Genomic DNA, 57,671 nt, shown 5'->3' with positions numbered 1-57,671 from the left:
GCCCTTAAGTGAAGCCATGTGGCGGTCAGAAAAGTCACGTTTTTTAAACTTCGGGTTGTCTTTGAGATAAAAATAACGGCTTCGTGTTTTGATAATGGGAAAAGAAGTGGAAACCGTATTCTTGCGCCCTTCTTTGATGCCAAGATCATCGTAAAGAACGCCATCCAATTCTCCTGCAACGAGGTGCTCGTAAGGCACTTGCACCGTGGTGATTTTCGTTCGCATGTCAAAGCCTGCATCCTTCAAGCTGTCGGCGATAAAAGACTGATATTCGACAACGGCGGTGATCCGTTTCACCTGATAGGGAAGTCCTATAACGAGGGGTTTTCCCTGCGCAAAAACTTGAACGTTCCACAAGAAGAATAAGAGGAAGAATATTTTCACCGGCCCAGTCTAAATGGCGTCATAACAATGTTCAATTCGTCTTCACTTAAAAAATAGGGTGAGGTCATTCCGAAATCGAAATGACCCCGCGTCGATCGAACTTAAAGTTGTGTCTCGCATCACATATTGCGCAGACGCAGTCTCGCTTATAAGCTTTTCATAGAAATCTGCGCGTGGCTCAGCTTGGTAGAGCACTTGCTTGGGGTGCAAGAGGTCGCTGGTTCAAATCCAGTCGCGCAGACCATCTTAGAAAAGCCCACCTAAAGAGGTTCGCATGAATGTTCTCCTCTGGATTCTTCAATGGCTTCTCGCTGTGCACACGGCTATCGGAGCGGTGTGGAAGTTTACCAATTCCGAGCAAGCTGTGCCTTCTTTGTCTGCGATTCCTCATAGTGTGTGGGTGGCGCTGATCGCGTTTGAGTTTCTCTGTGCTTTGGGACTTGTTCTGCCGGCATTTAACAAACGGTTTTCTCGTGGCGTGGTTATAGCTGCTGCCGGTATCGCGGCTGAGATGTTGCTCTTCTGCGCTATTCATATTTATTCCGGAGATCCGAATCAAGGTCCTTTGGTTTATTGGCTTGTTGTCGCGGTGATCGCCGCGTTTGTTGCCTACGGACGTAAGGCGCTGCAGCCTTTGCGCTAGAGATTTAATAACAATCGTCTTGAGGGAGAGAGTATGGCTACGAAGTCTTTACCGAAAGTCGTTTCCGAAAAAGCGTTTCGTGCTGCGGTTGAAAAGCTGCGTGTGAAAGAAAAGAAAAACACCCGCGAGCGTGATCGTGTCAGTGCTTTGCGCCGTCGCCTTCCGATGATGGAAATGAAAAAGTATGTCTTTGAAGGACCTGAAGGAACGAAGAGTTTGCTCGATCTTTTCGAAGGACGTAAGCAGCTGGTCGTCTATCACTTCATGTATCATCCCAAAGACGACACGTTCTGCAAAGGCTGCTCATTCGTGGCGGATCATATTCCGCACTTGTCGCACGTGCATGCGCGCAACACATCGTTTGTCTTTATTTCGCATGCTCCGCTCAAAAGCATTCAACGTCATAAGAAACGCATGAAATGGACGACACCATGGTATTCCGGTTGGAATACGTCATTTAACGAAGACCTTGGCATTGACGGAAACCGTGAACATGCTCTGAGTGTTTTCATTCGTGACGGCAAAAAAGTTTATCGCACGTACTACACAGGTGGACGTGGCGTTGAGTATATGGGAACACCGTGGGCGATTTTGGATCTGACACCGTATGGACGTCAGGAGTTTTGGGAGAAGTCGCCAAAAGGGTGGCCACAGACGGAGATGTACTCGTGGTGGCGTTTTCACGACGAATACAAATAAAACCGAAGCGAAGACCTAGACCTTTTTAATCATTTACATATAATTTACATATTTATTTTGACAAGCTTTGGGCTCGTTTTCTATGCTGAATAACGAGCTCACAAGAGTGAAAGAGCTTAAAAACCCACATATTTGGTCTATATATACATAGATAATTTATATCTAAAGGTCTATCTATATATAGACGATATGGTATTATAAATCTACATATAAGTAGACTTATAAGGAGTTCCCCGTGGGTGCAAAAACAGCAAAACTTCGTCGCCATCAGTTGGACCGCTTCTATAAACAGAACGCGGCTCCTTTCGCTATTAAAGCGCCACGCTTGGGGTGGGTGAAAGAGATTCGTCAGGCTTTGGGTATGACAATGCAGGATTTAGCCGAGCGTTTGGGTGTGATTAAGCAGCGTGTGGAACGCATCGAAAAAGATGAAGTCGCGGGAAAGCTCACGCTGCACACTTTGCAACAAACGGCGGAAGCCTTGAACTGCGAGTTGGTTTACTTTTTAGTTCCCAAAGGTGAGGGCTTGCAAAAAGCATTGGAAGAGCAAGCTTATAAAGCCGCGCGCGAGATCGTTCGCAGCACCGAACATACGATGGGACTTGAAGCGCAAGAGACCTCGCGCCAATCGCAACAACAGTTGGTGGAAACTCTCGCAGATGAAATGCTTTTGAAAGAGGATCGTAGAATATGGAGAACAAAACGTGAAAATCCAAAGTCCTCCGGGCGCAACGCCTCTCGACGATGAAACTTTGCAAGGACTTATTCCAGGTCTGACAACGCAAGGGGAGCTGGATGAGTTCGAAGCCGCAGGAATTGCACGAGCGCTTCTGTGGGCTTTTTCCAGTCGAACTTTAAAGAGGGATCTTCTTTCTGTTTCGGGTCTTTGTCTGTTGCACAAAAAAATGTTTGAAGAGACATGGAAGTGGGCAGGGACCTTTCGTTTAAGACAAACCAATATCGGCGTCGCGCCGGCGATCATTCAAAATGAATTGGCGGTTCTTCTGGGAGATGTGAAGTATTGGCTTCAGCATCAAACATTTTCTCTCGACGAAATTGCCGCTCGTTTTCATCATCGTCTTGTCTGGATTCATCCCTTTCCCAATGGCAATGGCCGTTTTTCGCGAATGGCCGCGGATCTTTTGGTTGAATATCATAAAGGAGTTCGTTTTTCGTGGGGCCAGACGGATTTAGCACGGATGGGTGACAAGAGGGACACTTACATTCAAGCTTTAAGGCGCGCTGATCAGCATCAAGATTATGAATATCTGATGAAGTTTATGAAGAGCTGAACTTTTCTGTTAGAATGGCTTTAGGAATGGAGTCGACATGAATCTTGTAGGCGGAATTAATTTCAGAGATATGGGCGGGTATTTAAACCAGGACGGGCGACGCGTGAAAATGCGCAAGTTCTTTCGTTCGGGATCTCTGTCAAAATTAACTGCGGAAGATTGCAAACGTCTTGAAGACATCTCCGTCACGCATATTTTGGATTATCGCGACCATAAAGAATCCGAGAACGACAAAGACGTTTTATGGAGTGGCGTTCATTACGAATGTTGTCCCGCCAATCCGGACTCGCATCAAGTGTCGGCGGCAGTTCACGATTTCTTTTCTAACGAAAGACTGGAAGTCCTCCCGCACGATTTTATGGAAGATCTTTATCGCCAACTGCCCTTTGCAAATCCGGCGTATCGCGCTCTATTCCATAAAATGGAGAACCTTCAAGATGGAGGATTGGTTCAGCACTGTGCGGTTGGAAAAGACCGTACCGGTGTCGGCTCGGCCTTGTTACTATTGAGTCTGGGCGTTAGCAAAGACACGGTTGTGCAGGATTACTTGGTGACTGAAAAAACGCTGAAACCTTTCAAAGATCAGCTCGTTGAAAAAATCGGCGCGCATCTTTCTTCTAAAGCGCACGCAAAACTTGAATACATGATGGCGGCGAACGAAAATTTTTTGCAGTCCGCATTCAACGCTATGGAAATGAAGTACGGTACGATCGAGAAGTTTCTGGAAATGGAATATGCTCTCACAAAAGAGCGCCGCGCGATTTTACAGGCGCGCTTTCTTGAATAGAAAATTAATCGACAAGAGGTCCCACAGAGATCGGGGCCAAGCGGAATGGTTTTTTATCCGTTCCCAATTGGCCGGAAACATCCATGCCGGAGCAGTACCAGTTTGTTCCCACTTTACCGCATAGGCCATAGGCTCCTCGAGGCTCAATATCTGTCACAGCTCCCAGCGCATTGAGAGACGTTAAAGCAACAGGAGCGAAGTGATAATCATTCGTGAGGTAATCGTTTCGTCCGAATTGATCTTGACGGTTGAAGCCCCAGCAATAAGCAGCACCGTTATCAATCAGGCATAACCTGTGATATCCACCACGAATGGCGGTGATGTTCGTAAAGCCTGTGACATCGAAAGGTGAAAGAGTATTGCTAGCCGAACCGGTCCCGGCGTATTGTCCCCAACACTTCAACGTGGAAGCACCACTGCGCGCGCAGGTGCCGTAGCTCGACGTAATGAGTTCATCAACGTTCGTGACGCCGGGAACTTGAACGAGACCGGTGCGATTCACGGTGTCTCCTAAGCCCAGAGATCCAGAACCATTATATCCTGTACACCAAACTGTTTTATCTGTCTTAATCACGCATCCATGCAAACGACCTATTGTCACCTTCACGTTGTCAGAGCCCGCCGAAGTGATTTCTACAGGGTTGACGTAGTTCCCTGGAGCCAAGTCAAAAAGACTGTACAAGTCCGTGTTATTACCCCAGCAATAAATTTTTCCGGCATTAATCGCACAGGCAAAGTCCATATACTGACTGACTGCAAAGTCGGTCACACCTGTGTTTAATCCGAGCGGTATATTGGGATTTCCCGAAGTGGCCGTTGAACCACGAACGGGGGCTTTACCCCAACAGTTTAAAGTGCTGCCGGCAAGAGCGCATCCTCCGCCGGAAGATAATTGCGCTTTGGTGATGCCTGACGTGAGGTTTTTTACTTGCGTAGTTGTGAGGTAAACACGGTCGACGAGAAGATTCCCGACTCTGTTATAGTAGTTGTCTCCCGTACACTTTAAGGCGCCACTGAAAATTCCGCAGCCGTGTTCATCTTGAAGAGCCAAGGAGGAAGCGCCTGTGTAATCGGGACTGAGCACGTGAGCCGTACTCAGTAGAATTTGTTGTTCTCCAAGTTGCCCGAAACCAGAGCTGCCAGTGCAATAAGTCTGACCTGATTTAATGAAGCACGTATGACCGCCATGCGAGCCAGCCACATTTGTAACTCCTGACGTGGCACCAACGACAGTTGTGAGCGGATTGATATCGCTTCCAGTCGGCAGATTGATACCCATTTCTCCATAATAGTTACGGCCTTTACATTTGAGTTCTCCGCTGACGGCAGCACAGAGATGATAGCCATAATAGATATCGCTCGCGCCTGAAAGCTCAGGCATCAATGTCGGAGTCGCCACGTCTGCGCTTGTTCCGTCGACAATTTGCCAGTCGCCATTATTACCCCAGCAATAAACATCGTTGGCACTGTTCTTCGCACACGTTCCGTAAAGTCCCGCCCAGGCATCTACCACAGTGCCAATGCCTGTAACGGCTGTTGGAGTATGGACGGGGTTTTTGTGACCCACACCAGCTTCGCCGTTTAAGTTTTGGCCCCAGCAATAAAGAACACCGGCTTTAATAGCGCAAGCGTGCACCCAGCCCATGGCGAGTTTACTAACACCGGAAGCCAGACTTGGAATTGAAACAGGAGCCGTCGTGCTGGAGACGCTCGCAGGGTCTCCTAATACAGAATAGAAATTAGTACCCCAGCAATAGATGCCGCCATCTTTCAGAGCGCAAGAGTTGATGTATCCAACCCCAACATCAGTCACACCGGAAGTCATTCCTACAACTTGGGTAGGGCTGGATCTCGCAGCTGTGGAGCCGATACCCAATAGTCCTGCACCAGGGTAGTTGCTATGACCGCCGCCACCCCAGCAATAAAGCGCTCCTGTATCCAACACCGCACAAGTCACCACATAGCCTGACGCAATACTGACGGCATTTGAAGCTAAAGGAACCTGTTTCGGAGTCGACGTTGAAAGGTAGTTTCCAAAACCAAGCTGTCCTGACCCATTGTAACCAAAGCAGTAAACTTTGCCGGCACTGGTGAGAGAGCACGTGTGGTTGTCTGCTGTGACAACAGCGATAGCATCTTTTCCGGCAGGAACATCGTTATCGTTAATAATGATATCCGCATTCGAAATATAAGAAGTACCGCCGGTGATACCTGTGATTTTAATCGGAATGCGTTTGTAAAGTTCGTCGACGGAATTATCAATACTTGTCACGTTTCCGAATGTGCCGGAGGTGCTGCCGCTTGGGATAGAAGCCGTGCCTGAAGTTGCCGCCATTGTATAATCAGTGCCTGCCGTCGCACAATCCACGCCGGAACAAACGTCACGAGTCCAATTAATAGACACCGGACCCTTATCGGTCGGGTGGGAAAGGGTCGCGCTCAAACTTGTCGATGTTCCTTCGATAACGTAAACGTCTTGGATTGTGACCAACGGCGGTTGTTCGTCATCTGTGATTGTGACGGTATGAACCGTGTTACTTCCAAGATATGCGCCCACAGGGGAGCTCAATGTGATTTTGAAGGTCTCGTCATACTCTTCCGTGCTGTTATCTAAAATAGGGACAACGATATTAACGGACGTGCTTCCGGCGGCAATCGTCACACTGCCGTTTACAGCCGTATAGTCATTACCCATTGTCGCTGAAGGTGCGGAACCATTCGTGTAAGCGTAGCTTACGGAAACAGCGACATCTGTTGCCGCAGGGATACTGACAGCTATCGTGTGTGACGGATCGTTATACTCGGACACCGATGACGTTGTCACAGCGAATTGAATGTTCGGAGAATTCTTCGTCCATGTTGCAGACGTCGCCGAAGCATAAGCCTGCCAATTGCCCGCAGAGTCTTTGCCGACAACACAAACTTTGATACTGCCATTGGCGTAAGAAGAAATAGTGTCCGTTATATTCGTGGCTTGGGAAATTTCACTCGCCGAATAATCCGTCGCCACCGTACAGTCGGTCGAAGCGGAAGGACCTATTTTATATTTATAACCGACAACGCCGCTTCCGCCCACGTCGATATTCATCACGTATTTCGCACTCGAACCCGTAGGCTGTCCTGACAAAGTCGCCGTCGGCGGAGTATTGTCAAAAGTAATTGAAGCAGAACTCGCCATCGCGCTGATATTTCCAGCCGCATCCTTCACCCACGCATAAAGTGTTTTAACTTCATTCACTGTTGTGACCGTGAATGTCGCGGGCAGAGTCGCGCCGGCAGTCCACGTACATGCCGACACCGCCGTATTATTTTGCATAATACAATAATGCGTCGGAGTTCCACTGACAGCTGAAGTGATGTTGAATGTAGTGCTGTTTGTCGGAGAACTGTTTGTCACCGTGAACGTGGTAATACTCGGCGCCGTTGTATCAATCACAATGTTTTTATTCGTACCCAGAGAACCCGCCGCTGCTGTACCAGGCAAGGTGAGTGTCGCGTTGTTTGAAGCACTGTCTTTGATAGATGCAGAGGCAACCGTCAAAGAATTTGTGGCAACGTAATTCAAGTCCGCAACAGTGTCTGTAGCCTGTACGGTGTAATTGAAAACCAACGTACTGCTGCCGCTGCCGGAAGCATAAGAAGCCGAACGCGCCGGTGTCGTATTTAAGGCGATAAGGGGCGTACCCGTAACCACGACACTTTCAGAGAATGTCACCCGCACGTCGATAACTTCACCCACAGTGTATGATCCATTTGCTTTATTCGAAGTCACATTTGTGATTGTTGGGGTGGTTGTGTCGATAACAACAGCTGCGGAACACGCCGACGTACTTGTGTTGCCGGCAGAATCCGTCGAGACGATTTCATATGTATAAGTATTGCCGTTGGCGCCGGTGAAATTCGCCGAAGTCGTTGCGTTGGAAACAGAAGTTTCTGTTCCCGTGTAGGTATTGCAACTTGCGCCAGTATAGAAGCGAACTTTTTGTGATGCTAAGTCCGTGCTTGTCGATTTGCTCCATTGCGCGACAAGTGACGTCGTATTCGTTGGCGAAGCCTGCTGCCAAACTAACGACGTCGCATTCACAGGAGCCGTGATGTCATAAGTTACGCTATTGTCCGTTGCCGTCGACGCGTTATTTGTATTGCCTGCCGGATCGCTGACTTTGCCGGCAGTAATCGAAGGAATTAAAGTACCCGCGGTTGTGACGGCCGATGCGGAAAGAGTCCAAGTGATGTTATCTGTGGTCGTTAAACCCCACGTAATGCCCGAGGCCGTTCCGCCTTGCGAGATATCTGCCACTGTCAGAGTTGACGGATTGATGGCCTCTGAAAAAACAAGAGTGAAATGAATCGGAAGGGCATTGGCCGGATCGACCTGTCCTGCTTTTTGATTGATAGTTAAACTTGGTTTGGTGGTTTCATAAGAAACCGAATTGTCCGTGCTTGTGCTGGCACTATTGTTATTACCGGCGACATCAGTCATTTTGTTAAGAGCGATGGACGGGATGATAGTCCCAGCGCCTGTGATCGCGGTCGCCTTCAGTGACCACGTGATATTATCTGATGTCGTTAAATTCCAAGTAATTCCAGTAGCCGTTCCTGTGTGCGTGATATCAGACGTGGTAAAGGAACTCGGATTGATGGCTTCACTAAACACGACCGTAAACTCGATGGGAAGTGTGTTAGTGGGATCCGCTTGACCGGCTTTTTGATTGATGGTCAATGTCGGCGCAAGCAAATCTTGTGTCCAAGTCGCGCTTGTCGCCGACGTTAAAGCTTGTTCCACACTGGCAGAGTTTTTACCGATAACACACACTTTGATGTCTGTATTGCCCAAGGCATTTACAGAATCCGTGATGTTTGTCGCAGAGGAAATGTCTGCCGAATATCCTGTCACATCAGCACAGTTCGTTGACGCCGCAGCACCAACTTTGTAGCGGTAAGACTGAACGTCGGCCCCCGCGACATCAATGTTAAGAGTTGTCTGGTTGGATTTTCCAGTCGGTTGACCTGTGATCGTCGCAATAACCGCCGAGGTGTTCACCGTAAAAAGGAAGTTCGTATTATCCGCTGTTGTCGTATTGCCAACACTGTCGAGCGCGGAAACTCGCGCCGTGTATTGCGTTCCGTTTGTCAGTGTACAACCCGTAAATGTATACGGAGAAGAAGCCACAGTTTGTTCTGCACATACGGAAGCCGAGCCATCGCCGCTGCGGATTTCCACCTTATATGAAGAGCTGCCTGTCGAGACGCCCCAAGAAAGGGTCGCGGCACTGCCATTCGTAAGCCATTCGTCTTGAGTGACATCGGTGCCGCCTGTGATACCGGTAATTGCGAAGCTTTCTGGCGCTTGGGTGTCGATCACAAGGTTTTTATTCGCAGCCAAAGATCCTGTCGCACTCGGAGTCGGCAGAGTTAAACCCATATCACTGCCAAAGCTATCTTTGATTGTAGCACCGTTCAGACTCAAAGCATTCGCGGATTCATAATCAAGATCCGCCGAGTTGTCGCCAGGTTGTACGGTGTATGAAAAAGTTAAAGTCGTGGTGCCATTGCCGCCAGTGTAGCTTGCAGCGCGGTCCGTAGAGCCCGTTTCTAAAAGCAGTGTTGGAGAACCCCCCGTAGTATTGACGGAAACCACTTCGCTAAACTGCACGGAAATAAGAATGACTTCGGCGGCTTTATAAGCACCGTTCGTTTTTGCAGATGTCACAGAAACAATATTTCCCGGCAAATCGAGCGTATACTGCACACTCGAACTTGCTGCCAAGGCATTTCCAGCTGTATCGGTTAAAGTGTTCTTCGCTGTGATCGTGCAAGTTTCCGCATTGCTTGGCGCTGTTGAAATATTCAAATTAACCGTCGCAGACGTCGCACTGCTCGCGGAAACACCGGCGACAGAAATGACTCCGGTTCCGGAACAAGCGACGGCCCAGTTGCCTGTATTCTCCATGGAGGCTGCCGCCATGTCTTCATTGAAAGTCACGGTTACGGAAGCGGGCAGACTTGAACGAATGCTTGTTGCGGGTGACCAAGCCAAAACCGCCGGTGCGGTTCGATCCATCACAAGCGCGCTCGAACATGTTGAGGCGGAGGTATTGCCGGACGTATCAATGACTGTCACGATGTACGAATAGGTTTCTCCGTCTGCGCCCGTGAACGTACGGGTGTTGGTTGCAGGACTTAAGGTGATGGCGCTGCCTTCAAGAGTCAAACAGGCCGCATCTTTATAAAATTGAATATTTTGCTCAGCGATGTCACCTGAGGACGACAACGTCCATTTTGCAGTTACAGGAGAGTCCTTCGTCGGAGATGTCTGAATCCAAGCAAGGGACGTCGGCAGCAATGGCGCCGTGTTGTCATAAGTCACCTGATTATCCGTGCTTGTCGACGCGGTATTTAGATTTCCTGCTAAATCTGAAAAACGGTCCGCGTTGACAACCGGTTGAACCAGACCGTTGTTGTCGACCGCAGAAATTGTAAGATCATAGTGAGTGCTGTCAATTTTAGTGAGCGTGTGATTACTAACCGCTGCGGAACCCGCAAAACTAATATCAGCGTCTGTCAGCGTGCTTTCTGCGATAGGCTCACTGAAGGTCAATGTGAAACGAATCGGCAAAGAGTTTGTTGGGTCACTTTGACCAGCTTTTTGTGCAACGACAACGGAAGGTTTCAGCGTATCGAAAGTCCAAGAATAATTTGTTGCCGCCGAATAGGGTTGCCACAAATCGTTAGCGTCTTTACCCACCACGCAGACCTTGAGATTTTGATTGCTTAAAGAAAGAACGCTGTCGCTAATCGCCGTGCTGATAGGAATTTCAGCTGAGTATCCGGAGCCATCAGAACAGTTCAAAGTTCCACTAACGCCGACTTTGTATTTATAGTGTGTCACGTTGAAACCGGCAACGGCGATGTTCAGGTCTTCCACGTTGCTAGGATTACCGGGAAGACCGCCTAACGTCGCAGCGACTTCAACGCTAAGACCCGAAATGTTCAAAGCGCCGCTGTCTGCCTGATCGGGATTAGAGTAGTTCCAAGTCAAAGCTTGGGCATGTGAATTCACTTCTGTCGGCGAGTAAGAAATAATAACGGCACAAGACGTGTGACCTTCAAGAGTCAATCCGCAGTTTCCGCCGGTACCGGGGAATGTTCCCCCTTTGAAGGCGAAGGGAGCTGTCAAGGCGCCCCAGGCGATGTTTTCTGCTGTCGCATCGCCACTGTTCGTAAAGATCACGGATTTTTCCGCCACCGTGTCTTTAAGGCGAGCTCCAAACTCCATCGTCGCCATGGAGGGAACTAGTTTGGCTCTTTGAGTTTTATCTTGAACGACGAAAGAAATGTGATTGCTGTCTAAGTTCGCAAAACGATCGCCATCAAACTTAAGAATAAAACTTTCGTCATTCTCGATATATTTATCGCGAAGAGCTTTAATGATAAAACTCACCGATGAAATTCCAGGCTGAACAATAAGAGTTCCCGAAGCGGCTTCAAAATCGCCGTCTTCATCTTCAATTTCCCAGCTCAATGTTTGCGGCTTCAAAGTAATACCGGGAACAGACGGGGTGTCGATAGCCAAAGTGATCTGATGGCCAATGCCTTCTTCCAGAACCACGGCAGTTCCGGATTCAACGCTGACTTTCATAAAGACTTGGTTTTCGGAAATAGCAGGACTTAACGATGCGTTCATCGAACAGGCGGATACAAGAAATGAAAACGCAGAAATTATGGTTATCTGCACAAACGTCAGGTTGATACCCATGCCTTACTTTTCGGTCGAATTTGAAAGAATATTGAAGAAATTTAGACTAAAAAAAAGCGGAGTGTTCCCTCTGAATTAGGGGCCGATTTTTATTCGTGCAATCTCGTAAAAAAACACGAGAGAGGGAGAATGCTCCCTCTCTCGACCTAAATCGATTGCTCGTTATTTCGACGTGCGGCTCTCTCTGAAAGTCTTGTAATGGGACTGGGAGACAAAGCGGAATGCGCGCCTCGTCCTTCAACTTTTTGCTCTGTCTCGCTCGGAGAAGGCAAAAATGCATTTGTCAGTGACATGATATCAGAAAAAATTTCGGGAGCGGCTCTTGCAAAGCGTGTTGCTAGTTTTGCCGGTGTTGAAATCACGAGTTCAGCTCGGCCAATGCGAGCTGCATTTACAATATCGCGAGCCGCTTTTTCCGCACTGACCGTCAGTAAAGGTAAAGAATCCGCGATGGAAAACCACGCATATTCCTTGCGATATTGCCCTTTGAAAGTTGCATGACCAAAAGAACCCGTGCGCATAAGTCCCGGATAAACACTTGTAACATAAATATTCTCGCGCATCAGTTCCGCCCGCAAAGTTTCGGAGTAACCGGCTAGTGCGAACTTTCCGACACAGTAAGAACTTAAATGCGGAACTCCGATTTTTCCGCCGATGGAACTGATATTGATAATGCGGGGAGCTTGCGATTCCCGCAGGTAAGGCAAGGCCGCTTCTGTCATGTTGTAAGCCGCCCAAAAGTGCACGCGCAAAGATTCTTCGAAATCTTCGGCGCTGCTGTTTTCATAAGGAGCTGTGGTAATAACGCCCGCATTATTTACGATCACGTCAATGCGACCGTAGTAGGCATAAGCCTCACGCAAAGCGTTTTGCACGTCTGAAGGACGAGTGGAATCGCAGATGCTAAAAAAGACGGTGCAATTCGGCACTTCAAATTGCAGCTGATTCTGCGCGCGACGAAGTTCTTCTCCATCCCGGGCTAAAAGATAAATGATCGCGCCTTCTTTCGCGAATTCCTTGGCAAGAACAAGTCCCAGGCCGCGCGAACCACCCGAGATCACCACGACTTTTTCTTTAAAGTTGCAATAGCGAACCGTATTTCGCGTCAGCGTGTAAAGGGCGTATCCCAAGACGCCAAAACCTAAACCCGTCAGAACATTTTTGCTCATTGAATTCATGCTGCCTCCGCCGTTGATAACTTCAGGGTAGAAGTAAATTCCGTAACGTCAAAAAAGACTCGAGCAAACTGAACGAATACAAGATGCAAAAGAACACCAGCCTTCACCAACGTCTCAAGTTGAGGCGAACTCCAGTAATTTTTCTAAACAACCGATAAGTTGTGGATGGACACGAAGATTCAGGACGACTACGTGGCAGTTTCAAGGAGTGAATTCATCTCCGGAACTCAGGTTCCCGTGGATATCTTTCTTAAACTCTCAGAAACAAATTATGTGATGATTCTTAAAGAAGGCTCAAAGGTCAACTTTGACCAGATGCACTTCCCCGAAAAGGCCGAATGGCTTTACGTCAGAAAGTCGGACTTTCACAAATGCGTCGGGCAAACTCTGACAGTCGCCGGAATTGTTCTCGACAGCGAAAAATTCAGCGAAGAGCGCAAGGCCCAGTTCCTGGCATTGGCCGCCGATTCCATTTTTAAAGAGATCGAGCACCTGGGATTCGATCACCAGTCCATGGAACATTCCAAGATCGTCAGTAAATCCATCCAAACACTTGTCGACAATAAACCTGATATCGGCAACGTCATTGAAATGATGTCGAAGCTTAACGACGAACTGATCCGTCACTCAATGATGGTGTCGGCTATTTCAGTGATCGTCGCGCGGGCGATGAAATGGACCCTGGCCCAGAATCTTGAAAAGCTGGCGCTCGGTGCGCTTCTTCATGATGTAGGAATGAAAGAGCTTCCTGACGAAATCCTTGAGCTGCCTCGCCATGCCATGAACCGCGATCAGACGGCGGCATACGAAAGTCATGTGTATCGCGGTGTTGAAATTCTAAGAAGCATGCCTTCGATTTCCGACGATATTATCGCAATTGTTTTGGAGCATCATGAAAATGCGCCGGGGCAGGGATATCCTCGCCGTATTCGTGACATTAAGATGAATCCGTTCGCCAGAATCGTGGCGCTTGCGGATTGTTTTTCGGAAATCGTAATGCCTTCCGTGAACAATCCGAATCCGAAAACACCGGCGCAAGCGTTGACCTATATCGAAGTGACACTGGGACAACCGTTTCATAAGCCGGCGTTTCTGGCGCTTAAACAGGCTTTGCTCGGTCAGCCGGCAGCGCCCGTCAAAAAAATCGTATAATGCATTTAGTGTGAAGCGCTTTCAGGAGTGTAGTGCAAAGCTTCCGCAATTTTCGCGCGAAGAATCTGTTTTTCGGCGGCTGTTGGGGGCTCGCCCCATTTTTGAATGAAGTCGGCTTCAGCTCCGCGATAGGCCTCTTCGAACTGTTCTTTTTTCAGTTGTTCGACCATCGACTCCATGACGTTTCGGCTTTCTTTGATCTGATGAATCACAGTGTCGACTTGTTGTTGGTGCAGAGCGGTCATTTGCTCGTAACCTGTTTGAATATTAAAAATCATAACAATACTAAAAAAGACGGAGCTATAGACTTTGCGGAAAGTATTGTAAGCATCAATTTTGGTTTGCGACTTCAAAGCGATACGCGCTTCTTCGGCGTGAGCTTTAAACCCGTCGCGCACAATTTTAAACATCAGTGCTGGCGGAATTTCTGAATTCTTCAGGCTGGGCAAAGCAAACGGAAAGCGCAAAAGCTCAAAAGTTTTGCTGTGGGTAAAAGCAGCGACTTTATCCAGACCTTTTCTAAAAGCCGTCACGTCGCGGGGGTCGCGAATCGTGCTCCAGGTTTGTACAAGTCCATCTTGCAAAAGTTTTTCTTTAATTAAAATAACGGTGGATTCTTCAAGGCGGGTTTCCTTGGGATTTTTTGTCCAACGAAGAATACTGTCTGTTTTGCCAAACAAAACGGAACCTAATTCAATTGCATATCTTTCAACGGCTTTTTCAGAGGTCAACGTCTGAATGTCCGTATTTTCTAGAATCTTGCGGATCTTTCTTTTTCTTATCCAGGAAAAATTTTTGATATAGGCCTCACTCGAGGTGCCTTTAAAAAGAAAAAGATTATTGTCTTTATCGACTTGCTCAAGAACGTCGCGAACTGTCGGAAAAAAGATCGACTCGCAACGAGGCGCCTTGGCCTGAGCAGTCAAGGAACCGCTCAGGACCAAAAACAAAAGCCAACCTAGAAGGCGAGTCGATGTTCTCATTTATTTACTCAAGTGTTAGTGCCAAAGTATTTAAAGAGGTGCGGGTTTGATCGATTTGGTTCACGATCAATTTCGCCTCGGAATCAGAAAGACCGCGGATGATTTGTCCCAAGTTTCCGGCACTCATCACCAAAGGACCAATCAATGTCGCTTTAGAGTTGTGTTGAGTAACGCCGTAAACGGTGATAGCTGCGCCCGCTGCTTGCGTAAGCTGTGCAATCAACATGTCTTTTGCGTGCGAGTCGTCAGACGCTTCATATTTTACCAAAGCGACGCGAACTTGCGCGAGGTCGTTTTGCAAACGCTCCAAAAGAGCGGAAGCTGATTTGTCCGTCGCTGTTGTGACAGCTTCGTTGACTTCCGCTTCTGCGGCATTCAATTTGGCTTCGAAATCTTTAAGGTCAAGGTCGCCTTTAACAGCTTTGCTCGCAACGCTTGTTCCTGAAGAACCTAAAGTTGCAAGAACGCTGGCCGCGCCGGCAAAAAGACCTAAAATTCCCGCACCGGATGAGCGAGAGCGGAAAGCAAAGTAAGAGTACGTTGTTAAACCAAGTCCTAAAGCCGCACCGGTAATTGCCGTGCCGTTAAGGATAGAGCCTTTAGAATCGCGTTTAAGGATCGACTCTTTCGCTGCCAACAAAGCTTGATCTAAGGTTACAAGCTCGGCTTTAAAAGCCTGCATGTTGATTTTAGCGTTTTTAATCTGCTCATCGCCAATACCCGCCGTGCGGTCCGTTTGCGCCATAGCGGCACTTTGCAGCCCCATAATACCAGCGATTGTTAATGAAAGTAGTTTAGATGACATGTTCTCTCCTTTTAGTTTTGAACTTAGGAGAGCAAGGTATGTGCCTGTTAATATGAATTTTAAACTAAAAAGGGTGTCTCAATTCGAGACACCCTTGGAATTTTGCGTAACTTGTCACTAGGTGACGAATTCCCTAAACAGGGCCTAGTGGCGAACCATCTCCGGAGCTTTTTCCGTTGCAAGTTCGTTAAGGCAATCCACAAAGAATTTGCAGATGATGAACAAATGAATTTGCTCATTCGCCTCAAGAGAAGGCTCCAACTCTGGAGACATGAAAAGCTCTTCAATGATGTAGTTCAAGATTTCCGGTTGGCCTTCGGCTGTCGCTCTTTCCTGCAACTCAGAGATCATATCGTCGTTGATTTGCAAGTAGCGTTCGAACTCAGCTTCATTTTTTTCAAAACGCGCGACGACTTCATCTTCGTTCATCGGGCGCAGGCTTGTGTACTGATCCTCGAAAGATTTATTAAGGATCAAAGCCATCATGAAACCAAGATCTTGAGCGCCTTCGCTCATGTCTTCGATAAACTCCATAAAGAAACCGGCAAGATCCGGCTGAGCATCAAACAGGTGTTGCGATGCTGTTTCAAGATCACTTTCTTCCGTGATACTGCAGATTTTATCGATCGAATTTTGTACGATTTGAAACGGAATTTTTTCCATGATCTTCCTCGCTCTTTGTTCTTTCCCTTAATCAAGAAAGAGTTTTATATTTGCAGAATACACGGGGAGCGTGGATTTATGCAATTTATTAAGATCATGGTGGTTTGTTTTATTTCAGTTGTGATGACAAGCGTCTCAAAAGCGGAAGTCCCCGTGGATCTTTATACGCGCAGAATTCAGCCCATTTTCGACAACAGATGTGTTGCTTGCCATAGCTGCTTTAACGGTCCCTGCCAGCTGAATTTACAAAACTTCGAGGGGTTTGAACGCGGAGCCAATAAGCTTAACGTCTACAACGGAACCCGCACCAGCAGCGTGGCACCGTCGCGCCTATGGATTGATGCGCATGGGACCTCCGAATGGCGCAAGCGCGATTTTTATGAACTCAACACCAGCCGCAACAGCAAAGAAAACCTTTTTATGGGTCTTTTGCAGTTACGTTTCGAGCAACCGAAAAAGAACATTCAAAGACAGGTCGCCGAGTCGCAAATTTGTCCATCTTCACCGGCAGAACTAGAAACAATCAGGAAAAACTCGCCCGAGTTAGGCATGCCTTACGGGTTGCCAGCGCTCTCAGCGGCTGAGATGAATCATATCGAAGAGTGGATTAAAAAGGGCGCTCCAGGTCCCACGGCCCAAACACTGAAAGAACAAAGTGAGGTTTCCCCCGTTTTGCGAAAACAGATCCGCGAATGGGAGGCTTTCCTCAATGATCGGGATATTCCACACCAGTTAGTCAGCCGCTACATTTACGAGCATCTTTTCTTGGCGCATATTTACTTTCCCGAGGAAAAAAATCAGTTCTTCCGTTTGGTGCGTTCGAAAACGGCGTGCGCAAAGGGCGCCGAAGAGATCGCCACGCGCCGACCGAATGACGATCCCGGTGTCGCCTCTTTTCACTATTGCCTTAAAAAGTTTCCCGGCACCGTGGTACTAAAGACCCACATACCCTATGAGTGGAGCCCAGCGAAGCTGGCCCGTTATAAAAAAATATTCTGGGCCACGAAGTGGTCGGCAGAAACTATTCCTAGTTATGAACCGACAGTGGCTGAAAATCCTTTCAAAGCGTTTAAAGATATTCCTGTAAAAGCACGTTACCAGTTTTTATTGGATGATGCTCAGTATGAGGTCAGTACTTTTATTAAAGGCCCCGTCTGTAACGGCAGCATGGCTGTGAACTCCATTCAAGAGCAGTTCTATGTCTTTTTCCTAAACCCTGATTCAGACAATATGGTTTTGTCCCGGGATTATGAGGTGAAAGCACAGGACATGCTGATGCTTCCCGGAGTTTGGGGCAGCGACGTAAAACTGCAAGACACACCGATTTTCCTCAAGAGGCTTGTCGATCACCGGGAAGCTTACCGTGTCCTGCGCAACGAGTGGTATGTGCAAAACAAACCGCAGGGTTATAGCCTCAAGGATATCTGGGACGGTGAAGGGGTGAATAACAACGCCGTGCTGACGGTTTTTAGACACGATGATAACGCCGTGGTTTTAAAGGGCGCGATCGGAGATCTTTCTAAAACCGTTTTCGTTCTGGATTATCCTCTTTTGGAGCGTCTCGTTTACAACCTTGTCGTGAATTTCGACGTGTTTGGAAACGTCAGCCACCAGCTTCTTACGCGTATTTACATGGATATGATTCGCATGGAAGCAGAAGAACTCTTTTTGATGTTCCTTCCCAGCGAACAAAGACTGCAATACCGTCGTGAATGGTATCGCGGCCTTTTAGCAAGAGCGAAAATGGCGTACATCTTTCCAACAGTGGGTGCTGCAGATCCGACAGCGATAAAGTACAATGAGGAGATTCACACCAAAAAACAGCTCGTGGAAAAGATTCTTTTTTTCCGCCTCAACGAAACCGTTCGCGGTTCTTTCGATAGGGTCAACTGGAAGAGTCTCCAAGTTCCCGACAGCATGGCAGCCACGTTTAAGCCGCACGGTTTAGAAAAAGAACTGCGTCCCATCGCCGCTGTTAAAGCGGGCAAGGCGACACCTTTTGCAAAATACTTTCCGGATTTGAGTCTTTTGAAAGTGACAAGCGCTGAGCAACCGATGCGCGTCTTTTCAATTATTCACAATAAAGAGCACGAGAATATTTCCTGGATCACCGGGGAATCCCTGCGCATGGATCCTAAGAATGATACATTGACAGTGCACGAAGGTTATTGGGGATCTTATCCCAATATGATTTTTGACGTTGAAGAAAAGAATCTTGCGATCTTTGTCGCGCAAATTCAAAAAGTAAAATCCGCAAAAGATTATCAGAAGCTTGTTGATGTCTTCGGTGTTCGCCGTACGCAGGATTCGTTCTGGCTCCATTATGACGAACTGATCGCGCATTTTAGAAATACGGATCCGACCCAGTTCGGCTTCTTGGATCTGACCCGCTACGAATTAAAGTGAGAAACTGAAAAGATGTGATTTTGGATCCCATTCCACTTTGTAAACCACGCAGTTTGGAATGGGCAGAAGCTCGGTCATTTCCGGGCGCAATGAGTGTAAAAAACGACGCATAACCAAACCATGCGTGCAGAGACCCGCACTCTGAAAGTCATGCTTCAGGCAAAAGTTTTTTAAACCTGCCGTGAAACGATCAATGGTTTCATGAGCACTTTCTCCCTGCGGATAACGGAAATGAAAGTCCTCAGGGTTGAGAGAGATCCATTTTTGCCAAGACTCCGCACCAAACTTGGCATCGGCCTCCGCCTGCGTCAGTCCTTCGAGCTCACCCAAGCGGGCTTCACGGAATTCAGGCGAAGTGAAAAAAGGCAGCGACAAATGAGCATTAGCAATTTGCGCGGTTTGCTGGGCTCGCACTAAGTCACTCGACATAAAAAGCTCAACGCTGTTTTCCTTGAAATAAGTTTGCAAAGAGAGCGCTTGGCGACGGCCTTCCTCATTCAGAGGAATGTCCGTGTGTCCTTGCATACGGCGATGGATGTTCCAGTCAGTTTGCCCATGGCGAAAGAGATGAATGATTTTCTGCATAGTTCTCTCATTGAAGCACTTGCATTCGCTCTCGGAAAGGGAAAAAATCTGAATATGAGTTCAATCCTATTCTCATTTCGCAGTGCTTTCGGTGCGCTCTTTCGCTGGAGAATGCTTTTGCTTATTCTCGCACCGTCTTTTGTAGCGATGATCTTGGTGCTCTTGCTATTCATCATTTTCTGGCCGAACTGGGTGCTGGGGCTGTCCTCTTTTTTTAGCGGCATGAGCCTTTTTCAGTGGGTGCAAAATCAGACGGGATTTTTAGAGCTCGCAAGTTGGACGGCCGTGCTGTTTCTCATTATGGCGTTTATCCCGGTGGCATTTTTATTAGCGGTGATTTTGACGTCTCTTTTCGTGATGCCGGTTTTGCTCAAGTGGGTGAGTGACGAAGATTTTAAAGATCTCGAGAAAAAACGGGGCGGCTCGCTGGCGGGGAGTGTTTGGAACACGGTGGTTGCGACTGTTTTGTTTTGTATGGCTTTTGTGGTGACTCTGCCTTTGTGGCTGGTGCCCGGGTGTCAGGTGCTTGTGCCGCTTTTGCTGACGGCGTGGCTTAATAAAAGAGTTTTCATGTACGATGTTCTTCAAGACTATGCGACGAAAGAAGAACGCCAGCAAATCGAAAAGGAAGAGGGGCACACGCTCTTTGGAATGGGAATGTTATTAGGTCTCCTATCTTACATTCCCTTGGCATTTTTTCTTGTTCCCGTATTATCAGGACTTTCTTATACATATTATGGACTTAGCTCTCTTCGCCGGCTGCGAAAGCAAGAAACCTAGTGGATTTTAAGCGGGATCTAGTGTATCAAAGGGCCCATGTCGAAATGTGGGCAAGAAAGAAAAAACATTGATATCTCCTCTCTCAACGAGAGAGTGCGCAAGGCGGGGATGAAACTCACCCAGCAGCGCAGTCAAATGCTTAAAATCTTGCTCAATCATCCTGAACCTATTTCTGCCGATGAGATTTTTAAAAAGTTCGACAGCAAAGCAGAAGGCATGGATCTCGTTACGATCTATCGTATTCTAAAAAAATTTGAAGACGCGCAAATAGTTTCGCGCATGGAATTTGGCGACGGTGTGGCGCGCTTTGAGCTCGCTCTCGAATCCGGCCATCATCACCATCATGTGATCTGCCGTCATTGCCAGCGTGTGGAACCTCTGCATATCTGCGATCTCGATCAGCACATCAAGATGGTCGAAACGATGGGTTACAAACAAGTCTCCCACCGTTTGGACTTCTTCGGCGTCTGTTCTCAGTGCCAATAATTAATTTTCTTCTTGCAGCTTCGGCAGGCGAATCACGAATTTTGTATTCGGTGCTTCGCGTTCCAGCGACAATTCGCCTTTGTGACTGCGAATAATTCCTGCAGAAATACTGAGGCCTAAACCTGTGCCTTTTCCGACTTCTTTGGTGGTGAAAAACGGCAGCATGATTTGTTCTGCAATCACAGCGGGAATTCCGTTACCAGAGTCGATCACGGCGATTTCAATGCTGTCGCCATGTTCTTTGACTTCAATGCGGATCCATTTTTCCGAAAGATTTTGAATCGCATCGAAAGAGTTATTGAGCAGGTTCAGAATCACTTGCTCGATCTGAATCAAGCGGCATTCGACTTCCAACTCAGGATCAATCTCAGAAAGCTCTACATCAACGCCGTGATTATAAAAACGGGTGCGGCAGAACTCCAATGTTTCTTCGAGGATCTGCTTAACGGGGACGACTTCGAACGGATCGTAAGTTCCTTCCCGCGCAAACGAGCGCAACGATTTGATGATGCGGGCGATCTTGTCGGCGGTGCGACTGATGCTTTCGGCAGCTTGTTTGACCTTCGCTGGTTCCAATTTATTGGCGTCCACCATTTGCGAAAGCTGAAAGGCGCGCGCTTGAATGACGGTGAGGGGATTATTAATCTCATGCGCGATTCCTCCCGACATTTCCCCGAGGGCCGCCATTTTCGTAGAAGAAATCATTTTCGCTTTGGCTTCGGCGATTTGCATTTCCGTCATAACTTCTTCTGTGGAGTCCCAAGCAACGCCGTACATTCTATGCGAGTCCGAGCCTGGCGCATCCAAAAATTTTCCGTAGCAGCGAATGTGATGCACTTCTTTATTGTCGTGAGAAACGCGGTAGGTGACATAGAAGTCTTGCTTTTTCGCGCCGGCTTCTTGAACTTTGACGTTCACGATTTCCATGTCTTCGCGGTGGGCTCTTTTCCAGACCTCCTCCATGGGATTGGTCCCGGTTTTGTTAACCACGCCATGGATTTGATACATTTTTTCATCCCACGTGAGAGTGTTTTTTTCCATATCCCATTCCCACGTGCCCATGTTCGCCGCAGCCAAAGAAAGGTTTAACTTTTTGATCGTCCTCTTTAGCGTTTCTTCATAGGATTTCCGGTCATCAATATCCGTGGCGACTCCCAGGGCCGAGCGGACTTCGCCGTTCTCATCGCGCGAGAACACGGTAAAACGATCGTTCACCCAGTGATAGTTTCCTTGTTTGTCTTTAAAACGATATTCAATGGAGGCAACTTCGCCATCTTTGAGTCTTTTGCATTTCTCGACGGCATCAACCAAAACATGAACGTCATCGGGATGCATGACCGTTGCGAAGTAAGCGCTTCCCATGGACTGAATCTCATCCAGCGTATAGCCGTAGATCTCTTGCAGACGGCTATTGAACCAACTCATCGTGCCTTCCTTGAGATCAAAGATGTAAACGATATTGGCGATCGTCGCGTTGATTTTCGCAAGGATGTTTTCTTGATCGAAGAAAGGATTTTTGTTCATAGATTTCCTAAATAAACTGAGTTTACTCCAAGCAAGAGTAACGCGAAATGGCTAAAATCATAATAAAACCTTAACAATACAGGGCGGCAAGCTCGTGCTAGACCTTTATCCATACAGGAGATGTGTATGTTCAAAAATCTTATGCTTGCTTTGTCTTTTGTTGTGGGTGCTTCCATGGCTCATGCGGATGTCCCCGTTATTAAAATCGACGGTTCCAGCACCGTTTTCCCGATCACAGAGGCGATGGCGGAAGAGTTCCAGTCGGCTCAGCGCGGTAAAGTTCGCGTGACGGTCGGTATCTCCGGAACGGGCGGCGGCTTTAAAAAGTTTTGCCGTGGCGAAATCGATATTCAAGATGCTTCTCGTCCGATTCAAGCGGGCGAAATGGAAGCCTGCCGTAAAGCGGGTGTGAAGTTTCTGGAAATCCCGATTGCTTATGATGCAACAGCGGTTGTCGTGAATCCTAAAAACACGTGGTTGAAATCCATCTCTGTTGAAGAGCTTAAAAAAATGTGGGAGCCAGGCGCTCAAGGCAAAGTCATGAAGTGGAGTGACATCAATCCGGCATGGCCTAAAGAGAACTTGAAGCTTTACGGAGCCGGTTCTGATTCAGGAACATTTGATTACTTCACAGAAGCGATCGTTGGTAAGTCAAAATCTTCCCGCGGCGATTATACGGCGAGTGAGGATGACAACACGCTTGTGACAGGTGTTTCAAAAGATCTTTACGCTTTGGGTTATATTCCATTGGCTTATTTCGAAGAGAACAAAGGCAAATTGAAAGTCGTGGGTATCGTCGGTGGCGAAAAAGCTCCGAAAAAGAACGAAGCTGTCTTGCCGGGCCGTGAAACTGTTGAAAACGGCTCTTACTTCCCGTTGTCTCGTCCGATCTTTATCTACGTGAGCGAAGCCTCTATGAAAAAGGCGGAGGTTAAGGACTTCGTGAACTTCTATCTTAGCAATGCGGCGGCGATTGTTCCTGACGTTAAATACGTTCCACTTCCAGCAAAAGCCTACGAAACAGGCAAAGAGCACGTGAAAAAGAACAAATTGGGAACTGTTTTTGGTGGTCACTCGGAAGTGGGACTTAAAATTGAACAGTTGATGAAACGTGAAGGTTCATTGTAGTTTAACTCCGTGACAAAAAATCAGCTCAAAAAACTATCTGAGTTTACATCCGCCGACCACCCGGTACGGCGGATGCGTCGTTTAAGAGAGCGTGCGATTGAAAGCATTCTTTTCTTAGCGGCTGCTTCTTCCGTCCTTGTGACAATTGGGATTGTCGGAATTCTGGTCACAGAGAGTCTGCCGTTTTTCTCGCATGTGTCGTTTAAAGAATTTATCACTGACACCGAGTGGACGCCGCTTTTTGAAAACGCTCACTACGGAATTTTGCCGCTTTTGTGCGGAACTTTTTTATCGACGATGATCGCTTTGGTTGTCGCAATTCCATTGGGAACCGTGGCGGCGGCATTTTTGAGCGAGTACATCCGTCCGTCCTACAGAGAAGTGCTAAAACCCATTCTTGAACTTTTGGCGGCAGTGCCGACTGTCGTGTACGGTTATTTTGCTTTGTTGTTTGTCACGCCTCTTTTGCAAAAAGTAATTCCGTCATTGGGTGGTTTTAATGTGTTGAGCGCGGGGATCGTGATTGGTGTCATGATCGTGCCTTATGTCAGCAGTCTCAGTGAAGATGCGATGCGCTCGGTACCAAGTCACTTGCGTGAAGCCTCATTTGCGGTGGGAGCCTCGCGCATGCAAACCGCTTTTCGCGTCGTTATTCCGGCCGCTTTTTCTGGCATCACGTCGGCTTATATCTTGGGAATTTCCCGTGCGCTGGGTGAAACTATGGTTGTTGCCATTGCGGCGGGCATGCAGCCGAATCTGACTTTAAATCCGACGGAGCCTGCAGCGACAATCACGGCGTTCATCGTACAAGTGAGTTTGGGCGATTTACCTCACGGTTCCATCGGCTATCAGTCTATTTACGTTGCGGGGTTAAGTCTTTTGGTTTTGACTCTGTGTTTTAATATCGTCGGTCTTTGGCTGCGCAAAAGATTTCAGGAGAAAGAATAATGGAAGTCTCCGAAACGCAAACGGTTGCCGGCCGAAATGCCGCGAATTCGACAGAAGATATCTTGGCGAACATCAAACGTCGTCAACTCTGGGATTTTATCTTTGCCGTTGTTGGGATGTTGTCTTTGCTTTTTGCTTTGGTCACTCTTTTGACTTTGATTATTGACCTGGCGATGACAGGTGTACCGCGCATTAACTTCGACTTTTTCACGAACTTCCCGTCGCGTTTTGCCGACCGGGCAGGGATTTTATCTGCCTGGGTGGGATCCTTTTGTATTATGCTGACGACGGCATTTTGTGCGATTCCGTTGGGAATTGCCGCTGGCGTTTATCTTGAAGAATATGCGAAGAAAAATTGGGTCTCTCAGATAATTGAACTTAATATTATTAATCTGGCGGGGATTCCGTCCATTACTTACGGTCTGATGGCTTTGGGACTTTTTGTTTATAAGCTAAAACTCGGCCAAAGTATTTTGACGGCGGGATTAACTTTGGGACTTTTGGTTCTTCCGATTATTATTGTAACGACTCGGGAAGCGATTCGTTCAATCCCCAATACGATTCGTGAAGCGTCCTACGCAATGGGGGCGAGTAAGTGGCAGACGATCCGTCATCATATTCTGCCATACTCTTCTGGCGGGATTCTGACGGGCGTGATTATTTCTCTGTCGCGTGCAATCGGGGAGACGGCTCCTTTGATTACGATTGGAGCGTTAACGTTTATCGCGTTTTTGCCGACACCTCCGGTGGAAGGTCATTTTCCGTTTTTGAATTTTAAATGGTTGATGGATCCATTCACCGTGATGCCGATCCAAATGTTTAACTGGTTGTCGCGTCCGCAAGCCGAGTTTCACGTCAATGCGGCGGCGACAGGAGTTGTTCTTTTAGTGATGACTCTCATTATGAACGGGGGAGCGATCTACTTGCGTTCTCGCTTCCGTAAAAAGATGAAGTGGTAATATGGAATTAAAACTCCGCGCTGAAGTCAAAGATCTGCTTTTTTCGTATGGTGAAAAGAAAGTTCTCAACGGCATTACTTTGCCGGTTTATGAACATCGTGTGACAGCTCTTATCGGACCTTCAGGTTGCGGTAAGACAACGCTTCTGCGCTGTTTTAATCGCATGCACGATCTTTATGCTAACGCTCAATACAACGGCGAAATTCTGCTTTATCCGGATCGTCGCAATATCCTCGGAAAAGAAATTGATCCGATGGAAGTACGCATGCGTATCGGAATGGTTTTCCAAAAACCAAATCCTTTTCCGAAAAGTATTTATGAAAACGTCGCTTACGGATTGAAAGTCCGTGGCGTCAAAAAGAAAAGCTTTATCGAAGAACGCGTTGAACGCTCTTTGCAGCAAGCCGGTCTTTGGAAGGAAGTTAAAGATCGCTTGGCGTCTTCGGCCACGGCTCTTTCGGGCGGCCAGCAGCAACGTCTGTGCATTGCCCGCGCGTTGGCAACGGAGCCTGAAATTCTTTTGTTGGACGAACCGACATCGGCTTTGGATCCTATTTCAACACGTCATATTGAAGAGCTTATCCAAGAGCTTCGCAAAGATGTGACGATCGCGATTGTCACCCACAGTCTGCATCAGGCCGCGCGCGTTTCTGATTTCACGGCCTTTATGTACCTGGGCGATTTGATTGAGTTCGGGGCGAGTGATCAGATTTTCACCAATCCAAAAGATCAAAGAACTGAAAACTACATCACAGGTCGCTTCGGTTAGAACGCGACCGTTAGAGTGATTTTTCCATAATAAGCATTGCCGATTTCGACGGGATCATCGGGTTTATTCGTGTAGTTTTCCGCGATAAAGAAAGAACGATCGAAGGCGTGACCGAATTCAAGCTCCGCCATCACGAATTGGGATAACGGTGATTTCACTCCGAGGAAAGCTTTCTTATCATCATAGAATAAACGGTCTTCGTTGTTCGCGCGACCAAAAGGCAGATAAGTCATCTGAGAAAAATCGACACCAGCGTAAATTCGCACGGGATTGAATCCTGTGTAACTAATCGTCGTTTTGACCACCCATGGGATTAGCGTAAAGAAATTTAAATTCCAGTTGTCCTGAAACTGCCAATTCACCGAGGCAAAAGGAATTCCGTAAACAGCTTGAAACTCTTTGGATGGGAAATAGAAGTAAGCAAATCCCGGAAGAGGGATGTTGTTCAAGATAGGACGGTTGTTGGAATAGTTCACAAGGAGCAGCCACGTGCTTGTCGGTCCACCTGGATAAGAGTAAAGAGCCGTAATGCCTAATGTACTGACAGAGGCATCTTTAAAAGGTTCGTCACTGGCCGAACCATAGTTGGCAACGATCGACCAAAGTTTTTTCTCTTCTAAAGCGTGCGTGTATGAAAATCCGATTTCAGCGTCTGTGAGTTTGTCGAAGCCATTTTGTTCGGGATTTACACTCAGTACGCTGCTTTTTAGATTTATCGAGACAGAATCTTTCTCTGTTTTATAGACGGGGACACTGGCCATGAAAGACTGTATGTCCATAGTGGCGTCAGAAACAGGAAACTCTGCATTTTCATAAAACATTCCCGAATAACGAAGAATGTTTTTTTGTTTTCCCGGAGCGGAAATGCCTGACAGAAGATCAAAGGCAAAAGCAGGGGCGCAGGAAAAAAATAAAACGAAGCTCAGAGAAATAGTTCTTAACATTCTCTGAGCTTAGAAGGAGTTGTTAAAACTCACAACTTGAAAATGCGGACGACCCTTGCGCAGTTTTGGCAAATCTCTGAAAGAGGCCACTGAAGTTCGGCCGGCTTAATTTCCACTTTGGTCCCGCAATGAGGGCACGAAGTTTCTCCACCAAGAACTTTTCCTTCGCTCTTATAGCTGCGAATGGCGAAGAAGATACCTAAACCGAAAAAGAGTGGAACCAGAACGAAGTGAAACACCGGAATTAAAACGGAGACTAAGGCGATTCCCCAGAAGATTCCGATTTTCTTAAGTGCTTGAGACATTCTTTCAGGCGGTGAAGAGAGATGAATCTGAACAGATCCTTGAGTCTCTCGATCATCACCCACATTAGCTTTGATGGGAGTTGGGATAGAAGACGTGTTGTTCATAGAACATATGATGGAACACTTCATTAATATATGGCAACCAAAATAAAACTTACGGGATCTTAACTACTTTTTTGCGCGTTTCTAAACTACCTTCCGTTCACTCTTTCATCCTGGCTAACGGTACATTTGTGAAAGCATAGGAGACGGCTCATGAATACGGTTATTTCGCTTCGCGAGCTTTTTCTCATCGAGGAAAAAGCCAAAAAAAATATTGCGATCTTAATTCCTCAGTGGCGTGGCGAAAACGTACACGTGTGGTCTTTAAGAACTAATTTGCGCAGAATTATGTATGAAAAATACACGATCTTTCTGAGCGTCAATCCGCTGGATTCGAAGGCGAAGATGGAAGCTGAAAACCTCCAAGATCTTTTTCCCCAGCGTGTGGTGGTGCTTTCAGGGCAGACTTATAAAGAGATGCTCATTCAAGTCATGCATTACGAGATTTCGCGTAAAGTTCACTTCGACCTTTTCTTCGAAAAGTCCGCCGCGCATGTTTTGCATCCGTTCGTTCTTACGTTGCTTAATCATTATAGTGAAGAGTTCGAGACGCTTCAGGTGCCGGCTTTCTCCTCTGAAATTTCTTTAGCTTTTTCCGACCACCAAGAGCTTCGACAGGAAATACAAAAGTCACGCGTGGCAACATTGCTGACTCGTAAGCGACTTCAGCCTTTGATGTATGGTGATTCAGCAATAAAACCCGATCCGCGTCGTCCCACTCTGTGTGTTCAAGTCGAGCGGGCCGCCGGGAAAAGGGAATTTATTGCCATTCGTGATCATCTCGCTCCAAGAAACAGGAGATTTTTGTCATTTCTTAATCGTAAGCAGCTTGGAAAAAAGATTCTTGTTATTTTCTCAGCCTCAGTGATTCCCAAAATTCTCGGCTATAGGATTTTGAAGAGTCATTTATAGCTTGAGGGGGGCCGAAAGGCGCTGGAACGATGAAAATCCAAAGTCTTTTAATTGCCATGTTTCCCATGGCTGCTTTCTTTTTAATTTCCACATTGGGATTCACAAGCCCATCGAACGATCCTTGTGTGCATATTTATTATGATCAAACAGAGGAAGCTCAGTACGTGGGAGGGCGTAGTTATGCGGCGACCTTGCTGCATCTTTTGAAGGATTATTCAGGCTATAAAAAAATCGTCAGCTCCATTGAGTCCTATAAAACAGGTGATCTCAATAAATGCTTCGCAAATTTTTATATCGGTTCTTACTACGACAACAAACTGCCGCGTGCGTTCTTAGATGACTACCTCTCGACGAAAAACAATGTTGTGTGGTTCGGCTATAATATTTGGCAAATGGGACAAAGTTTAAGTGATGAAATGGGGCTCCGTTTCGTGCGTATGACGACGCTGGATTCCCATATCGTCAACAGAGAAAAGAAGCCCGCGTACTTTAAAGATATTCTTTATAAAGGCAGGCTTTCTTCAAAAGAAGCTTTTCATGAATCCGTTCGCACGCCTTATGAACAAGCAGAGCTTGTGCCGACAGATTTAAGCAAGTTTGAAATGGTGGCAGAGACTCGTCACTCCGGCACGCGCGAGTTAATTCCCTACATCGTGCGAGTGAAAAACCGTTTTTATATTGCGGATATTCCGTTCTCGCTTAAACAAAACAAAGTTCTTTCTTCAGTTTTGAATGACGTTTTCTTCGAAGTTTTAGGATCCGCCCCAGTAGAAAATAACAACATTGTTTTCAACAAAATCCACGGAGGTAAATAGTGCGCGCACTTTCATTGTCATGGCTTCTTGGTTTGTGCCTTTTTTCAACTTCTGTTTTTGCTCAATCCCTTCCTCCGGCAGAGGAATTATTAGCCAAGGCAGAGCAAGGCCGTGCGCAACTTAAAGAAGTCATTGATGACGTCGATAAAAATCTCTCGAAGATGCGAGAAGCGAAGGTTTTCGATGCTTATTTCTATATGTTGGATGATTTAAAGGAGCTCGCGACCAAGTTTAATTTCGAAGAGATTGAACCGCAAGCCATCGAAAAGCTGGGATTGCGTATGGTCGAGCGCGGAACTCGTTGGCTGGTCATCGCGGAATGCACCAAAGATCGTCTGCTTTATTATCACAAATGGATGAGTAAAGACATCGCCGTTCGCTACATGGCGCAGGTGGAAGTGGAGATTGGTTCTTTAGGAGCTTCGAGTAAAACAAGAGCAGCCGGGGACAATCTTGACGCTCTTATTATTTATGTCGATGGCCGTTTCCCGGGCGACACCTACCTTAAAGAAGGATACCAGCGCATTTTATCTAACATCGCTTTAAAACAACTGCGCCAGCCAAAAGTGTCTGACGAAGATGCGCTTTATTGGATTGGCCGTTTGCAAACAGCGAATTCTTACAGTGAATATCTTTCGATTTTGGATTTACAGGTAACTTCGACAAGCACGAAGGCCCAGCTTCATGTCTATGCCGCTCGCGTTCGCGCCTTTGCGGATACTTTAGAATTTGCAGGGCAAGCGCCCGAGGAGTTTGGCGAAAGACTAGGCGAAGTTTCCATTGAGTTGATTTTAAAATTCATCCGTATGGAAGAACCCTTTAAGTCCGACGAATTAGAAAAGCTGCTCTCGGTTTTGCATGAGGGGCAGTTGCATGATCTCTCTTTGGTTTGGGACTCTTTTAAAATGGTTCCTTCCGACACCTATATTCCGCATTATTTTGCCGCATCCAGAGAGTTCGTCGAAAAACTCCGTTCTTTTGATTTACTCAAAGAAGTCGCTGAAGTTTCCAAGAAAGTCGGAACGCTCGGCGCGCCGATTATGATTCGTCTTCTTGATGGGGAAGGCCGCTATGAACTTCGCGATGGTAAAAATGAAAAATGGTTTTTAATTCTCGTCAAAGAAAGTGAAACCAAGTCCCAGGCGTTTTTATGGAAACGGGGTGCGACGCAAGGAAAACTTTATCAAAAAGTTCTTTGGGACTTTGAAAATTCCTCGTTCGTCGCTTCGGAAAAAGACAGCGATCTTTCGACTCCGTCTTATGTGAAGTTTAAAATCCGCAAAGGCACCGTTGAGTATGTGAATCCATTTGCCGGAACAGAAACTAAATCCATGAAAGGCCGCCGCACGGAGAAATTTATCGATTATTTTAAAGACGCCAGCGAGGTCATCGACTACTCGGGAAGCTATCTTGGTAAAATGACCGACGCGGCCGGAAAAGATTTTTCTGTGCAGTTGAAAGTTTCGCTCCAGGATGAGTTTTATGCAGGGGAATTGACAATCGTGGACGGGGCTACTGTGTCCTTGAACCATGGCGCGAGCAAAGATGCCTTAGCTCTTTATCTAACCGCTTCGCAAGAGGGACAAGTCGAAGGATTTGCGCACATTCGTTTGCGTAAAATAGGCACAACTCTTCGCGGGGTGATGATTACACCGCTGGGCGGAACGGCCACTTTGAGTCTAGTTCAATAAAAAAGAAGTGGTCGGCATCGTTTTTCGTCGATAGGCTTTGGGTATGACATCTCTTCATTCTGATAAATATTTTGTCCGTGAATCTTTGTACAATCTTGTAGAGCTTTCTCTTTTGGCCCGTCTTTATGAAGAGCATTGTATTCCCGCCGCTTCCAGTGAAGGCCTGAACCAGGCTTCTTTGGCGCAAACTTTGTTAAAGATGAAAGCAACGGAAGGCAAAGGCCAATTGCGCGTGGCGATTTACGAAACAGATCCCGTTGGTTTTTATTGGAACTACGAGGGGAAAGTTTTGGCTCACTGGGTTCACCCTGAGCATCGCGGTTTGGGTGTTGAGCAAAGTCTCTTAGGAGCTTAAAAAATGTCATCTCCGACTTCGTCTGAGTTTTGGAAGGGGAAGCGGGTCTTTCTAACTTATCCGACACATTTTCTGGGAGCCTGGACTGCGCTTAGTCTTGAGCATCTTGGCGCGCAGGTCTTCGGCTTTGCAGAAGCTACGGAGTCAGTGTCTTCCTCGGGGACTGTTCGCCTTTTTGATCTCGCAAATCTGGGCCAAAGAATCTCCATGACCTACGGCGACCTGCGTGACGAAGAAACTCTTCGTCAGGCTTTGCAGTTTGCGGAGGCCGATATTGTTTTGCATTTGGGCGAGATGGGTCTGTTGACCGACGCCGAGAAAAAACCGTTAGAGATTTTGTCTAAATCCGTGATGGGAACTGGCACCCTGATGGAGTTGCTGCGCGAAACAGCGTCTGTACGCTCTGTAGTAGTTGCGGGTTCGGATAAAGTTTATGCAAGAACACCGGACAATCGGGCGACAACGGAAAACGACAAAGTCGCTGCGGGCGATGTTTTTCCGACGGCAAAACTTTGTGCGGAATTTGTGGCATTGTCTTATCGTTCGACTTTCTTTACTCCTGCTAAATACAACAAGCATAAAGTGGCCATTGCAACGGCTCGCATGGGGTCTGCCATTGGTGGCGGAGATTTCGCAGAGAACTCTTTGATCTCGCAAGCGGTGCAAAGTTTTATCGGTAAAAAAACTTTTGAGGTTCGCAACCCTCATTCCGTGCGCCCGTGGATTCATGTCTTGGATCAAGTGGCGGGGCTGTTGTCTCTTGCGCAGGCCTTGTTTGATAAGGGCCCTCGCTTGGCGGAAACATACAACCTTGCCGCCGTCGAATTTGAGTCCGTCGGCGAAGTGGTGAAAGAGTTTGCTCATATCTGGGGCGACACACGCTCCTCAATGAGCGGCGCTGATGCGGGCCCCAGCACTTTATCGTTACACGGCCAAATGAGCGGCGACCTCGCCGCCGAGCAACTCGGTTGGAAACCCCAATGGGACTTGACGAAGGCTTTGACCGAAACCGCACGCTGGTACCAGGATTACTACTCGGGCAACTCGAGCCCGGAGCAGTTGGGTGCTTCGGTGCGGGGGTATTTCTCCTAACGGCGATATAGTGAGTATTCGCCCTCTTGGCGGATAAACTTGTAAGGGCCATAAGGCTCCTCCGTCGCGCCAAAATTTTTCCGCATACGTGGAGTCAAGATAAAGGCATCTGTACCAAACTCGTTCAGCATTTTTAACAAAGTCGGTTTGTCATAGGTGATGACTTTGCGCAGTTCGAATATTTCGTACACTTCAAATGCTTGATAGCGATACTTGTCCCACGCGAAGAAGACTCCTTCCATTGGGCCGAGAAGTGTTGACCCATTAGGGATTTCTTTTGTTAGAGATTGCAGGGTTTGAGTTCGGGTATCTTTGGAACGAGAAATCTCTATGTTTCTTGTCATCTGAAATGCGAAGTAAAGAGTTAGTAAAGTGATCCAAGCGACTTTTTTAGATTTAAATGTTTTTGCCGCATAGAATGAAATCCAAAACAAAAAGAATGGCATCATTAAAATGAGATATTTTGATGTCTTACCATGCGCAATAAGAGCCAATAACAGGGCTAAAGAGCCGATAAAAACAACCATGTCTCGGTAGCGAAGCCAAATATCTTTTCTTGCGATAAAAAGCGTACCCAATAGAAGAAGAGTCACGGAGGCTTCTCGAGGAGAATGAAGATACCGTCGCTGCTCGTCTAAAAGATTCCAGATATATCGTAAAGCGGACTGATCCCCACGCATATCTTGAGTGTTAAAAAGTTGCGTTCCAAATTGATGTAAATCAGCGATGCTACGGACGTCAGAGAGGTGAATTGCAAATCCCAAAGACGCCAGACTACCAAAAGCTAGGAGGGCCCAGGTTTTTTTCCTGGAGGCGAGAAGAAAGACTCCTGCGCCAATAATAACAACTCCGTTTAAATGGTGTCCCAGGGCTATCGCGCCGATAAGGCCGCTGACTACAATCAGCATTTTGTTATTATTTTGCAGGTATGTGTTTAGGAAAAAGAATATCCAAGATGTATAAAAAGCGAGTGCAATATCGGGACGGTAGATAAATCCATACTCGAAAAAAAACGAGTTCGACAGAAATAAAGTCGCAAATAACCATTTAGTATTTGAACCCACTCTCCAGTAATTTAAAAAGTAAACCCACGTCAAGAGCAAGGCGATCAAATAAAGGCAGCTCAAAGATTTAAGGGGATATACACCGTATCCAAAAACTTTCGTGATAAGTGAGCCGCTAAGAACCCAGAGTTTATGTGTTGCAAACAGTTGGACTTCGGCTTTTTCCCACCCTCGCAAAGCTTCACTTCTAATGATTCCTTCTTCTGCATGCCAAAATGTAGGATCGGCAAGCCAAGCGTCATCGACGTTAATATCTCTTTGAAAACACGAATAGATAAATAGAGCCGTAAGTAACGAAAGTACTAATGTGTAGATACGATTTTTATTTTTTTCGAAAAATGCGACATTCATCTTAAAAAATTTTTTCGCCAATTATAAAAGTAGGGCGATGTCTTGTCTGATCGTAAGTTCGGGCAAGATAAAGTCCCAGAATTCCAAGATTGATTAGAATGATTCCCGTAGCAAAAAATATCGTAACAATCAGACTTGTCCATCCAGACGGCGCAAGACCTAAAGTGAAATATCTAACCAGATACACGATGCCTAAAGTAAAAGAGCCTAAGGCGCAAAGGGCTCCAAGCTGAACGCTCCAAATTAAAGGTTTATTGGACGAAGAAATAGCGAAGTCAAAAGCTAGCTTTAGAGCCTTTCTAAAGGTGTAGGACGATTTTCCTTCTTCCCTCTCGTGTTGTGTAACGTCAACATAAGAGGTCGGGAATCCTAACCATGAAACAAGATATGGGAAAAAGCGAACACGATCGTCCATGCTATTTACAGCATCGATTGTTCGTCTCGAATACAGACCATAGTTACCCACACGGTGGTCTAATTTTACATCTAGAAATGTAGATAAGGTCTTATAAAATATAAAGGACTGTAGCCTTTTTAGAGGGCGCTCTTTTCTTTCTGCTCGACGTGCGAGAACAACATCGAATCCACGTTGAGCGACTTCTAAAAGATTATCAATCTGACTTGGATCATCCTGTAAGTCGCAATCCATGACGGTTATCCAGTCTCCGTTGGCTTCTTGAAGTCCAGCAGCAATGGCGGCATGTTGTCCAAAATTGCGCACCAAGTTTAAGCCAATAACTTTGGAATCTGTAGCCTGAATCTCTTTTATTCTGCTCCATGAATCGAAGGGACAAGCGTCATTCACAAAAATGACTTCGTATTCACATTTAATCTTTGCAAATACGGCTACAAGACGCCTGTGGAGTTCACTTAAACTATTTGGAGCTCCGTAGGTCGGTATTACTACTGATATTTTCATGTTTACTTATCCGCCCAATAATGGAAGGTGTAATAGGAGTTGTGGATTTCACATCCTTCGCGAGTCCATACCTTTTGGACGGCAACGTTATTTATTTGAGTTGAATATTTGATTTCGTCACAGGCATTCTTCTGCGCCCAGATCATTGAAGCTACGATCAACTCTCTATAGATCCCTTTTCCTTGGTGTTCAGGATGAACTCCAAAAAGCACTCCTTCTGCAGTCGATCCCTCTTTTTTCATAGTTGCAAATGAAGTTATCTGACCGTTCTCTTCAGTTACATAAATGGCATCCGCAAGGAATTTTTCATGACAGGATCGTTTCACCCAATCAACGTAAACTTCATCTGCCTTTTCTTTAGATAAGCGGGGATCGGCGTGGTAGTGGCCGATATAGCCCTTGAAGGCTAATGAGCTGACCTTCGAAATTTGTTCATAGTCTGATTCAGTAGCAAGTCTGACAACATAGTCTTTCTTGGAGAGGTTAAAGACGCTGTTCTCCGTAATCTTTTTTCTATAATATACAAGTGTATCTGTTAAAAAGAATCCGGCGAATTCGAGCTCTTGAACGAGAGATATGTTTTGTGTTTCTACGCGCGCGGAAATGAAGTTAAGATTAAGATCTTTCGCTTTTGAAAGCGCTTCTGGAATATCTTTTGTTGATTGTACCGTCAGTTTTCCCGCTCGAATTCCAAATCTCTCGCTTTCAAGTGGGGATGGTGTAAGTGACCATGTCATTAATGAATCCTGATTAGCTTCGTTATTAAACTTCTACATGTATACTAAAAGCGGTAATCGTAAAATATGCTACGCGGCGCTCGCAAATTGGGTAAAAAAGTTATTTTTTATACCATGCGCCAAGGTGGTGAAAAAGGATAGAGTTTCAATTGGGACTTTATTTTAATAGGAATTTATTGGGTTTCTTGGTCAATAGTTTTTGAATTCTGTGAGGATCGAATCAGAAATCTGCTACTGCTAAATCCTGAAAAAATATACGGACGTTTTATTAAAGCATAATATTTCTGTGGAAGATGCTGTGAAGATACCTTAAGTTAAATAATTTATATTGGCCGACGAGAGCTTTCGATGGATTATACAGAGCGGGTCCTTTAGTGTCGCAGTAGGCCCTTTGGGGAGAGTGGATTAGGTGGTAGTGGGGTGCTGTGATTAAGCTTGAGAACCGATTTTTTAGATTGCTTTGGCAAATTACCTTAGTTTTGTGTTGTCTATCGGTATTTGTGTCTAAGAGTGGACTCTCTATTGCGGGTACTTTCCTTCTTTTGTTGTCATGCATCATTATTGAGTGGGGAGTGCTTTGGAGAGAGCGAAAAGGGCTTTTATTGATTGTTTTTCTTTATCCTCTCGCAATCCTGCTTAGTTTTTTTTCACTAGGCGGAACTGAATCGGCTTTTAAGGTGCTCATTTCTTGGCCATGGCCTCTTTTTGTGCTTCCAGCCTATGTTGTATCAAAAAGAAAGGACGATCAAAAAATCGTTCTAGTTACCCTTTGCATCAGTCTGCTTTTTGCGTGTGTTCAATCATATTTAATTTTTTTCAAAGATTTTAACGGTGTGTTCGACTCCGATGTAAGGGTGAGAAGTTTTTGGGATATTAGTCGCTGGGGAGTCTTCCTGGTCTCTGCAATTCTCGGTTTGTTAGCGATGGTATTGTACTTCGATAGACAGCGAAAACGAAAATACGTAATTATCTTTCAGATACTGGCATTAATGGCGGAGGTAAGTCTCATTTTATCGAATACACGAGCTCCATGGATCAGCGCAGGAGTAAGTGTTTTCTTAATGGTACTTTTTTTTCCTCGATTGTTCAAATTTTCTATGGTTATGGCATTTCTATTAATAGTTATGCTCTCCTTTAATGAAGGCATGAGAGATCGATTAGCATCAGTACTTAATATACAAAGTGCGAATGGCCGAGTCACGTCAACAGATGCGTCGAACGAAGCACGGCTATATATGTGGAAAGTTGGCGCCGAGTTTTTTTGGGGGCAACCATGGTTTGGTACTGGATTTGAGAACTCTGAACGCTATTTAAGAACTTTTGTGGATTCAAAGCCTGGATACAAGGAAAAGTATATAACTGATCAGTTTAGCTTTCGAGATCACCATTCTAGTTACTTAGCTATGTTTGTGCAGATGGGCGCAATTTTCGCAATCATTTTTTGGGGAATATATTTTGGGGCATTTTTCTTAATGTTTAAAAATTGGCATAGGACCCGTGACCTCTGGTCAGGCACTGTTTTTTTACTCATGATTGCCCACAGCGTGATGTTTGTTTTTTATACGTCTGTTCAGAGCTTCGAAATGATAGCATTGTTCCCATTTATCGGCCTTATTCCTAAGGCACCGGATATAAGATAGCTTGGATCTTGACCTCTGCACGTCGCAGCGTCGAAAAGCGATATTGGTTTAATTTTATAAGCACATTCGCTATCTTAGGTGGCGATGAGTATTGAAGTTAAAAGTTTTCATAATATGGCCTATGAAGGCCGTCTACGAAAAGGCGATAGTCCGAGTCTGACGCTTTTCATTGCATTTTACAATAACGTGGATTTTTTTGGAAAAGTCTTCGCGTCTATTGAGACCCAAACCTTAAAGAATTTTGAGCTCATCATCTGTGATGATGGTTCTCGAGAAGATGCAGTACAGGCGTTAAAGGAAATATACAAAGATTCAACAGTTCCTGTACTGCATATTTGGCATCCAGATCGTGGGTTTTATAAGAATGAAGCTTTGAACAGGGGTGTTTTAAGGGCAACATCTGAGTACTTTGTCTTCATTGATGCAGATTGTGTTTTGCATCCGAAGTTTTTGGAAGACCACTGGAATAATAAAATCGAAGGGCATACGCTCGCGGGACGAAGAGTGAACCTAACTCCCCAAGTAACGAAAAGTTTATCTCCCGAGAAAATCAAACAAGGTTACCTACAAAAAAACTGGTGGTGGCTCTTTCTTACAATGGCATGGATGAAAGATAATAACAGTATCAAAGGTTTTCGAGTTCAGTCACCTTGGCTTTACAAGATTCTCAATCGTAAACCCAGAGGAATTGTGGGCTGCAATTTCTCTGTTTTCAAAAAGGACCTTTTGGCCGTCAATGGGTTTGATATGAGTTATCATATGCCGGGAATCGGAGAAGATTCAGATGTTGACTTTCGACTTTCTGGCATAGGGGTTACTCCAATACCAATGTGTTTTCAGGGAGTACAATATCATCTATATCATAAGCTTTTGTCTCGCTCGGCCACGAATGAAGCTAAGTTTGCTGAGCTTAAGAAAACAAAAACCTACGTTACAAATTTTGGACTTAAAGAGTTAGAAAAAAGGATAGAGAAATGATCTTCGTGACTGGTGGTGCAGGCTTTATCGGGTCGAATTTTATCTTGAATTGGTTAACTAAGAATAATGAAGCCGTTCTTAACATTGATAAATTAACATATGCTGGGAATATAGAGAGTCTTAAGACGGTCGAATCAAATCCTAATTATCACTTTGCTCGTGTCGATATTTGTGATCAAAAAAGTGTTGAAGAGCTATTCAAAAAACACAAACCCCGAGCAATTCTGAATTTTGCCGCCGAAAGTCATGTTGATCGATCTATTCATGGACCTGGCGATTTCGTTCAAACGAATATTGTTGGAACCTTCTCGTTGCTTCAAGCTGCATTAGGGTATTGGCGTGAGCTTTCTGAAATGGACAAGCAGTCCTTCAGATTTTTACACGTTTCAACTGACGAAGTTTATGGAAGTTTAGAGCCTCGAGATCCGGCATTCTCCGAAACGACTCCCTACGCTCCCAATAGTCCCTATTCTGCCTCCAAAGCCGCAAGCGATCACTTGGTAAGAGCCTATTATCACACGTACGGATTGCCCGTGCTCACGACAAATTGTTCAAACAACTATGGTCCGCTGCAGTTTCCGGAAAAGTTAATACCTATCATTATTCACAATGCTTTGAGTGGTAAAAGTCTTCCGATCTACGGAGATGGTTCTAACATTCGTGATTGGCTCTATGTGATTGACCACTGTGAAGCCATTGAGCTTGTTCTCGAGAAAGGTCGTCTTGGAGAAACCTACAACGTCGGCGGGTGGAACGAGAAAAGAAATATTGAGGTCGTTGATACTATCTGCGCTGCGCTTGATCAGCTTCGCCCGCGTAGCGACGGTAAAAGTTACGCGATTCAAAAAGTTTTTGTCACGGATCGTCCTGGGCACGATAAGCGTTATGCGATTGATGCCACGAAGATCGAAAAAGAGCTAGGATGGAAACCAAAAGAAAACTTTGAATCAGGTCTGAAAAAGACAATTACTTGGTATTTGGAAAACGACGCTTGGGTGAAAAATATTACCTCCGGTACGTACCGAGAGTGGGTGGACAAAAACTATGGAGGAAGAAAATGAAGGGTATTATTTTAGCAGGAGGTTCTGGAACGCGCCTCTATCCGGCCACTACCGTCGTTAGTAAGCAGCTTCTTCCTATTTACGATAAGCCCATGATTTTTTATCCGCTAACGACACTAATGTTGGCAGGAATTAAAGACATTTTGGTAATCTCGACACCGCAGGATACACCTCGCTTCGAGCAGCTTCTTGGAAATGGAAATCAGTGGGGAATCAAAATCTCCTACGCAGTTCAGCCTTCCCCGGATGGTCTAGCACAAGCGTTTCTTATTGGTGAAAAGTTTATTGCCGGGGATGAGTGTGCTCTTGTTCTTGGTGATAATATTTTTCATGGTCAAGGATTCAGTAAACTTTTGCAGCAGGCCGCCAGTTTAAAAAATGGAGCATGCGTATTTGCCTATAAGGTTCAAGATCCAGAACGCTACGGTGTCGTTGAATTCGATTCCGAAGGGCGAGCAAAGTCAATTGAAGAAAAACCCAGCATTCCAAAATCAAGTTTTGCAGTCACGGGACTTTATTTTTACGACAACAAAGTAGTTGAGTATGCGAAGTCACTTAAGCCTTCAGCACGTGGAGAACTTGAAATTACGGATCTCAATCGGATTTACCTTGAGAAAGGATTGCTGAACGTTCACACGATGGGACGCGGATATGCTTGGTTAGATACAGGAACTCACGAAAGCTTGCTTGAGGCCAGTATGTTCATTCAAACCATTGAGCACAGACAAGGTTTAAAGGTAGCAGCGCCTGAAGAAGTCGGTTTCCGCATGGGGTATATTTCTAAAGAGCAGGTGCTTAAACTAGCGGAGCCGTTGAAAAAGAACCGCTATGGTCAATACCTTATTCAAATGGCCAACGAGGCTACCTAAATGCAGTTAAAACCAACTACATTAGAGAATTGCTATCTTATTGAACCTAAAGTTTACAGTGATGATCGCGGTTTCTTTTTTGAGAGTTTCAATCAGAGAAAATTTAACGAATTGATAGGAAATGACTCTTACTCTTTTGTTCAAGATAATCATTCTAAGTCATCAAAGGGAGTTCTAAGAGGTTTACATTATCAAATTCAGCACCCACAGGGAAAACTCGTTAGAGTAACCCAAGGTGAAGTCTTTGATGTGGCAGTGGACCTACGTAAATCGTCAGCTACTTTTGGAAAGTGGTTCGGAACAGTTCTTTCTGCCGAGAATAAGCTGCAGCTTTGGATGCCACCAGGATTCGCTCATGGGTTTGTGGTGTTGTCGGAAACAGCCGAGTTTCTTTACAAGACGACAGATTTTTATGCTCCTGAATACGAGCGATGTTTAATGTGGAACGATCGAGATCTGAAAATTGATTGGACGTATGCTGGTGAGCCTATTCTGTCAGAAAAAGATAAAAAAGGCATGAATTTTAAGAATGCCGAGGTTTTTCCGTGAAAACTTTAATCTTCGGAAGAAATGGTCAAGTAGCATGGGAACTTCAGCGCTCTCTTGCGGTGCACGGAGAGGTTCGGGCTGTGGGCAGCGAAGAAGTGAGCTTTCTTTCATTGGACTCTATTTCTAAAGTTATACGGGAATACAAACCTAATCATATCGTGAATGCAGCGGCGTATACGGCAGTTGACCGGGCAGAAAACGAAAAGGATATTGCAGATAAAGTAAACGGAGAGGCCGTTGGAGTAATTGCTGCGGAGGCAAAGCGTATTGGCGCATCTTTTATGCATTATTCCACCGATTATGTTTTTGATGGAACTAAATCGGAACCTTACGTTGAGTCAGATCAAGTTTGCCCGATAAATGCTTACGGCAGAAGTAAAGTATTAGGCGAAAAGCTTATCCAAGAAGTTGGAAGCGATTTTACCATTCTTCGTATTGGTTGGGTTTATGGGGCAAGAGGAAACAATTTCTATCGGACCATGCTTAGGCTAGGCGCAGAAAAGAGTGAGCTAGCGATTGTCGCTGATCAGATTGGCTCGCCAACCTGGTCTCGCCATGTTGCCGATGCAAGTGCTCATATCTTATTCGATCGTCAAAGAAAAGACAAAGCAGGTATCTATCACCTAAGTCCCCAAGGAGAGGTATCTTGGTTTGATTTTGCCTGTAAGATATTTGAACTAACGAGAACGTTGCATCCTTCGAGATCACTTAAAATCCAGACTATCAAAAAGATTGAAACAGAAGATTATATAACTCCTGCCTTAAGACCTTTGAATTCAAGAATGAATGCTAACAAGGTGAATTCTACTTTTGGGATCCAACTGCCGCACTGGGAAAAGTCTCTAAGGCTAGTTACTGCTGATGTGCCATTGTAACAATCTTATTTTATTAAAACTTCTTTGTAGACTGAGAGAGTTCGATCACAACATCTCTTCCATGTGAATTTTTTTGACTGTTCGTAACCTTTCGCAATTAGGCTATCGCGAAGTTTCGCATTAGTAAGAAGTTCAGATGTCGCAGAGGCGATTTCTTCCGGATTATCTGGTGATGCGAATAGTGCTGCGTCACCAGCAATTTCCTCGAGCACACCCCCAGAGGATGCGACGACCGGGCATCCATAAGTCATAGCCTCGAGAATCGGGATACCAAATCCTTCATACCAGCTTGGAAAGATAAAAGCTTTTGCATTTCTAAAGAGTTCATCTGCTTTTTCATCCGAAACGTAGTTGAGTAAAACAATTTGTGAGTAAGCGGAAGAGTTTGAAATGGCGTCTTGAATCTCTTCGCGTCCAAAACCCCATTTCCCAGCGAGAATAAGCTTTTCTGTGTGGCCTTTTTTAACTAAAAGTTCGAATGCCTTTATTACTCCTAGAATGTTTTTTCGCCTCTCAAGTGTTCCTAAAAATAAAATATAGTCGGAGAGAGATGTAGGGGTATTTGGGATAGTCTTCTTACTGTCACACCCCAGGTGCGTAACGTAGATAGGACATTGAAGTTCCGGAAAGTAAGCTAAGATTTCTTTTTTCGTGAATTCAGAATTTGCAATGATTGCATCTGGTGAAGAGGTAAGAACGCGGGAGAGATCGCGAATGCCTTTTTTAAAAAAGGCTGGATTGTTATACTTCTTTTTAAAAACGCCCATGTCATGAATGGTTACAATATTCTTTTTTACCAATGATTTTTGTATTTTAAAGTCGGGCCCGTGATAGACGCTGTCCGGTTCCCTGAATCCTATCCAAGGCCACATGATATGTACTGGGATATTTAGAAACTTTGAAAGCTTCTTCTTCTTTTTTATACGAGAAGGTTTTATGACCGGAATACACTCGATGTCCTCAGTATTAATCAAGGATTTAACTAATTGAATCATATAGATCCCAACTCCGGTTACTTTGTCGGGATCTAGTGTGCTTACATCAAAATAGATTCTCATCGAGGTGTCTCCAAGATAAAAAGTTACTCCTGTACAATAGGTTTTGTCATCTACTGATGTTCTTAAAGCTTTAGAAGAGGCATATATGTTGACCGAACATAAGATATATCTAGAATTCTATTGAGCCAACCGCAGGCCCCCTTTTTGATTATAAAATTTGAGGATTGAAAAAAGATGGTGTCATCACTGCTGATAAATTTTTTGCTTTTCTTTATCGTTGCCTATGGTTTTCGTAATGTTCAAATTTTAAGCATATTTATTTCGCGTTGCCTTAAAGTCATACTTCTAACGGGTTTATGCTGGCTGGTGATTACGGCAGTGGGCTATCTGGCGACACCTCTCTTTTTCGATCACGCAGAAGCGAATATTTCAGCTGTGGCTTCCTACATTCTGAAGGGAAACCCTGTTTACACTTCATTGGATGCGGCGGCTCGTTACTCTCTTTTGTATGGTCCCTGGCCATATTTAATGGCTGCTTTTTTTCAATCACTGGGAGGTTCTACTGTTTTACTAGGAAAACTCCCTGGGGTTATAAACTTGGGGATACTATTCACCGCAGCAATATGGCTGAATTCAGAATTAAAAACATCGAAGTTTAATAAAGTATTTGTCATCGGCATTTTGGCGATGCCCCTTTTGGGGTACTACAACTTTAGCTATTGGAATAGGCCGGACAGCTTTGTAACCGCTTATGCATTCCTGAGCTTTGCTTTCGCAGTTAAATCGCATCGTATCGGTGGAGCGCTTAGTGCAGTATGTATTGGTCTGCTTGCAGGTTTGGCAGTTAGTTGTAAGCTCCATTCAGCTCTCTATTTTTTGCCAACAATCGCTTACCTTTGGGAAACTCAAAAGTTCCAAATTAATTTCGCGAATATATCCGCCTGCCTTTTAGCTTTTCTTGCTGGCATCGTTTTACCCTTTATGCTTCGTCACGTGGATGCTGAGGCTTATTTGATGTGGCTGAAAATGGCCGCGAACCATGGGTTAGGTTGGAAGGATTTTGCTAGAAATCTTACCTTTATATCAAGTTTCCTGCTTTTTGCTTATTTTATCGGAGTCTTCCGTAGAAGTAAATTTACGTTTTTAGCACTTTTATTAGTTTCAGGTTTAATTGCTACTGTTGCGAGTAAACCGGGAGCGGGCGTTCATCATTTTATGCCATTGATTCCTTTGATTCTATGGCTTTGTAGCAAATGTTATTTTGAAATGGATTCAGACGAAAGAAGGCGAGCAAATATATTCGTGACCGCTTTCCTTTTGACGTTGTCTTTGAATGCTATAAACCGACAAAAAAGGATAGTGAAACTATTTTCAGAGACTGCAGAAAGAAAGCATGAGTTCGCGGACTTACAAAATCTAACTAAGGATTTAGAGGGAGATGTCGAGCTGGGATATTCGACGAATGCTAAGTATGAGTCGAGCTTTTATAAAACATGGCTAGTGGGAGAGGATAAGGGCTTACTTTTGGACGGTGCTGCTTTAATGGATATGAAGGCATCGAGACTCGATATTCCTCCTTCAACTTTGAAAGTCATAAAGTCATGTAAAATATCCTATTTTGTATTTCCCAAAGAGGGAGAACCATGGAGCTTATTAAGTTTTTATTCAGATGAACCGTTATTTTCCCCAGAGTTTAAAGGGCTGTTTCAATCTACATATTATAAAGTACGAGAAACTGAATTTTTCGCACTTTACCAATGTAAATCACCTTAAAGACGAAGGCGTTTAAATATCGACTCAGGGATTGATTTTATGATCATCATAATAAAGCGCCAGAAGAAGGGAAGATAAACAGTATTCTTTCTAGCTTCAATTGCATTGACGATTCCTCTGCCAACCGAGGGAGCTTTTCCGAATAGAGGTGTTTTCTTATGATCTTTTGTCATGGGAGTATCCACGGGACCTAGCTTAAGATTAACAACATGGACCCCTGTAGAGAACAAACGGTTTCTTAAACCATCCGTAAATGTTGTCATGCCTGCCTTAGCGGAGCCATAGACATAATTCGACTGTTTCCCACGATCTCCAGCGACAGAGGAAATTACGGCAATCGTACCATAGCCTTGCTTAACCATTTTCTGAGATATGAAGGTCAAAAGGGACGCGTGGGAAATAAAATTGCTGTTTAAGAGATGAAGCATTTCCTGCTGATTTACTTCGGCTTTGCGGGGATCGCCTAGAACGCCATGAGCCAACAGCACAATATCGATTTTTGAGTGGGTGGACCAGATCTCATCAACTTTAGAAGCGTGAGCTGTTAGATCATTTAAGTCATGATTGATAATTGTTAACGCTGAGCTGCCTCTTACTTTGAGATCTTGCGAAATGATATTGAGCATTTCGGCATTTCGGCCCCACAGAATAAGTTCGTGCTTCTTTTGAGCATAAATTTTTGCCACTTCTTGAGCGATAGCCGAAGTCGCTCCAATAATAAGAATTTTTTTCATCGTACACGTCTCCAGAAGCTAGAAGAAAATTTTGGATCTATGTGTTTTTCAAATTCAGACAGTCGAGGATAGAATGCGGCGAAACTTTCTTTACTCATGCGCGCATCTTTCGCGGGATAAACGGCGCCCTGTACAGACTTAACTATTTCATCGCATTTGCTAAGAACCTTGAGAAGCTTTTCGCCGTGATTCGGAAAATCTAAAGCCAATGTAACACCTTCTTTTGGAAACGAAAGCATCCCTTCAGAGGGAATTGACCCAAAAGTTTTTAGAACCGCTAAAAATGATCCCATTTGACTCTTTTTTAGAATATCGAATATTTCATAGAGAGCTGCACCTTGATCATCCTTGTAAGGGATTACGAATTGATACTGCAGAAAACCCCGACGGCCATAAATTTTGTTCCAATGATGAATAGAGTCCAGGGGGTAAAAGAACGGATCGTAGTGGATCGAATTCTTTTTATTGGAGGACAGGTTTTTGCGATAATAGAGTTCGTTAAATGCTCTTACCGATAGGCTATTCAACGTGATCTTTGGTAAAAAGAAAGGCACACGTTTCATGCCTGGCTCTTTATGAAGTCTATATCTATCTTTTTCTATTTCTCCGAAATTACCACGAATAAAAATTCCCCGAATATCTTTAGAGTTTACACAGTCTACCCATGAAACCGTAAACTCAAAATCCCTTTCTGACTCTTGTGATAAGGAAAAAAAATCTGCCAAAGAATTAAACTGAATTTGTTGTTGGTGAATCCAGGAAGATTGAATTTTCGTGAGCTTAAATTCCGCCCAAGTAATGAATCCTGTAAGACCCAAGCCACCGATTGTAGCGAAGAATAGGTCCGAGTTACTTTCTCGAGAGCAAATTAGACGTTCTCCTGAGGATTTTAAGAGTTCAAATTTAAGAACATGATGGCCAAAATTTCCTGCTCTATGGTGATTTTTTCCATGGACATCATTCGCAATAGCGCCACCAACGGTGACGTACTTCGTTCCAGGGGTTACGGGCAAAAACCAACCCGTTGGGAGTACTACTTTCAGAATTTCATCGAAGGAAACGCCTGATTCGCATATTATTTTTCCGGTGTTTTGATCGAAATCTATAAAATGATTGAGATAAGAAGTCCCTATTAATAGTCCATGGTCATTTAGGCAAGAATCGCCATAAGACCTTCCCAGGCCTCTAGGGAGACAAGCGAGTCCCGAGGTAGGTAGCTTCGAAAAACGACTAGAGATGTTTTTAAATACTTGCTCTTGCGCCTTTGGGTATAGGCCCCAACTGGGAAACTCATTCATATTGAAATCCCAAAAACGACACCTAAGATTGCGAAACAAATCCAACTTATTTTGTCTTTCACTGCAAAAACTACCGGATCATCGTGAACTTCGTCTCGATTAGTTAGAATCCAAATGCGTGAAATCCAGAAGAGTAACACTGGGGTCGCAAACCAAAGGTTTTGAGGGGTTTTATAGAGTGCTCGAACATCTGCGCTCTGTAAGTAGAGTAACACGATTAAGACTGATAATAGACCAGAGCCAACTCCCAATCCTTGAACCATGGGATAATCGACTTGTCGATAGCCTCGTCCGTCTAAGGTAATCTTATTTTTGCTGCGTATAATCTCTGTATAGCGCTTCACACAGGCGAGACTAAAGAAAAATAAAGTTGAAAAACTTAATAGCCATTCAGAAACGGGAACACTTGTCGCCGCAGACCCGGCGAAAATACGTAAGGTATACATCATGGAAAGAATTAGAATATCTACAACAACGCTTTGCTTAAGATATAAAGAATACGCAAGATTTAGAAATAGGTAAGTTGCTATCCATCCGGAATACTCAATGGGTAAGTATGAAGAGATAAGGGTAACGCCCAATAAAAGACAGGGTAAAAGTAGAACTCCCCATTTAATTTTGAGATCACCCGAGGCAAAAGGGCGATTTTTTTTAGTATGGTGGTTACGATCAGCTTTAAGGTCCAGAAGGTCATTTAGAACATAAACGAAAGACGCAGCTAAGCTAAATCCTGCGAAAGCACCTAAGCCCTGAAAGAATGTATCATGGTTCCAAAGCTTATGACCCGCAAGCGCAGGAAGGAATACCAAAATATTTTTTATCCATTGGTGGGGGCGAATCTGTTTTGCTAGTAACTGCAACGTTGAACTCTCGACGTCTTTAAGTAGGGTCGTAGGCTTATTTAGGGTAGATATTAAAGCCTGTAAGGACTTTGAAGGATTTACCGCTACTATCTCCGTGGATGCTCTCCAAACGTCTAAATCGGCAAAGGCATCTCCCACATAAGAAAATGAAGCATCTCCTATCAAATTCTTTATCGCCTTCAATTTGTGTGTACCTTTGAGATTTGTTTTTGTGTCGCTTCCAATAACTTGGTTAAAAAGTTCAAGTCTTTGAGAGATTTCGTTGACCCAAACAAAAGGGCTTGCAGAAGCCAGTATGAGTTCGTAATTGTTTGAATCATTTTTAGTCTTCAAATAAGAAAGCACATCGCTTCGAAAGGGAATAAGTTTGGGAACATGCGGAATATGTTCCGCAAGTTGAGACTTAAAGTAGGCCTTTCCACAAAGTAACCAAAAGGGGCTTAGCAAGAAGATGAGTGGTTTTGATTTAAGCAAAACAAGCCACTGTTCGTAGAGCAAGTCTGTTTTTAAAAGGCAGTCATCCAGATCGCACACAATGAAATGTTTCATTGTGTCAATCTAGTTACTTGTAAGCCTTTGAGCAAGGTAAAATCACGCATGGAAAACAATGCTGCGGCATTCGGTTTCAGTTCAAATGAAGGATCCGTTCGTTGCCTAATCAGCTCAAGTGAAGTTATCTATCGTGGTCTTCGTTTAAAATCAAATGTTACGGTAGTATTGTTTTCGGTTGCGAGCCAAATTAAAATGGCCCATGAAATCACCAGCCAATTGCGAGCCACATGAATCTCGAAGTTATTATCAGCAAATCCAGCAATCAAAAAGGCAGGCTGTATAGTAATTGCGCCAAGCAACAATCCTCTTTTTATTGTTTCGGAGTTGGGGATTATTTTGAGAGTTTTCAATCCCAGTAAAAAGAACAGAACAAAATTACCCACGTAAAGTATAGCTCCAACGAAGCCTGTTCCAGCCAAGAAAGACAGAATTTCGTTATGAGGATGGGTGTCGAACTCAGCAGTAATGTCTTTTTCTCCGTACATTTCAAAGTACTTCATAATGTCACGCTTATTATTCATGTAGCCAACGCCCATAATAGGATTGTCACGGAAGATTTTAACAGAGGTTCTCCACAAAGTTATTCTAATCGCGTCCCCAGGATTTGTAGAGAGAGTCTGAAGAACACGTTCTCTAGTGCCCCCGACATCAGTAATAAACAAAGCTCCAAAAATTAAACAGGAAGCAAAAAATGTTTTTACGGCAGTTTTCTTGTTTACCAAGACAAGCATGATAGGCAGTGACAATATCATAGCTACCCAAATTGTGCGAGTGAACGTCAAAAATAGTGCACTGGAGATTGTGAAGACTGTAATTCCTAATAGGACCGCAAGGCGTTTTTGGTTATTCTGAAAGTGTGTAATAAAAAGACCTAGTACCAAAAGAAAAACTAAAAAGTATGAATGAGCTAGAAAGTTGATATTTGTGAAGGTGCCCTGAAGTCGATTTGGATATCCAAAGTATTGAGGGTTCTCTGGCATCAAAAAATAGTGAGCGATAATAGCTACCATGGATGTAGAAGTTATACCCGCAAAGGTGGCAACAAAGACCCGACCTGGTCGCCATAAAGAAAGGACCCGAGAAAAAATTGGCAGCGCAGGAATCCAGAGGAACTCTAGTAGATAACTAAAGCTTTTTGCATGAAGTGGTGGGTTGAATAAGATCGTTAGGAATATCCAGAAATAGAATATATATAGCCATTTGTAGAAACCGACGTTGTAATAAATGTTGCGCCAAGTCCAAGGTGTTTTTTGGTACAATGTTACGAATAGAACAAAAAGTATTATTATATCGAAAGAGTACTCGCCTAAATTTCTCGAGAACAGACTAAGGGTGAGGCAAAGAGTAAATAATGTCGTCGCTGAGAGTGATATCAAGTTTTTTTTCGTGTCCGGCATAGTCAAATTAAATCGTTGTTGGGTAGGGGTAGTTGTAAGGGCTTTTAAAAGCGATAGCACTCTGAATTACGATTCAACGCTTGGCGTTGAGGGGCGTAATGTCTCTGACGCAGGGCAATTGCTCTTTCCATGTGGTCGCCGTTTGTTTTGAATTAACTCTTTTGCGTAAAACATTTTTACGCGTTTTCTGGGGCTTGAGGATTATGAAAATATTGATTCTGATAGAGTATTATTTTTGCAAAGCTTTAAAGAAACTTAAGCCGAGGGCCATCAAAAATAGCGTGGTTCATGTAAGCTCAAGCGTCGGCCCCGGTTCTGAGTTTATAAACTCTAGAATGGGTAGACACTCTTATCTTGGGATGGAATGTCGAGCTGTCGACACAACAATCGGAAGTTTCTGTTCAATTGCAAACGGATGTTCTTTCGGATTGGATACTCACTCAATAAACTGGGTTTCTACATCCCCGGTTTTTAACAGGAATAGAGATCAAATCAAAACTAAATTTTCGTTTCATGAGTTCAAGACAAGAACACACGTAAACATAGGTCACGATGTTTGGATCGGCGAGAACGTGGTGATTAAATCTGGCGTTAATATTGGGACTGGAGCAGTAATAGGGGCCGGTAGTGTCGTGACCAAAGATGTGCCTCCATATGAAATTTGGGGTGGTGTGCCTGCAAAGCTGATCCGTAGGCGATTTCCCGACGATGTGTCAGTTAGGTTGCTTCAGAGCCAGTGGTGGAATCTTGACGATTCTACATTGACTAAACTTGCTGCGTATATCCAAGAGCCTTCAATTTTTTTAGGAAAGCTTCATGAACAGACAGTTGATAAAACAAACCCTCGATAGCTCAATACTAGTATTACACAACACGGTTCTTGATTTACTTTTTTGGTTATCTCCCGCGCGAAAGATTGTGCAGCGTAATGAGTCTTATAAAAATAAACACGAAGGGCAAAGCTGTATAATTTTTGGTAACGGGCCATCTTTAAAGAGTTTTGATGTATCTGGGACCAAAGGGCATTTCACTTTTGTCGTTAATTATTTTTTTAAAAGTAATGCATTTCCCACATTGCAGCCTGATTATTATGCATTGATAGATGAGCTTTTTTATGAGGGCGAAATTGCAGCAACAAAGGAAGCCATCAAAAAATACCCGCAGTGTACTTTTCTTTTTAAAAGTAAATGTTTAAAAAGCGATTTCTTGAGAAGCTTCGCAATGACAAGTAGTAAGGCAATTGTAACCTTTAATCAAAAGGCTTTGGTCGATTCAAGTGTTCACTACGACATGACAAAGAATTTTACAGCGTCGATTAACGTAATCAATCATTGCATACAGTGTGCCATCTACATGGGTTTTAAACGCATCTATCTCGTAGGTTGTGATTTCAACTCGTTTACTTCAAACAAAATGCAGCATTTTTATGAGAATAAGAATGATGAGAAAGCTCTCTCATTAGGCGACGAATTAAAATTTTATGCGGAAGTCTGCTACCATCATTATGCGTTGAATAAGCTTGCGAGAGGTATTGGTATTGAGATAATTAACGCAACGCCCAACAGTCTGCTGGATGCCTATCCTAAAGGAAGACTGCCTGCGAACTAATGTGACACCATTTTTGTACGTCATGGATATTGCTTTAAGTCATTAAATGCTTTGAATAGACTCAAGAATTCCGCGGAGATAAGATTTGCCGCTCAGTGAGGAGTTGTCTTTTGTCAAAAAAAGTTCTGATAACAGGTGCAGATGGTTTTATTGGTTCTCATTTAACGGAACTACTCGTTTCCGAAGGTTATGAAGTCCGCGCGCTAGCGCAATACAATTCTTTTAACTCGTGGGGATGGTTGGACTCGTCCCCATTAAAAAATGAATTCGAAGTTGTATCTGGGGATATTCGTGACCCTTTTTTCTGCAAAGAAATTTCCACAGGGATGGATACGATTTTCCATTTAGCGGCTTTAATCGCAATTCCATTTTCTTACGTTGCTCCACAATGTTATGTTGAGACCAATGTCACGGGGACGTTGAATATTTGCAAAGCTGCAATGGATGCTGGCGTTTCACGGGTTATACATACTTCAACGAGTGAAGTATATGGAACCGCTCAGTATGTTCCTATCGACGAGAAACATCCTTTGCAACCGCAGTCTCCTTATAGCGCCTCGAAAATCGCCGCTGATGCTATGGCAATGAGCTTCTTCAATTCTTTTAGTCTTCCTCTAACAATTGCTCGACCATTTAATACATATGGCCCTCGTCAATCGGCTCGTGCAGTAATTCCCACAATTATTGCGCAAATTGCGTCTGGGAAAAAGGAAATTAGTTTAGGTGATGTGACTCCAACTCGTGATTTTAATTATGTGACCGATACGTGCAGAGGATTTCTAGCATTAGAGAAGGCTACTAATTGTGTTGGGAAGACCGTCAATATTGGATCAAATTACGAAATATCTATAGGTGAAACGTTCGAGCTTATTAGAAGAATAATGAAATCAGACGTTAGGATTCAGCATGACGCCGACCGTACTCGTCCAAAAAACTCAGAAGTTCATAGGTTGTGGTGTGATAATTCTGTTATTCAATCCATCACTGGATTTAAGCCGGAAGTTTCTATTGAAGAGGGATTAGAAAAGACCGTTGAATGGTTTTGTAACCCCTCAAATCTAGCAAAATATAAGGCAGACATTTATAATGTTTAGCGACGTTATCGGGTTTATTAAAGAGTTATACGGCAATGAACAATTTATTCCTCTTCATGCACCAGTTTTCAAGGGAAACGAAAAAAAATATGTGAATGAGGCGATTGACTCTACTTTTGTCTCTTCTGTCGGTGCATTTGTTGATCGCTTTGAGGTAGAGTTCGCTAAGTACGTCGGCGCAAAAAAAGCGGTAGTTACAGGCAATGGAACCTCGGCGCTACATGCGGCTTTGCATCTTTTGGGCGTCTCTAACGATGATGAGGTTGTTACACAGGCGCTTACTTTTGTAGCTACGCCAAATGCAATCTCATATTGTGGTGCTCATCCTATCTTTTTAGACAGTGATGAGGACACTTTGGGATTGTCGCCATCATCCTTGGAACAATTTTTGTCTGATTGTGCAGAAATTCGAGATGGTGTTTGCTATAATAAAAAAACGAATAGACGTATTAGGGCTTGCATGCCTATGCACGTATTCGGGCATCCGGTTAAAATCAGAGATATTGTTAAAATTTGCGACGCCTTTTGCATTCCGGTTCTTGAGGACGCAGCAGAGTCCCTTGGAAGTGTCTACGATGGTGTTCATACCGGTCTTTATGGGCGAATAGGTGTTTTCAGTTTCAACGGAAACAAGATCATTACTTCCGGTGGCGGGGGTATGATTGTAACAAATGATGAAGCTTTGGGTAAAAGGGCAAAGCATCTTACTACCACGGCCAAAGTCCCTCACGCTTGGGAGTTTTATCACGACGAAATTGGTTTTAATTATCGAATGCCAAATTTGAATGCTGCTCTTGTATTTGGCCAACTCGAACAACTTCCTAGCTTTATATTAAATAAACGAGAGACGGCTGAAATTTATAAAAATTACTTTTCAAAAAAAGGTATCCAGTTTTTTTCTGAACCTCAGTTAGCAAAGTCAAACTATTGGCTGAATGCTATACTCTTAAAAGATCGCTCTGAACGGGATTTGTTTCTGCAGGAGACAAATCAAAATGGGATAATGACTAGACCGATTTGGAACCTGATGCCTGATTTGCCAATGTATAAGTCAGCATATACTGGCGATTTAACCGTAGCGAGAAGTTTGGGTGATCGAATCGTGAACATCCCAAGCAGCGTTAGAGTTCACGGAGAGAATGTATGAAAATTGGATATTTTGCGGACGGTCCTTGGGCCCATAAAGCTTTGGAATTAATTTTTGCATCGTCTGCGTTTGAAGTGAAATTTATCTGTGTGCGTTTTGACGCACGGGATCCGGTTTTGATCGAGATGGGGGAAAAAAATTCAATCCCGGTTTTGATGCATCCTAAAATCAACAGTGAAGAGTTTCGTTCCAACTTGGTATCTTATGAATGCGATATTTTCGTCTCGATGTCATTTAATCAGATATTTAAAAAGCAGATATTGAATATTCCTCCTTTAGGAGTCATTAATTGTCATGCTGGTAAGCTTCCTTTTTATCGTGGCAGAAATATTTTAAATTGGGCTCTGATTAACGACGAGAAAGAGTTTGGTATTACCGTGCACTTTGTTGATGAGGGTATTGATACCGGCGATATCATTTTGCAGGAAACATATCCTATTAGTGACGAAGATGACTACGGAAGTTTGCTCCGGATTGCGCAAAATGAATGCGCATTCTTATTGTTTAAGGCGCTTAAGGTAATTAGTGAAGGCTCATATGAGCGAATTGTTCAAGCGTCAATTCATCCTGAAGGCTTCTATTGTGTGCGTAGGCTGCCGGGCGATGAGTTCATCAATTGGCATCAAAGCAGTCGTGATATCTTCAATTTTATTAGGGCTGTTTCTGCACCTGGTCCGATGGCTCACACAAGACATTGCGAAGACATTGTTAAGATCAGCAAAGCTTTTCAGCGCAAAGAAGTTCTTTCTTTTAAAGGCATTCCCGGTTCTGTGATTGGTAAAACGGAAAAAGGATACATTGTTAAGACTGTAGATTCTTCTATCGAGATCCATCTAGCCGAAGAGCAAAAGATATTGAAAATTGGAGACAGACTATCATGAGGTTGAAGAAAGTGTTAATCATTGCCGAAGCAGGAGTGAACCATAACGGTGATCTCGAGACGGCTATTAAGCTCATTGATGTTGCTGCGGAAGCAGGAGCAGACATCGTCAAATTCCAAACGTTCAAGGCGGAGACACTAGTGACAAGCGAAGCTCCGATGGCAGAGTATCAAAAAAATAACATTGGCATGAACGGCGGAAGTCAATTTAACATGCTGAAGAAACTAGAATTAAAGCCGGAGTATCATCATGCTCTCATAGAGCACTGCCGTAAGAAAAATATTAAGTTTCTGTCAACAGGATTCGATGTCGCAAGTTTAGACTTTCTTAAGACTCTTGGAATGGGAATTTGGAAGATTCCAAGTGGAGAGATCACTAACCTGCCATATCTCGAGAGGTTGGCAGCTACTGGTGATCCAATCATTTTGTCAACAGGTATGGCTGACCTTGTCGAGGTACGTGATGCAGTAAAAGTTCTCACGTCAAAGGGAACTCCGCTGTCTAAAATTACCGTTCTTCACTGCAATACTGATTATCCGACGAAGATGTCTGACGTTAATCTAAATGTAATGGCTACTTTGGGAGCTGATTTAGGTGTTGCTGTCGGATATTCTGATCACACAATGGGAATTGAGGTTCCAATTGCGGCTGTTGCTTTGGGAGCAACCGTTATCGAAAAACATTTTACTTTAGATCGTAATATGGAAGGACCAGATCACAAAGCGTCTCTTGAGCCACATGAGCTTAAGGCTATGGTGACTTCAATCCGAAATATTGAGGAGGCGTTAGGTGTCTCTCAAAAAATACCAACGCAAAGTGAGTTTAAGAATAGAGCTGTAGCTCGTAAATCGCTCGTGGCTAAAGTAAATATTAAAAGAGGCGAAGTGTTCTCTGAAGAAAATTTGACTGTGTTGAGACCTGGAACTGGCATATCTCCGATGCGATGGTACGAGTTTCTTGGCAAGACCGCTGCTAGGGATTATTCTATCAACGAGCTCATCGATGAATAAGGTTTGTGTTTTTACGAGCACTCGAGCTGATTTTGGTATATTAACACCCCTGTTAAAACGTCTTCTATCTGAACCTGTATTTGAATTAAGGCTTTTTGTTACCGGTACGCATTTGTCAAAAGGGCATGGCCTAACAGTAGACGAAATAAAAGCTCAACAAATACCTATTTTCTATCAAGTTCCTGTGATTATGGAGGACTCTGTCGATATATTTCATCTAGGGATTATGGCTGAGGCTTTAAGTAGTTTTGCGAAAGTTTTGGCTGCAGATAAACCCGATTTTGCAATTCTTCTAGGTGATAGGTTCGAAGCCCTTGCATTTGCAGTTGCATGCAATGGCTTGGGAATTCCGATAGTTCATCTACATGGAGGAGAGGTGACGGAAGGCGCTTTGGATGAAGCTTATCGCCATTGTATTTCTAAACTTTCATACATTCACTTTGTAGCGACGGAACGATATCGTGAACGTGTCATTTCGTTAGGTGAAGCCCCGGATCGTGTGTTTAATGTAGGCGCACTTGGCGTCGATAACATTAAAAATGTTCAGCTACTTTCAAAGAAGGAAATGGAAGCTATCCTCGGGATAGACTTGCGCTCCGAGGTCATTGCGATCACATATCATCCCGAAACATTAAATCCTGAAAAAGATCATGCTCAAGTTAAAGCTCTATTGACGGCCTTAGAGAGTAGAATTGAAGCTGGAATTACAAGTGTTGTATTCACAAGGGCTAATGCAGATCATGGGAATGAAGCGATTCACAAAGAGATTGAAGAGTTCGTTAAAGTTCACTCAAGAACGACGGCTTACGTTTACTCACTCGGAATGAAACGCTATTTGTCTCTCTTAAAGATTGCAAGTGTTGTTGCCGGTAATTCTTCAAGCGGAATTATTGAGGCTCCTGCGATTGGAACTCCAACTGTAAATATAGGAGATCGTCAAAAAGGACGTGAAATGGCCAAATCTATATTTAACGTCGCTGGTACCGTTGATGAAATCTCTGATGCGATAAATGCGGCCGTGCGTTTTAAAGAGACTCACGGTGCATGTTCTTTCTCCTTGTATGGAATTGGAAATGCTGCGGAACAGATGGTTGAAATTCTGAAGTCAACGAAGTTTACCATCTTTCCTAAAAAAATGTTTTATGATCGAAAATAAGAATATGGTGGATTAATAATGAAAGTTACATCCGATATTTTTGTATCACCTCAGGATACGCTTCGTCGCGCGATGGAAATTTTGGATAAAAATCTATTGCAGATATGTTTTGTGTTAAACCAAGAGGGAAAGCTTGTTGGTGCATTAACTGATGGTGATATTCGTCGTGCACTTTTGAAATCACCCAATATGGATCAAAAGGTTGTCGATGTAATGAACAAAAGTCCAAGGGCCATATCCGAAGGATTATCTCGGAGTGAGGTGTTGGCCAAAATGCGTCAGTGGCGAATTCGTCATTTGCCAGTACTTGATAGTACTGGGCGTGTTGTTCGCATTGAGGGTTCAGATGAGCTATTTGGCCTTATTAAGCGAGAAAACAAAGTTATTCTCATGGTGGGAGGTTTTGGAAAAAGGTTAAGTCCTCTCACTGATAGTATACCAAAGCCTCTTTTGAAGGTTGGGGGTAGGCCCATACTGGAAACTATCGTTCGGCGTTTTAGCGAACTCGGATTCTATAAGTTCGTCTTCGTCGTTAATTATCGCGCTGAAATGATTAAAGAATACTTTGCAAATGGAGAGAAGTGGGGGGTTGCAATTGAATATCTACACGAAGATATACCTCTTGGAACCTGCGGAGGTCTTTCAATTATGCCTGATATTCCTAAAGAACCTTTTTTTGTAATGAATGGTGACATTTTAACTCGTGCGAACTTTTCTGAAATGCTTGATGCTCACTCTTTTACGGGAGCAGCAGCAACGATGGTAGTGCGTGAGCATTATATTGAAATTCCGTATGGAGTAGTTAGAGTCGACGGTGATAATATTTTGTCTATAGAAGAAAAGCCTAGGGAGCGTACATTTGTAAACGCTGGAATCTATATTTTATCACCAGAAGCATTAAAACACATTCCTCAAGGACAGTTCTTTGATATGCCGAATCTATTTACGGCTTTAAAGCAGGAGAATAAGTCGGTTCGATGTTACAAGTTAAAAGACTATTGGGTCGATATTGGGCGCTTGGAAGATTTCCATAGAGCTCAGGCAGAGTTCGAAGGACATTTTGGTGAGTAATTCATGAAGAACCTCGCAATAATACCTGCAAGAGCTGGCTCCAAAAGAGTTCCAGGAAAAAATAAACGAAAATTTCTAGGAAAACCATTAATCCAGTGGACCATGGACGCAGCGATTGCGGTTGAGAAAATATCACGCGTTGTGGTCACTACTGATGATATTGATATTCTCAATATGAAAAGTTCATATCCGTCTATTACATTTATTGAGCGAGAAGGACATCTGGCGACAGACGGTGCAACGAGTGTCGAAGTGATATTGGACGTGATATCGAAGATAAAAGATGAATTTGATAATATTATTCTGTTGCAACCAACATCACCACTTCGTGGCAGCAAGGATATTGCAGAGTGTCTTAAGGTTTTTTATGAGAGTGAATTTGAGCAGATTGTTAGTGTGCGTCCTTGCTCCGAAAATATTTCCCATATCGCGATAGAATCACAAGGACTATTAACAAAGTTAACAAATTTTCTTCCTGTAAAAAGCCCGGAGAATAAGTTAGTAGTTCTAAACGGAGCGATTTATATATCCAATTACAATTATTTTATCCAAAAGAAGTCCTTATTTACAGAAAAAACAGGCGCCTTTGAAATGGAATCTAGTATTTCCATTGATATAGATTATGAAGAAGATTGGATTAAAGCTGAACAAGCAGGCGTACGCATGCTCAAAGGCGAAAGGCCGTAAGTCATGTGTAAAATTCTTAGTATTCTAATGTATAGAAAATGGCTTTTCCTCATTTGTGCAACTACGTGTGGCATACTTGGCTTTTTATTTTCTTTTAATTTACTCTCGGATAATCGAATTGAGCGAGTTACGTTTTCGGTGAATGATGAACTCGAGAGCAATGAAGATATTATTTATATTAATTCATGGGATATTAAATGGATTAATAATGAA

Annotated in this window: 53 protein-coding genes and 1 tRNA gene (2 of these 54 running past the window's edge); 36 read left to right on the top strand and 18 right to left on the bottom strand. The window is 44.3% G+C overall.

Annotated elements, in window-relative coordinates; genetic code table 11:
- A protein-coding gene (locus tag QJS83_RS15540) for a type 2 periplasmic-binding domain-containing protein (protein WP_284606210.1) crosses the window boundary here: on the bottom strand, nucleotides 1-384 show its 5' portion. 348 nt of this gene lie to the left of the window's left edge; the window shows 384 of its 732 coding nt (coding positions 1-384); its start codon is at nucleotides 382-384; the stop codon falls past the left edge of the window.
- 167 nt (nucleotides 385-551) lie between these two features.
- Here QJS83_RS15540 and QJS83_RS15535 point away from each other — a divergent pair.
- The 6 genes from QJS83_RS15535 to QJS83_RS15510 all read left to right on the top strand — a co-directional run bounded on the left by QJS83_RS15535 (nucleotide 552) and on the right by QJS83_RS15510 (nucleotide 3,805).
- Nucleotides 552-628: transfer RNA gene (locus QJS83_RS15535), tRNA-Pro, on the top strand.
- 30 nt (nucleotides 629-658) lie between these two features.
- Nucleotides 659-1,027, top strand: a complete 369-nt coding sequence (locus QJS83_RS15530; protein ID WP_284606209.1) for a DoxX family protein — start codon at nucleotides 659-661, stop codon at nucleotides 1,025-1,027.
- 33 nt (nucleotides 1,028-1,060) lie between these two features.
- Nucleotides 1,061-1,726: a DUF899 domain-containing protein gene (locus QJS83_RS15525; RefSeq protein ID WP_284606207.1), complete on the top strand. Its 666-nt coding sequence runs from the start codon at nucleotides 1,061-1,063 to the stop codon at nucleotides 1,724-1,726.
- A 235-nt stretch (nucleotides 1,727-1,961) separates the two neighbouring features.
- The gene (locus QJS83_RS15520; protein WP_284606205.1) at nucleotides 1,962-2,474 is read left to right on the top strand and encodes a mobile mystery protein A; all 513 of its coding nucleotides are present in this window, start codon (nucleotides 1,962-1,964) and stop codon (nucleotides 2,472-2,474) included.
- Entirely contained in the window at nucleotides 2,431-3,018 is a 588-nt protein-coding gene (locus QJS83_RS15515) for a mobile mystery protein B (RefSeq protein ID WP_284606203.1), read from the top strand. Before QJS83_RS15520 ends, QJS83_RS15515 begins: the two co-directional genes overlap by 44 nt.
- Nucleotides 3,019-3,055: 37 nt before the next feature.
- Nucleotides 3,056-3,805, top strand: a complete 750-nt coding sequence (locus QJS83_RS15510) for a tyrosine-protein phosphatase (protein ID WP_284606201.1) — start codon at nucleotides 3,056-3,058, stop codon at nucleotides 3,803-3,805.
- Between the two features lie 4 nt (nucleotides 3,806-3,809).
- Here the strand turns inward: QJS83_RS15510 and QJS83_RS15505 are convergent, their stop codons facing one another.
- Together QJS83_RS15505 and QJS83_RS15500 are read right to left on the bottom strand one after the other, a co-directional pair.
- The gene (locus tag QJS83_RS15505) at nucleotides 3,810-11,492 is read right to left on the bottom strand and encodes a Calx-beta domain-containing protein (RefSeq protein ID WP_284606199.1); all 7,683 of its coding nucleotides are present in this window, start codon (nucleotides 11,490-11,492) and stop codon (nucleotides 3,810-3,812) included.
- A 218-nt stretch (nucleotides 11,493-11,710) separates the two neighbouring features.
- Nucleotides 11,711-12,742 (bottom strand): SDR family NAD(P)-dependent oxidoreductase, encoded by a 1,032-nt coding sequence (locus QJS83_RS15500; RefSeq protein WP_284606197.1) that lies wholly within the window; start codon nucleotides 12,740-12,742, stop codon nucleotides 11,711-11,713.
- A 165-nt stretch (nucleotides 12,743-12,907) separates the two neighbouring features.
- On the opposite strand from QJS83_RS15500, the gene QJS83_RS15495 reads away from it, so the two are divergent.
- Nucleotides 12,908-13,894, top strand: coding sequence for an HD-GYP domain-containing protein (locus QJS83_RS15495; RefSeq protein ID WP_284606194.1), 987 nt, complete (start codon nucleotides 12,908-12,910; stop codon nucleotides 13,892-13,894).
- A gap of 5 nt (nucleotides 13,895-13,899) precedes the next feature.
- Here QJS83_RS15495 and QJS83_RS15490 read toward each other — a convergent pair whose 3' ends face one another.
- The 3 genes from QJS83_RS15490 to QJS83_RS15480 all read right to left on the bottom strand — a co-directional run bounded on the left by QJS83_RS15490 (nucleotide 13,900) and on the right by QJS83_RS15480 (nucleotide 16,345).
- Nucleotides 13,900-14,877 carry a hypothetical protein gene (locus tag QJS83_RS15490; protein ID WP_284606192.1) on the bottom strand — a complete coding sequence of 326 codons (978 nt, stop codon included), beginning with the start codon at nucleotides 14,875-14,877 and terminating at the stop codon, nucleotides 13,900-13,902.
- Between the two features lie 4 nt (nucleotides 14,878-14,881).
- Complete coding sequence (locus QJS83_RS15485) at nucleotides 14,882-15,682, bottom strand: hypothetical protein (protein WP_284606191.1); 801 nt, start codon at nucleotides 15,680-15,682, stop codon at nucleotides 14,882-14,884.
- 144 nt (nucleotides 15,683-15,826) lie between these two features.
- A complete protein-coding gene (locus QJS83_RS15480) occupies nucleotides 15,827-16,345 on the bottom strand; it encodes a hypothetical protein (protein ID WP_284606189.1) in 519 nt (172 codons plus the stop codon).
- A gap of 78 nt (nucleotides 16,346-16,423) precedes the next feature.
- Here QJS83_RS15480 and QJS83_RS15475 point away from each other — a divergent pair, with 78 nt between their 5' ends.
- Complete coding sequence (locus QJS83_RS15475; protein WP_284606188.1) at nucleotides 16,424-18,751, top strand: fatty acid cis/trans isomerase; 2,328 nt, start codon at nucleotides 16,424-16,426, stop codon at nucleotides 18,749-18,751.
- On the opposite strand, the gene QJS83_RS15470 is transcribed toward QJS83_RS15475, so the two are convergent.
- Nucleotides 18,743-19,336, bottom strand: a complete 594-nt coding sequence (locus QJS83_RS15470; RefSeq protein ID WP_284606187.1) for a histidine phosphatase family protein — start codon at nucleotides 19,334-19,336, stop codon at nucleotides 18,743-18,745. The two genes, QJS83_RS15475 and QJS83_RS15470, sit on opposite strands and share 9 nt — an antisense overlap.
- Nucleotides 19,337-19,390: 54 nt before the next feature.
- Here QJS83_RS15470 and QJS83_RS15465 point away from each other — a divergent pair, with 54 nt between their 5' ends.
- A complete protein-coding gene (locus QJS83_RS15465; protein WP_284606186.1) occupies nucleotides 19,391-20,116 on the top strand; it encodes an EI24 domain-containing protein in 726 nt (241 codons plus the stop codon).
- A 36-nt stretch (nucleotides 20,117-20,152) separates the two neighbouring features.
- Complete coding sequence (locus QJS83_RS15460; protein WP_284606184.1) at nucleotides 20,153-20,602, top strand: Fur family transcriptional regulator; 450 nt, start codon at nucleotides 20,153-20,155, stop codon at nucleotides 20,600-20,602.
- Here the strand turns inward: QJS83_RS15460 and QJS83_RS15455 are convergent, their stop codons facing one another.
- Nucleotides 20,603-22,126 carry a sensor histidine kinase gene (locus QJS83_RS15455; protein WP_284606182.1) on the bottom strand — a complete coding sequence of 508 codons (1,524 nt, stop codon included), beginning with the start codon at nucleotides 22,124-22,126 and terminating at the stop codon, nucleotides 20,603-20,605.
- Nucleotides 22,127-22,246: 120 nt separating this feature from the next.
- Between QJS83_RS15455 and QJS83_RS15450 the strand changes: the two genes are divergently transcribed.
- From QJS83_RS15450 to pstB, 4 genes are all read left to right on the top strand, one after another.
- Nucleotides 22,247-23,254 (top strand): PstS family phosphate ABC transporter substrate-binding protein, encoded by a 1,008-nt coding sequence (locus tag QJS83_RS15450; RefSeq protein WP_374028818.1) that lies wholly within the window; start codon nucleotides 22,247-22,249, stop codon nucleotides 23,252-23,254.
- Between the two features lie 72 nt (nucleotides 23,255-23,326).
- A complete protein-coding gene (gene pstC, locus QJS83_RS15445) occupies nucleotides 23,327-24,202 on the top strand; it encodes a phosphate ABC transporter permease subunit PstC (protein ID WP_284606179.1) in 876 nt (291 codons plus the stop codon).
- A complete protein-coding gene (gene pstA / locus QJS83_RS15440; RefSeq protein WP_284606178.1) occupies nucleotides 24,202-25,161 on the top strand; it encodes a phosphate ABC transporter permease PstA in 960 nt (319 codons plus the stop codon). Before pstC ends, pstA begins: the two co-directional genes overlap by 1 nt.
- Nucleotide 25,162: 1 nt before the next feature.
- Nucleotides 25,163-25,930: a phosphate ABC transporter ATP-binding protein PstB gene (gene pstB, locus QJS83_RS15435; protein ID WP_284606177.1), complete on the top strand. Its 768-nt coding sequence runs from the start codon at nucleotides 25,163-25,165 to the stop codon at nucleotides 25,928-25,930.
- On the opposite strand, the gene QJS83_RS15430 is transcribed toward pstB, so the two are convergent.
- Nucleotides 25,927-26,874: a hypothetical protein gene (locus QJS83_RS15430; protein WP_284606175.1), complete on the bottom strand. Its 948-nt coding sequence runs from the start codon at nucleotides 26,872-26,874 to the stop codon at nucleotides 25,927-25,929. The two genes, pstB and QJS83_RS15430, sit on opposite strands and share 4 nt — an antisense overlap.
- Nucleotides 26,875-26,903: 29 nt before the next feature.
- A complete protein-coding gene (locus QJS83_RS15425) occupies nucleotides 26,904-27,284 on the bottom strand; it encodes a hypothetical protein (protein ID WP_284606173.1) in 381 nt (126 codons plus the stop codon).
- A gap of 150 nt (nucleotides 27,285-27,434) precedes the next feature.
- Here QJS83_RS15425 and QJS83_RS15420 point away from each other — a divergent pair, with 150 nt between their 5' ends.
- The 5 genes from QJS83_RS15420 to QJS83_RS15400 are packed head-to-tail and all read left to right on the top strand — an operon-like array spanning nucleotide 27,435 to nucleotide 32,146.
- On the top strand, nucleotides 27,435-28,193 hold the full coding sequence (locus QJS83_RS15420; protein ID WP_284606170.1) for a glycosyltransferase family protein: 759 nt from the start codon (nucleotides 27,435-27,437) through the stop codon (nucleotides 28,191-28,193).
- A 29-nt stretch (nucleotides 28,194-28,222) separates the two neighbouring features.
- Nucleotides 28,223-29,008, top strand: a complete 786-nt coding sequence (locus tag QJS83_RS15415; RefSeq protein ID WP_284606168.1) for a hypothetical protein — start codon at nucleotides 28,223-28,225, stop codon at nucleotides 29,006-29,008.
- Nucleotides 29,008-30,699, top strand: a complete 1,692-nt coding sequence (locus tag QJS83_RS15410) for a hypothetical protein (RefSeq protein WP_284606166.1) — start codon at nucleotides 29,008-29,010, stop codon at nucleotides 30,697-30,699. The genes QJS83_RS15415 and QJS83_RS15410 overlap by 1 nt, the downstream gene beginning before the upstream one ends.
- Before the next feature lie 43 nt (nucleotides 30,700-30,742).
- On the top strand, nucleotides 30,743-31,054 hold the full coding sequence (locus QJS83_RS15405) for a hypothetical protein (RefSeq protein WP_284606164.1): 312 nt from the start codon (nucleotides 30,743-30,745) through the stop codon (nucleotides 31,052-31,054).
- Between the two features lie 3 nt (nucleotides 31,055-31,057).
- Complete coding sequence (locus QJS83_RS15400) at nucleotides 31,058-32,146, top strand: GDP-mannose 4,6-dehydratase (RefSeq protein ID WP_284606163.1); 1,089 nt, start codon at nucleotides 31,058-31,060, stop codon at nucleotides 32,144-32,146.
- Here QJS83_RS15400 and QJS83_RS15395 read toward each other — a convergent pair.
- From QJS83_RS15395 to QJS83_RS15385, 3 genes are read right to left on the bottom strand one after another with little or no spacing between them, the layout of a single operon-like run.
- A complete protein-coding gene (locus QJS83_RS15395) occupies nucleotides 32,143-33,561 on the bottom strand; it encodes a hypothetical protein (protein ID WP_284606161.1) in 1,419 nt (472 codons plus the stop codon). The two genes, QJS83_RS15400 and QJS83_RS15395, sit on opposite strands and share 4 nt — an antisense overlap.
- 1 nt (nucleotide 33,562) lies before the next feature.
- Nucleotides 33,563-34,480: a glycosyltransferase family 2 protein gene (locus tag QJS83_RS15390; RefSeq protein WP_284606159.1), complete on the bottom strand. Its 918-nt coding sequence runs from the start codon at nucleotides 34,478-34,480 to the stop codon at nucleotides 33,563-33,565.
- A gap of 2 nt (nucleotides 34,481-34,482) precedes the next feature.
- On the bottom strand, nucleotides 34,483-35,217 hold the full coding sequence (locus QJS83_RS15385) for a GNAT family N-acetyltransferase (protein ID WP_284606156.1): 735 nt from the start codon (nucleotides 35,215-35,217) through the stop codon (nucleotides 34,483-34,485).
- Between the two features lie 425 nt (nucleotides 35,218-35,642).
- Between QJS83_RS15385 and QJS83_RS15380 the strand changes: the two genes are divergently transcribed.
- The 6 genes from QJS83_RS15380 to rfbD all read left to right on the top strand — a co-directional run bounded on the left by QJS83_RS15380 (nucleotide 35,643) and on the right by rfbD (nucleotide 41,189).
- Nucleotides 35,643-36,857 (top strand): O-antigen ligase family protein, encoded by a 1,215-nt coding sequence (locus tag QJS83_RS15380; protein WP_284606155.1) that lies wholly within the window; start codon nucleotides 35,643-35,645, stop codon nucleotides 36,855-36,857.
- An 84-nt stretch (nucleotides 36,858-36,941) separates the two neighbouring features.
- Nucleotides 36,942-37,835: a glycosyltransferase gene (locus QJS83_RS15375; RefSeq protein WP_284606152.1), complete on the top strand. Its 894-nt coding sequence runs from the start codon at nucleotides 36,942-36,944 to the stop codon at nucleotides 37,833-37,835.
- On the top strand, nucleotides 37,832-38,896 hold the full coding sequence (gene rfbB, locus QJS83_RS15370) for a dTDP-glucose 4,6-dehydratase (RefSeq protein WP_284606151.1): 1,065 nt from the start codon (nucleotides 37,832-37,834) through the stop codon (nucleotides 38,894-38,896). Before QJS83_RS15375 ends, rfbB begins: the two co-directional genes overlap by 4 nt.
- Nucleotides 38,893-39,765, top strand: a complete 873-nt coding sequence (gene rfbA / locus QJS83_RS15365; RefSeq protein ID WP_284606149.1) for a glucose-1-phosphate thymidylyltransferase RfbA — start codon at nucleotides 38,893-38,895, stop codon at nucleotides 39,763-39,765. Before rfbB ends, rfbA begins: the two co-directional genes overlap by 4 nt.
- Nucleotides 39,766-40,314 carry a dTDP-4-dehydrorhamnose 3,5-epimerase gene (gene rfbC / locus QJS83_RS15360; protein ID WP_284606147.1) on the top strand — a complete coding sequence of 183 codons (549 nt, stop codon included), beginning with the start codon at nucleotides 39,766-39,768 and terminating at the stop codon, nucleotides 40,312-40,314.
- Nucleotides 40,311-41,189: a dTDP-4-dehydrorhamnose reductase gene (rfbD, locus tag QJS83_RS15355; RefSeq protein ID WP_284606146.1), complete on the top strand. Its 879-nt coding sequence runs from the start codon at nucleotides 40,311-40,313 to the stop codon at nucleotides 41,187-41,189. The genes rfbC and rfbD overlap by 4 nt, the downstream gene beginning before the upstream one ends.
- A 5-nt stretch (nucleotides 41,190-41,194) precedes the next feature.
- Here the strand turns inward: rfbD and QJS83_RS15350 are convergent, their stop codons facing one another.
- Nucleotides 41,195-42,247 carry a glycosyltransferase family 4 protein gene (locus QJS83_RS15350; protein ID WP_284606144.1) on the bottom strand — a complete coding sequence of 351 codons (1,053 nt, stop codon included), beginning with the start codon at nucleotides 42,245-42,247 and terminating at the stop codon, nucleotides 41,195-41,197.
- A gap of 174 nt (nucleotides 42,248-42,421) precedes the next feature.
- On the opposite strand from QJS83_RS15350, the gene QJS83_RS15345 reads away from it, so the two are divergent.
- Entirely contained in the window at nucleotides 42,422-43,960 is a 1,539-nt protein-coding gene (locus QJS83_RS15345) for a hypothetical protein (RefSeq protein WP_284606142.1), read from the top strand.
- On the opposite strand, the gene QJS83_RS15340 is transcribed toward QJS83_RS15345, so the two are convergent.
- The 4 genes from QJS83_RS15340 to QJS83_RS15325 form a co-directional block, all read right to left on the bottom strand.
- Nucleotides 43,957-44,694, bottom strand: a complete 738-nt coding sequence (locus QJS83_RS15340) for an SDR family oxidoreductase (RefSeq protein ID WP_284606141.1) — start codon at nucleotides 44,692-44,694, stop codon at nucleotides 43,957-43,959. The two genes, QJS83_RS15345 and QJS83_RS15340, sit on opposite strands and share 4 nt — an antisense overlap.
- Nucleotides 44,691-45,992 (bottom strand): FAD-binding oxidoreductase, encoded by a 1,302-nt coding sequence (locus QJS83_RS15335; RefSeq protein WP_284606140.1) that lies wholly within the window; start codon nucleotides 45,990-45,992, stop codon nucleotides 44,691-44,693. Before QJS83_RS15335 ends, QJS83_RS15340 begins: the two co-directional genes overlap by 4 nt.
- Nucleotides 45,989-47,404: a UbiA family prenyltransferase gene (locus QJS83_RS15330; protein ID WP_284606137.1), complete on the bottom strand. Its 1,416-nt coding sequence runs from the start codon at nucleotides 47,402-47,404 to the stop codon at nucleotides 45,989-45,991. Before QJS83_RS15330 ends, QJS83_RS15335 begins: the two co-directional genes overlap by 4 nt.
- Before the next feature lie 128 nt (nucleotides 47,405-47,532).
- Nucleotides 47,533-48,417: an O-antigen ligase family protein gene (locus QJS83_RS15325; protein ID WP_284606135.1), complete on the bottom strand. Its 885-nt coding sequence runs from the start codon at nucleotides 48,415-48,417 to the stop codon at nucleotides 47,533-47,535.
- A 485-nt stretch (nucleotides 48,418-48,902) separates the two neighbouring features.
- Here QJS83_RS15325 and QJS83_RS15320 point away from each other — a divergent pair, with 485 nt between their 5' ends.
- The 10 genes from QJS83_RS15320 to QJS83_RS15275 form a co-directional block, all read left to right on the top strand.
- Nucleotides 48,903-49,655 carry a CatB-related O-acetyltransferase gene (locus tag QJS83_RS15320; protein ID WP_284606133.1) on the top strand — a complete coding sequence of 251 codons (753 nt, stop codon included), beginning with the start codon at nucleotides 48,903-48,905 and terminating at the stop codon, nucleotides 49,653-49,655.
- Nucleotides 49,621-50,412 carry a 6-hydroxymethylpterin diphosphokinase MptE-like protein gene (locus QJS83_RS15315; RefSeq protein ID WP_284606131.1) on the top strand — a complete coding sequence of 264 codons (792 nt, stop codon included), beginning with the start codon at nucleotides 49,621-49,623 and terminating at the stop codon, nucleotides 50,410-50,412. Before QJS83_RS15320 ends, QJS83_RS15315 begins: the two co-directional genes overlap by 35 nt.
- Before the next feature lie 110 nt (nucleotides 50,413-50,522).
- Complete coding sequence (locus QJS83_RS15310; protein WP_284606128.1) at nucleotides 50,523-51,506, top strand: NAD-dependent 4,6-dehydratase LegB; 984 nt, start codon at nucleotides 50,523-50,525, stop codon at nucleotides 51,504-51,506.
- Entirely contained in the window at nucleotides 51,499-52,653 is a 1,155-nt protein-coding gene (locus QJS83_RS15305) for a LegC family aminotransferase (protein WP_284606125.1), read from the top strand. Before QJS83_RS15310 ends, QJS83_RS15305 begins: the two co-directional genes overlap by 8 nt.
- Nucleotides 52,650-53,534: a methionyl-tRNA formyltransferase gene (locus QJS83_RS15300; RefSeq protein ID WP_284606123.1), complete on the top strand. Its 885-nt coding sequence runs from the start codon at nucleotides 52,650-52,652 to the stop codon at nucleotides 53,532-53,534. Before QJS83_RS15305 ends, QJS83_RS15300 begins: the two co-directional genes overlap by 4 nt.
- Nucleotides 53,535-53,536: 2 nt before the next feature.
- Nucleotides 53,537-54,544, top strand: coding sequence for an N-acetylneuraminate synthase (neuB, locus tag QJS83_RS15295; RefSeq protein ID WP_350159296.1), 1,008 nt, complete (start codon nucleotides 53,537-53,539; stop codon nucleotides 54,542-54,544).
- The gene (gene neuC / locus QJS83_RS15290; RefSeq protein ID WP_284606118.1) at nucleotides 54,537-55,700 is read left to right on the top strand and encodes a UDP-N-acetylglucosamine 2-epimerase; all 1,164 of its coding nucleotides are present in this window, start codon (nucleotides 54,537-54,539) and stop codon (nucleotides 55,698-55,700) included. Before neuB ends, neuC begins: the two co-directional genes overlap by 8 nt.
- Before the next feature lie 18 nt (nucleotides 55,701-55,718).
- Entirely contained in the window at nucleotides 55,719-56,771 is a 1,053-nt protein-coding gene (locus tag QJS83_RS15285) for a nucleotidyltransferase family protein (protein WP_284606115.1), read from the top strand.
- 3 nt (nucleotides 56,772-56,774) lie between these two features.
- Complete coding sequence (locus QJS83_RS15280) at nucleotides 56,775-57,458, top strand: acylneuraminate cytidylyltransferase family protein (protein WP_284606112.1); 684 nt, start codon at nucleotides 56,775-56,777, stop codon at nucleotides 57,456-57,458.
- Nucleotides 57,459-57,485: 27 nt separating this feature from the next.
- Nucleotides 57,486-57,671 carry the 5' portion of a hypothetical protein gene (locus tag QJS83_RS15275; protein WP_284606109.1) on the top strand. 606 nt of this gene lie beyond the right edge of the window, so the window shows 186 of its 792 coding nt (coding positions 1-186); its start codon is at nucleotides 57,486-57,488; its stop codon lies off the right edge, out of view.

It is taken from the genome of Bdellovibrio sp. 22V, from assembly GCF_030169785.1.
Taxonomy (GTDB): domain Bacteria; phylum Bdellovibrionota; class Bdellovibrionia; order Bdellovibrionales; family Bdellovibrionaceae; genus Bdellovibrio.
Note: the sequence above shows the minus strand (reverse complement) of the source record. Positions and strands in the feature narration are given on the sequence as shown.

Bases quoted from the DNA above. Each gene is read 5' to 3' on its own strand.
- QJS83_RS15530 (WP_284606209.1), top strand. From the start codon at position 659: ATGAATGTTCTCCTCTGGATTCTTCAATGGCTTCTCGCTGTGCACACG.
- QJS83_RS15525 (WP_284606207.1), top strand. From the start codon at position 1,061: ATGGCTACGAAGTCTTTACCGAAAGTCGTTTCCGAAAAAGCGTTTCGT.
- QJS83_RS15510 (WP_284606201.1), top strand. From the start codon at position 3,056: ATGAATCTTGTAGGCGGAATTAATTTCAGAGATATGGGCGGGTATTTA.
- QJS83_RS15505 (WP_284606199.1), bottom strand. From the start codon at position 11,492: ATGAACGCATCGTTAAGTCCTGCTATTTCCGAAAACCAAGTCTTTATG.
- QJS83_RS15500 (WP_284606197.1), bottom strand. From the start codon at position 12,742: ATGAATTCAATGAGCAAAAATGTTCTGACGGGTTTAGGTTTTGGCGTC.
- QJS83_RS15495 (WP_284606194.1), top strand. From the start codon at position 12,908: ATGGACACGAAGATTCAGGACGACTACGTGGCAGTTTCAAGGAGTGAA.
- QJS83_RS15490 (WP_284606192.1), bottom strand. From the start codon at position 14,877: ATGAGAACATCGACTCGCCTTCTAGGTTGGCTTTTGTTTTTGGTCCTG.
- QJS83_RS15485 (WP_284606191.1), bottom strand. From the start codon at position 15,682: ATGTCATCTAAACTACTTTCATTAACAATCGCTGGTATTATGGGGCTG.
- QJS83_RS15480 (WP_284606189.1), bottom strand. From the start codon at position 16,345: ATGGAAAAAATTCCGTTTCAAATCGTACAAAATTCGATCGATAAAATC.
- QJS83_RS15475 (WP_284606188.1), top strand. From the start codon at position 16,424: ATGCAATTTATTAAGATCATGGTGGTTTGTTTTATTTCAGTTGTGATG.
- QJS83_RS15470 (WP_284606187.1), bottom strand. From the start codon at position 19,336: ATGCAGAAAATCATTCATCTCTTTCGCCATGGGCAAACTGACTGGAAC.
- QJS83_RS15465 (WP_284606186.1), top strand. From the start codon at position 19,391: ATGAGTTCAATCCTATTCTCATTTCGCAGTGCTTTCGGTGCGCTCTTT.
- QJS83_RS15460 (WP_284606184.1), top strand. From the start codon at position 20,153: ATGTCGAAATGTGGGCAAGAAAGAAAAAACATTGATATCTCCTCTCTC.
- QJS83_RS15455 (WP_284606182.1), bottom strand. From the start codon at position 22,126: ATGAACAAAAATCCTTTCTTCGATCAAGAAAACATCCTTGCGAAAATC.
- QJS83_RS15450 (WP_374028818.1), top strand. From the start codon at position 22,247: ATGTGTATGTTCAAAAATCTTATGCTTGCTTTGTCTTTTGTTGTGGGT.
- pstC (WP_284606179.1), top strand. From the start codon at position 23,327: ATGCGTCGTTTAAGAGAGCGTGCGATTGAAAGCATTCTTTTCTTAGCG.
- pstA (WP_284606178.1), top strand. From the start codon at position 24,202: ATGGAAGTCTCCGAAACGCAAACGGTTGCCGGCCGAAATGCCGCGAAT.
- pstB (WP_284606177.1), top strand. From the start codon at position 25,163: ATGGAATTAAAACTCCGCGCTGAAGTCAAAGATCTGCTTTTTTCGTAT.
- QJS83_RS15430 (WP_284606175.1), bottom strand. From the start codon at position 26,874: ATGTTAAGAACTATTTCTCTGAGCTTCGTTTTATTTTTTTCCTGCGCC.
- QJS83_RS15425 (WP_284606173.1), bottom strand. From the start codon at position 27,284: ATGAACAACACGTCTTCTATCCCAACTCCCATCAAAGCTAATGTGGGT.
- QJS83_RS15420 (WP_284606170.1), top strand. From the start codon at position 27,435: ATGAATACGGTTATTTCGCTTCGCGAGCTTTTTCTCATCGAGGAAAAA.
- QJS83_RS15415 (WP_284606168.1), top strand. From the start codon at position 28,223: ATGAAAATCCAAAGTCTTTTAATTGCCATGTTTCCCATGGCTGCTTTC.
- QJS83_RS15405 (WP_284606164.1), top strand. From the start codon at position 30,743: ATGACATCTCTTCATTCTGATAAATATTTTGTCCGTGAATCTTTGTAC.
- QJS83_RS15400 (WP_284606163.1), top strand. From the start codon at position 31,058: ATGTCATCTCCGACTTCGTCTGAGTTTTGGAAGGGGAAGCGGGTCTTT.
- QJS83_RS15395 (WP_284606161.1), bottom strand. From the start codon at position 33,561: ATGAATGTCGCATTTTTCGAAAAAAATAAAAATCGTATCTACACATTA.
- QJS83_RS15390 (WP_284606159.1), bottom strand. From the start codon at position 34,480: ATGAAAATATCAGTAGTAATACCGACCTACGGAGCTCCAAATAGTTTA.
- QJS83_RS15385 (WP_284606156.1), bottom strand. From the start codon at position 35,217: ATGACATGGTCACTTACACCATCCCCACTTGAAAGCGAGAGATTTGGA.
- QJS83_RS15375 (WP_284606152.1), top strand. From the start codon at position 36,942: ATGAGTATTGAAGTTAAAAGTTTTCATAATATGGCCTATGAAGGCCGT.
- rfbB (WP_284606151.1), top strand. From the start codon at position 37,832: ATGATCTTCGTGACTGGTGGTGCAGGCTTTATCGGGTCGAATTTTATC.
- rfbA (WP_284606149.1), top strand. From the start codon at position 38,893: ATGAAGGGTATTATTTTAGCAGGAGGTTCTGGAACGCGCCTCTATCCG.
- rfbC (WP_284606147.1), top strand. From the start codon at position 39,766: ATGCAGTTAAAACCAACTACATTAGAGAATTGCTATCTTATTGAACCT.
- QJS83_RS15350 (WP_284606144.1), bottom strand. From the start codon at position 42,247: ATGAGAATCTATTTTGATGTAAGCACACTAGATCCCGACAAAGTAACC.
- QJS83_RS15345 (WP_284606142.1), top strand. From the start codon at position 42,422: ATGGTGTCATCACTGCTGATAAATTTTTTGCTTTTCTTTATCGTTGCC.
- QJS83_RS15340 (WP_284606141.1), bottom strand. From the start codon at position 44,694: ATGAAAAAAATTCTTATTATTGGAGCGACTTCGGCTATCGCTCAAGAA.
- QJS83_RS15335 (WP_284606140.1), bottom strand. From the start codon at position 45,992: ATGAATGAGTTTCCCAGTTGGGGCCTATACCCAAAGGCGCAAGAGCAA.
- QJS83_RS15330 (WP_284606137.1), bottom strand. From the start codon at position 47,404: ATGAAACATTTCATTGTGTGCGATCTGGATGACTGCCTTTTAAAAACA.
- QJS83_RS15325 (WP_284606135.1), bottom strand. From the start codon at position 48,417: ATGGTAGCTATTATCGCTCACTATTTTTTGATGCCAGAGAACCCTCAA.
- QJS83_RS15320 (WP_284606133.1), top strand. From the start codon at position 48,903: ATGTCTCTGACGCAGGGCAATTGCTCTTTCCATGTGGTCGCCGTTTGT.
- QJS83_RS15315 (WP_284606131.1), top strand. From the start codon at position 49,621: ATGAACAGACAGTTGATAAAACAAACCCTCGATAGCTCAATACTAGTA.
- QJS83_RS15305 (WP_284606125.1), top strand. From the start codon at position 51,499: ATGTTTAGCGACGTTATCGGGTTTATTAAAGAGTTATACGGCAATGAA.
- QJS83_RS15300 (WP_284606123.1), top strand. From the start codon at position 52,650: ATGAAAATTGGATATTTTGCGGACGGTCCTTGGGCCCATAAAGCTTTG.
- neuC (WP_284606118.1), top strand. From the start codon at position 54,537: ATGAATAAGGTTTGTGTTTTTACGAGCACTCGAGCTGATTTTGGTATA.
- QJS83_RS15285 (WP_284606115.1), top strand. From the start codon at position 55,719: ATGAAAGTTACATCCGATATTTTTGTATCACCTCAGGATACGCTTCGT.
- QJS83_RS15280 (WP_284606112.1), top strand. From the start codon at position 56,775: ATGAAGAACCTCGCAATAATACCTGCAAGAGCTGGCTCCAAAAGAGTT.